Below are 57,671 nucleotides of genomic sequence, written 5' to 3'. Positions count from 1 at the left end.
CTCTATTTTTTAATATTCTGTGGCTAGAGTTTTGCGCTAATTCTTCAACAGTGTTGGGTGTTAAAGGTGTTTTGTCTATTTTCTCAAAAGCATTACTTGCAGAGGTTTTTAAAAGTCTACCTTCTAAGTTATAAATGGTAATATTTAGCTTGTTAATAGATGAAATTTCGTAAATTCTATCTTGAAAAATCTTCGCTAAATTTTCTGTATTTACAGGATATGAGGTTTTGTTAGTAAGCTCTAATTCTATAATTTTTTTAGCAATAGCTTCTTTACGCTCAAAACGTTGTATGTTATAATCTTTTGTTTGCTCATCATATTGATATACAGTGACTACCAATATTAAAACAGATGCTAACAGCACTAAAAGAATCATTGATAAAAAGATTCTAATTCTAAGAGAAATATTTTTAAACCTTATCAAATTAATGTGATTTTAAAACCACAAGATACCAAATAAAAAAGCCATTACAAATTGTATAATGGCTTTTGATTTTTATTTAAGATTTATTCTTTATTTATATTTGAGTTTGAGCCTAATTAAGATTAAAGTTGATATTGCGGTTACAATATTTGCTAAAATCATTGGTAAACTATTTAAGTAAAAACCATATACGAACCATAATGAAACTCCAATAAAAAAAGAAACATACATTGTTAAAGACAGTCCTTTGGTATTTTTTGTTTTCCAAGTTTTATACACTTGAGGTAAAAAAGAACCAGTTGTAATAATTGCTGCTAACATGCCTAAAATTTCAAAAACATTGATTGTATTTTTTCTTTATCAATATGTAAGGGTAATAATAAACACTACCAAATGGGTTATAAAAATACTTGAATACTTTCTTAAAAACAGCAAGTATTTAACCTACTATGTTTACAATTTTACCAGGTACAATAATTACTTTTTTAGGTATTCTACCTTGTAATTGTGCTTGTGTTTTTTCATGCTCCATAACTGTTTTTTCTATATCATCTTTAGATAATTCTAAGGATAATTCTAGAGTAAAACGCATTTTTCCATTAAATGAAATAGGATATACTTTGGTGCTTTCTACCAAGTATTTTTCTTCAAACTTTGGAAAAGTAACAGTTGCAATACTTTCTTTGTGCCCTAATTGGCTCCATAATTCTTCTGCAATATGAGGCGCATAAGGAGAAACCAAAACCGCAAGAGGTTCTAAAATGGTACGTTTGTTACATTTTAAAGCAGACAACTCGTTTACAGCAATCATAAAGGTAGAAACAGAGGTATTAAAAGAGAAATTTTCTATATCTTCTTCTACTTTTTTGATGGTTTTATGTAATGTTTTAAGTTCTTCTTTGGTTGGTTCATCATTAGAAACTGCAAACTCTTCTTCTTTAAAATAAAGTTTCCACAGTTTTTTTAAGAAAGAATGCACACCAGAAATACCAGAAGTTTTCCAAGGTTTTGCTTGTTCTAAAGGCCCTAAAAACATTTCGAACAAACGTAAACTATCTGCTCCATATTCTTCGCAAATAGCATCTGGATTTACCACATTGTATTTAGATTTAGACATTTTTTCTACCTCTCTACCCACTTTATAAACACCATCTTCTAAAATAAATGTAGCATTTTTATAATCTGCATTTAAAGGGTGATTTTTAAAAGCCTCTACATCTAATTCATCTGAGGCATTTACTAAAGAAACATCAGCATGAATGGGTGTTTTGGTTATCATCACCAAATCTGCAAAATTAGGGTCTAAAAGCTTTTTATCTAATAAATAATTTTTAACTACTGTTTCAAATTCATCATCAGAATTAAATAAATTTTTAGAAACAAAAAGTGTTGGTATGTGTTCAATAACATCCTCATTAGACTTATCTATGGCGCAACCATTTTTTACAAATACTGAAGTTTTGTAGACAAAAGCACTTGTTCCCAAAATCATTCCTTGGTTAATTAGTTTTTTTGCAAACTCATCTACAGGAACCATATTTTTATCAAACAAAAACTTTTGCCAAAAGCGTGCGTATAATAAATGTCCTGTTGCGTGTTCTGAACCACCAATGTATAAATCTACATTTTGCCAATAATCTAAAGCTTCTTTGCTTGCAAATTGGTTGGTATTATCAGCATCCATATATCTGTTAAAATACCAAGAGCTTCCTGCCCAACCAGGCATTGTGTTTAATTCTAATGGAAACACCGTTTGATTATCTATTAAATCATTAGAAACAACTGTATCTGTAGCTGTATTCCAAGCCCAAACTTCTGCATTTCCTAAAGGTGGTTTTCCATCTTCGGTTGGTAAATATTTTTCTACTTCTGGCAATACAATTGGTAAGTGTTTTGCATCAATCATTTGAGGCATTCCATCTTTGTAATACACAGGAAATGGCTCTCCCCAATAACGTTGTCTGCTAAAAACAGCATCACGCAATCTGTAATTTATTTTACCGTAACCTAAACCACGTTTTTCTAGTTCGTAGATGGCTAATTTTAGGGCTTTCTTGTACTTTAATCCTGATAAGAAATCAGAATTTACAATTACAGTGCCTTCTTTATCTGCATGTGCAGCCTCAGAAATATCAACTCCTTCAAAAATATTAGGAATTGGAATGTTAAAATGTTTGGCAAAATCATAATCACGCTGGTCTCCACAAGGAACTGCCATCACTGCTCCTGTACCATAACCTGCTAACACATAATCTCCAATCCAAATTTGTACTTTTTCGCCAGAGAAAGGGTGTATTGCATACGCACCGGTAAATGCACCAGAAATGGTTTTCACATCTGCCATTCTATCGCGTTCAGAACGTTTTGCTGTTGCTTCTACATATGCTTCAACTTCTGCTTTTTGTGCTTCAGTTGTAATTTTTGATACCAATTCGTGTTCTGGCGCTAAAGTCATAAAACTTACTCCGTAAATGGTGTCTGGACGTGTTGTGAATACTTCTATAATTTTTGGTTCTTGGTTGTTGGTTGTTGGTTCATCCACCTGGAAAGAAACCATGGCCCCTTGAGAACGACCAATCCAATTGGTTTGAGAATCTTTTAACGGTTGTGGCCAATCTATAGTTTGTAAACCATCTAACAAACGTTGTGCGTAGGCAGAAATTCGCATAGACCACTGTGTCATTTTTTTTCTAATAACAGGATGTCCTCCACGTTCTGAAACTCCGTTTACAATTTCGTCATTTGCCAAAACAGTTCCTAATGCAGGACACCAGTTTACTTCTGTATCTGACAAAAATGTTAAACGATATTGTAATAAAATTTCTTGTTTTTTTGTTGATGAAAAATCAGCCCAATCTTTAGAAGAAAAAGAAATAATATCTTCATCGCAAACTGCATTTATATTTATGTTTCCTTCTTTTTCAAAAATTGAAACTAAGGTTGAAATGTCTTCTGCTTTGTCTGTATCTTTATTGTACCAAGAGTTAAATAGTTGAATAAAAATCGACTGAGTCCATTTATAATAAGCAGGATTTGAAGTACGAACTTCTCTGCTCCAATCAAAAGAAAAACCTATTTTATCTAATTGTTTTCTGTAGGTTTTTATATTTTCTTCGGTTGTTTTTGCAGGATGTTGGCCTGTTTGTATGGCATATTGTTCTGCTGGTAAACCAAAAGAATCATAGCCTTGTGGATGCAACACATTAAAACCTTTATGACGTTTGTAACGCGCATAAATATCGCTAGCAATGTAACCTAAAGGATGCCCAACATGTAAACCAGCTCCACTTGGATAAGGAAACATATCTAACACATAATATTTAGGTTTATTACTTTTATTTAAAGCTTTAAACGTTTGGTTTTTTGCCCAAAAATTTTGCCACTTTTTTTCTATTTCTTGATGATTGTATTGCATCTGTTACCTCTTAATTTAAAGGGCAAATTTACGTTTATTCTTTGTAAGCAAAAAACAGATTTCTTTTAAATTACAACAGGCTTTCAAAATGAATTGAAAGCCTGTTGTAATTTAATATTTATGTGCTTTTACAAACACTCTTTGTAATTAGAATCTTTTTTGTATAATGTTCTATTTAACTCGCCATCTTTATAAAAATCTATAATATTATTATTACAAGATAGCTTTAATTCATAGTTGGCTATATTGCCAAAATTATAATCTACTACTAGCAAATCTCCAGAAATTGTATACTCTTGGGTACCTGGTATTGGAGTATCAGAAAACACATTGTCTGTGCCATAAAAGGTAAATTGCTCACCATTTTTAAAAGTATGCATAACTGAAATTTCAAAACCTTTTAAAAGCCATTTACCATTTTCTAAAATAGTTACTTTTTCTTGTATAGAGAGTTCTAAAGATACATCTTCGTTTGCGCTACTACAACTTGTTAAAGTTACAGCGCTAAATACTGCCAAATAAATAAAAAATTTGTTCACCTTTTTTTGTGTTTATTTACTTTGATAGTTAAAGGCAGAAAAGTGATATTAGTACTTTTCTGTTTCTGATGTTTTTTTAATAGGCACAGAAACAATAATTTTACCCCAACCCATATGTAAGGTCATGTTCTTATCAAACATCATAGAAAAAGCTTCTATATTTTTTTCAGATTCAGAAACTTTACCAGCAACCCTTAAAACATCTTGTTCTTCTTTATAAGTGTAAGATCCCCATACATTTCTTGCTTTGTTTATAATTACAGTCCAATTTCCTTCTGCAGAAGGAATTGTAAATAAAGAATATGAACCTGCTCTTAGATTTTTACCTCCAAAAATTACATCTTCAAAAAAAGTAATTTCTGTTGCTTCGTTTGCTCCAGTTCTCCAAACTTTATCTACTGGCGCTAACATAGCTAAATCTCTACCTTTTAATTGTGGGCGACTATAAACCACCTTTACAATTTTGTTTGACTCTCTCCAACTATTTGGAAAAAAAGCAGCATCCATAGGGCTAACATCTAATGACTTAAAAGATTGTGCTACAAGATCTACATTACACAATGTGGTTGCAATTACTGCAACAAATAATATTATATTTTTCATTTTTAAATATGTTTTAAGTACGTATTTTCTTAGTGTATCAAAAATATGAATCATTACAAAAAGATGCTACTAATTTTGTGTTAACTTTTAGTGACAAGCACAATCTGAATTACAACTACTTTTTTTCTTTGATGAAGGTCCGAATTTTTTCACTAGAAAAAAGATGGCTAAAAAAACCAATATGTAAACAAGTACCTGTTGCATTAGCTTAATATTTGATAAGTTATTAAAGAGGAAATGTATGCCAATAAAGCCATACCAAACAGTTGTATTAGTGGCCATTTCCAAGTTTTAGTTTCACGTTTTACAATAGCTAATGTTGCCATACATTGCATTGCAAAGGCATAAAAAACCAATAAAGACATCCCCACAGGAAAATTAAAACGTTTTTTACCTGTTTCTGGGTTAATTTCAGAACGCATTTTTTGTTTTATGGTAGATGTATCTTCATCATCTGATGCTACACTATAAATGGTGGCTAGTGTACCAACAAACACCTCTCTGGCTGCAAAAGAGGTAATTAATGCAATTCCTATTTTCCAATCGTAACCTAAAGGTTTTATGGCTGGTTCTATGGTTTTACCCATAATACCAATATAAGAATTCTCTAATTTTGCAGAGGCTATTTTTTGTTGTAAATCAGCCTTATTCAATTGTTTATTTTCTATATTTTCAATCGTATTTTTTTCTGCATTTTTAAAAGATTCTGGTCCGTTAGAAGCTAAAAACCATAGTATGATAGACAAGGCTAAAATTATTTTACCTGCTTCAAAAACAAAAGCTTTTGTTTTTTCTATCACTTCTAAAAATACATTTTTAAAAGATGGAATTTTATAATTGGGCATTTCTACCACAAAGAAAGAACTACTTTTTATTTTTAATGTTTTCTGCAATATGTAGGCTGCTAAAATTGCAGATAAAAAGCCTAAAGCATATAACATTAGTAGTGTAAATGCTTGTAAGTTATAAAAACCTAATATCTTTTTATTGGGTATAATTAATGCTATTAAAATGGCATACACTGGCAATCTTGCAGAACATGTGGTAAAAGGAACTACTAAAATGGTAATTAACCTTTCTTTCCAACTAGAAATAGTTCTTGTTGCCATAATTGCTGGTATTGCACAAGCTGTACCTGATATTAAGGGAATGATACTTTTACCATTCATACCAAAACGTCGCATAATTTTATCCATTAAAAATACAACACGACTCATATAACCAGTTTCTTCTAAAATGGCAATAAACATAAATAAAATTGCAATTTGTGGAATAAAAATAAGTACACCACCAATGCCCGGTATAATACCTTCTACAATTAAATCTGTAAAAACACCTGCTGGCAAATTGCTTTTTGCAAAGTCAGATAAGTTCGCAAAAGCACCATCTATAAAATCCATTGGAACTGAAGACCAATCAAAAATTGATTGAAAGATTAATAATAAAACGAGTAGAAAAATAATGTAGCCAAATATTTTATGCGTAAATATTTTATCTAACCTACTTCTTACATCTGTAGCTGCGTTTTTATTTACAAGGTAGGTTTTCTTTAAAATTTTATTAATTTCTTGATACCTATAAATAGTTTCTTTGTGCTGGTATTTCTTAAGTTTAGATACATCTTTATTAAAAGAAAGTAACTGTTCTTTTTGAACTTTTGTAATGCCCTCTGGAAAATTTTTCTGAGTAACCATTAACCATAATTCATACAAAGAAAAATTTGGGTTGATGGCTTTTAATTTTTCAAAATATTCTGGATCTATTTTGTTATTATCGCACATTGGTGTTGCTTTTGCAGCAACATGACATTTAATAATCGCTTCTTTTACTTTATCTATGCCTTGGTTTTTTCTGGCACTTATTAAAACAACTTCTGTATTTAGCTCTTCTTTTAAGGCTGTTAGGTCTATAGAAATACCTTTTTTATGCATTTGATCTACCATGTTAATAGCCAAAACAGTAGGGATTTCTAAATCTTTTATTTGTGAAAAAAGTAGTAAATTTCTTTTTAAATTTTCTACATCTGCAACCACTAAAATTACATCTGGAGATTCTTTAATGTCTTTTTTAAGTAAGGTTTTTAAAACAATACTTTCGTCTAAAGACGTTGGATTAATGCTATAAGTACCCGGTAAATCTGTAATAATTGCGTTTTGAGTTGCAGACAGCTTGCTTTTTCCTTCTTTTTTATCTACAGTAACACCAGGATAATTACCTACTTTTTGGTTTAAACCAGTAAGTTGGTTAAACAAAGATGTTTTACCCGTATTTGGGTTTCCAATTAAAGCAACTTTTATATTGTTTTTAGACATTTATAGGTTTGCTTTTAAGATTTGTATTTGTACTGCAGTTTCTTTTCTAATGGCTAAATGACTGCCATTTACACAAATATATAAGAGATCTTTTAAAGGCGCTATTTGTACCAATTGTACTTCTGCACCCGGTAAACAGCCCATTTCTAATAGTTTTAAAGGAATTAAATCTAAAGATTCTTCAGAGATGTATCCCATTTCTCCAATACGTAAAGATGCAATTGTGCTCAATATTTTTTATTTGGGATGACAAAGATAACCATTTAGAATGATTCTAAACAAGTTATTTGGAAGCATATTCTTCTTTTAACAAAACGATGTCTTGTTTTAACTTTTCCATATCGGTTTTTTCTGTGCCATCATAATATCCGCGAATGCGTCTGTCTTTGTCTACCAGCACAAATTGTTCTGTATGTATAAAATCGTTTTCTCCTCCATCACCTTCGTCTAAAACGGCAAAATAGCTTTTTCTAGCTAGCTCGTAAATATGGGCTTTAGAGCCTGTTGTAACATTCCATTTACCATCTATAACGCCTTTTCTATTAGCATATTCTTTTAATACAGAAACACTGTCTATAACGGGTGTAACTGAGTGAGAAAGAAACATAATATCATGATCGTCTTTATAATAATCTTGCAACTGACTCATGTTGTAAGCCATGGCAATGCAAATGGTTTGGCAACGTGTAAAAAAGAAATCGGCTACATAAATTTTATCTTTATAATTATTGTTGGTAATAACGTCTCCATTTTGGTTGGTTAACTTAAAATCTGCAATGGTGTGGTCTTTTGTAATGTGTTTCATAGAAAAATCTACCAAACGCGGATTTACATCTGCAGGACTGTATACTTTTAGCTTTTTATCAACCTTTAATAAATGATAAAAAACAGGAATGGCAATTGCCGAAAAGACTACCAAAAAAATAAGCGTAGGAATTGATTTTTTAAAGAATTTAATCTCCATAATAAGCGTTTATCCTGCAAAAATACAACATAAAAAAACGCTAAAGAAGTAGCCAAATCAATATTGTGTATAAAATCTTTGTTAAAATAAAAAAGCAAACTTTAATAGTTCTTTTACAACTCTCTTTAAAACCGTACATTTGTGCGTTTTTTAATTATGATTTAACGCTGAATGGAAATATTAATAAAAGCATCGCAATTTATATTAAGTTTATCTTTATTAATTGTTTTGCACGAAATGGGGCACTTTATCCCTGCAAAATTGTTTAAAACCAAGGTAGAAAAATTCTACTTATTCTTCGATTATAAGTTTTCTCTTTTTAAGAAAAAAATTGGAGAAACCGTTTATGGTATTGGCTGGATTCCTTTGGGTGGATATGTAAAAATATCTGGAATGATAGATGAAAGTATGGATACTGAGCAAATGAAACAACCTGCACAACCTTGGGAGTTTCGCTCTAAACCTGCGTGGCAACGTTTAATTATAATGTTGGGTGGTGTTTTTGTAAATTTTGTATTAGGTATTTTTATCTACATTATGCTAATGTGGGCTTATGGAGAAAAATATTTACCTAACGAAAATGTAGTTGATGGTGTTTGGGTAGAAAATGAATTGGCAGAAAACTTGGGCTTACAAACAGGTGATAAAGTTTTAACTGTTGATGGCGAAAAAATCAAGAAATTTAGAGGTTTATCTTTAGAATTTATTAATGGAGAGAACTATCAGATAGAAAGAAACGGACAAGTTATTGATAAAGAAATTCCAGAAGATTTTATTTCTCAATTAATGGATAGAGGTAAAGATGCTGGGCCTTTTTTATATCCAAGGTATCCTTTTGTTGTTGCTGGTATTTCAGATGATTCGCCAAACACAAAGGCAGATTTAAAAACAAAAGATATAATTATTGCTATAAATGGTACATCTATTAAATATTTTGATGAGGCACAAACTGAGTTAGAAAAATATAAAAATAAAGACATTACAGTAACTGTTAAAAGAGGAACTACTACAAAAGAAATTCCTTTAAAGGTTACAGAAGATGCTAAACTTGGTGTTGGCTTAGGTCAACTTTCGTTTAAAGATTTAGAAAAATTAGGCTATTACCAATTAGCAGATGTAGAGTATTCTTTTTCTGAAGCTATACCTGCTGGTTTTAAAAAATCTTGGAAAACTTTAACAGATTACGTAAAACAATTAAAAAAGATTTTTAATCCAAGTACAGGAGCGTACAAAGGTTTAGGTGGTTTTATTTCTATTGGGAGTATTTTTCCTGCAGAATGGAGCGCACAATCTTTCTGGGAAATTACAGCATTTTTATCTATTATGTTAGGCTTTATGAATTTATTGCCAATACCTGCTTTAGATGGTGGTCATGTAGTTTTTACCCTTTGGGAAATGATTACAGGTAAAAAACCTGGAGATAAATTTTTAGAGTATGCACAAGTTGTTGGTTTTGTTTTGTTGATAATACTACTACTATTTGCAAATGGTAATGATATTTTTAGACTGTTTAAGTAAGGTATTTAAACACTAAATTAAAAAAGCCTCACAAAATTAATTCTGTGAGGCTTTTTTCAATTTTCATTAGTTGATTCATAAAGGAAATAGAAGCATATACTTGGTTACATATATGATAAACATAACTTTTTAGATAATGTTATCAATCTAGCATATCTCTTTCTTTTGATCCTGTAATCAGAACAGATTTATATCTTTTTTTAAGGGCTTCTATAAAATACTATTTTTTAACGCCTAAAAAACTTCGAATTAAAATCAACAATAGAAACACAAAATTATGTGTTTTTAATATTATTAAATTTATTTGTTTTTACAATGGCTTGATTGTTTTTCCAATCTATCCAATTTTGTCCTTTTATTGTGCGCATTACACTGTCTATGGTTCGCATTACAAAAACATTATAAATGGCTTTTCCTAAGTTTTTAGGTTTGCGTGCTATGGCCCTTAAGCTCATAGAAAAACCTGGAGTGATGTATTTCATGTAATGCCAATATCCTTCTGGCATGTATAAAACTTGTCCATGCTCAAGATTTGTAATGTACCCTTTCGCTTTTTTTAAAGCAGGCCATTTTTTAAAATCAGGATTGGAAAAATCAATATCTTCTCTGGTTATTAAAGAATGAGGTATCTTATATAAATACTTGTTTTGTTTTTGATCAAAAAGAATTACTTTTTTTTTACCTTCAAAATGAAAATGAAAAATATTTGCCAAATCTATATCATAATGCATAAATGTGTACGAATCTGTACCACCAAAAAATAGCATTGGCAAACCTTTCATTAAACGCAAGCCAAAATCTGGATAGCTAAAATCTTTTTGTAAAATGGGTACTTCTTTTAAAATATTCCAAAGAAAAATTCTAAATTTTGTAGGTTGTGTTTTTAGCAAATCTACATATTCACTCATTTTCATCGTGGCATGTGGCTCATTAAAACCATCTTTATAGTCTACAGGTCTATCATCATATAAAGGCACAGTTTTGTCTCCTGCAACTTCTTTCATGTACTCTAAATTCCATTTTTTATAAGCTGGCCAATCTTCTATAAAATTTTCTATCACTAAAGGTTTTTGTGGCTTAAAATAATTTTTTATAAAATCTTGTTTGGTAATAGTTTTTACGCTATCAATTTGAGATAAGTTTAAAGACATCGCATTTTTTTGATTGCAAAGTTAAGAAATTGTAAAGAAATTGGACTTTATAAACAAAAAAACCACCGCTCTAAATAAGAATGATGGTTGGGAATAATTGTTATAAAACGTATTCTATTATTAATAATTTCTGCTTTAAAAAAAAGGGACTATTGTCCCTAATAAAAATAAATATGTTGGGAAATTATTTTTAAAAATTGTATTGCAAACCAAATAAAACATTACTTGGTGGCATAGGTACAAAACCAGACTCAATATAATCTGCATCAAATATATTGTTGGCTGTTATGGTAAAATTGAATTTATGAAAATCTATAATTACAGAAGCATCCCAAACATTATAGCTAGTACCAACCGTTCTTTCTGCATGTTTATAAATAATATTCTGACGCACATTTTTAAACAATCTTGAAGAAAAACGAGTTATAAATTGATGTTTTAATGTATTTAAAGAATAACGAGACAAATCTTTATTTTGGTCTAAAATATTGTCATTTAAATAGGTATATCCAAAATTTAAAGTTTGGTTGTAGCCTACTAATTTAAAATTGTAATTTCCTTCAATTTCAAAACCTTGTGTGTTTACTTCTGCAATATTTGCTGCTGTAAAAACGCTAACTCCTGTATTGGGCCTAATATAATCTATTAAATTGTCTGAATCTCTATTAAAAAAAGCAACAGAACCTGTAAAACGGTTTGTATTATATTTCAAACCAATTTCTTGTGCAAAAGCACTTTCTGGTTCTAAATTTGGGTTTCCAGAAGTTGCTGGATCGCTGTAATATAAATCTGTATATGTAGGTACTCTAAAGGTATACCCTACATTACCATAAGCTTTTACGTTATCAGATAATTTTACACCTAAATCGAAACCAGGAAAGGCATTTACATCAAAATCTGAAAAATAACTTACAGCTATACCAGGTGTAACATCTACATAATCACCCAATTTAAAACGATGTTCTAAAAATAAATTCGCCATGGTTCTATTTCTATCCCCTAAATTATTACTACTAATAGAAAACTTAGAAATATCGATTCCAAAACCAGTTACACCTAATTTAGAAGTATAAGAAACATTGGTTTCTACACCAATTTTATGGGTAATGTGTAAATTCCTAAAAAAGCTTGGGTCATTTCTTTTTAACAAGAAAATATCTTGACCTCTTCTCCAATAAACTCTAGGTATAATTTTAAATTTATCAGTTCTAAAAGTAGTAGAAACACCTAACAAACTATTTTGTGTTTCTTCATACTCGTTCCAAGCAGGATTTGTAGTGTAAAAATTTTCTGCACCAAATTTTTTATCGAAAAACGTTCCAATAATTTCTATGGGTTGTTTTTTCTTGTTTACAATTGCTTTTATAAAATAATTATTATTTTTATAATCAGAATTATTACGATAACCATCTGAAGTTAAAGCACCAACATGTGCAATAATCGATGTGTTTTCAAACTCTTTTCCAACAGTTAAAGAACCGTTTAATTGCCCAAAAGAACCTGCTTCAACATTTAAAGAAGCTGTGTTTTTTAACCTTTTTTTTGTTACAATATTTATAGCTCCAGTAAATGCATTTTGTCCAAAAACTCTTGCTGCTGGTCCTTTTATAACTTCTATTCTTTCTATAACTTCAATAGGTAAAGCTGCGTTTAATGAATGATGACCAGTTTGTGCATCGTCCATTTTAATACCATCTATTAATAATAAAGTTTGATCAAAACCACCACCTCTAATATACAAATCTGCTTGACTACCAGCTGTACCTCTTCTTCTAATATCTACACCTGCAACTTGTTGTAATAAATCTGCAACATTGGTTGCTGCACTATTTTTTATAGCTGCTTTTGTAAAAATATTTATAGTTCTAGAGTTTTCTTTAAAAGGTAAATCTATTCTGGTAGATGTAATTACAACTTCTTTTAAAGTATCTGATTTAATCATATTTTCTTGCGCATTTAATTGAAATGCAAAAAATAAAAAAACAACTATAAGGCTAAACTTAATTTTCATAAATGATGTTTTTATTAGACTGCAAAAGTCGTAACTTTCCGGACGATAAAAATAGTCCAGTTTTAAAATGAATGATAGTCCGGTTTTTGAGTTATTTGAAAAATATTTAAAATTTGATATTACTGAGACACAACCTATTTACGTTCAAGTTGCACAACAGATTATAAATATTATTCAACGTGGTTTTTTAAAAAAAGGAACCAAGTTACCAGGAACACGTGCTTTAAGTAAAGTTTTAAAAGTTCACAGAAATACAGCTGTGGCAATTTATGATGAATTGGCTTCACAAGCTTGGGTAGAAATTATCCCTAATAAAGGAACTTTTGTAATAGAAACTGCGCTAAAAAAAACAAACTTAAAATCGATTTCATCCAAAAAAAATAATCCTTATTCGTATGCAAAAAAAACAGGATTTCCTTTTCAAAAATCATTTCATTTAGCCTCTACCATACAAACTACCAATGCAACCTACAGTATTAATGATGGCAAACCAGATTTACGTTTGCACCCTGTAAACGAATTTACAAGATGGTACAGTGCTGCTATGAAACGTAAAACATTAATCAAAAAATGGAACAGACCCAATGAAAGCACTTATTCGATATTTCAAACCCAACTGTGTAATTATTTAAATGCCACAAGAGGTTTTTACATCAACCCAAAAAATATTTTAAGCACAAGAAGTACAGAAATGAGTTTGTACATTGTTTCTCAACTTTTAATAAAACCAAAAGAGGTGGTTTTAGTAGGAAGTTTGAGCAATTACGCATCAAACATGATTTTTCAGCAAGTGGGTGCTTCTATCAAAACAGTACCAGTTGATGAAGATGGTTTGAATGTGGATTTCATCAAAAAAAACTTTGTAAAAGGACAAATTAGATGCGTATATGTTTGTGCACAAAGAGATTATCCAAAAACGGTAACACTAAGTGCGAAACGCAGATTGGATTTAGTAAAGTTAGCAAAACAATACGAATTTGCCATTATAGAAGATGATTTTGATTACGATTTTCAGTTTGATGGAGCGCCTATGCTACCCATGGCTAGTGCAGATGCAGATGGAATGATTATTTATTTGGGAAAATTAGGACAATCTTTATTTCCAAGTTTTCAAACAGGGTTTGTAATTGCTCCAGAAAACATTATTTCTGAGGCAGAAAATTACTTGTATTTATTAGATGAACAAGGAGATTTGATACAAGAACAAATGCTATCAGAACTGATAAATGAAGGAGAAATTTACAGGTTGATGAAAAAAAATATTGTTATTTACAAACAAAGACGAAATGCTTTGTGTCAACTTTTAAAACTTTATTTTTCTGAAATTGCAACTTGGACAGTTCCTGCTGGAGGTTTAGCACTTTGGTTAGAATTTAAAGTAAAAATACCTTTGATTAAACTAGCTGTTGAAGCCGAAAAAAATAATTTATTTTTACCGAAAACCATTTTATATCAAACCCAAGAAATTTGTGCGATTCGTTTTGGGTTTGCCCATTTAAATTTAGAGGAATTACCCATTGTTATTGCAAAATTAAAAAATGCTTATGATAAAGTTACTTTAAAAAATAAAGATGAAAATTTATAAAAATTAAAAGAAAAGTTTTAATTTGCAGTTCTATGCAAACATCGGAAAATCTTATTTTTTTTACCCCAAAACCCTCTTCTATAGAAGGTGCCATATTTATTGATACTGGTATTTCTGCTGGTTTTCCTATACCTGCAGAAGATTTTGAACAAGACAGAGTCTCTTTAGATGAAGAATTGGTAAAAAACAAAAACACCACATTTTTTGCAAAAGTAAAAGGACAATCTATGATTAATGCAGGTTTAGAAGACAACGATTTGTTAGTTATAGACAGAAGTTTGCAACCTGAAAACAACAAAATTGCTGTTTGTTATTTAGATGGAGAATTTACCGTAAAAAGATTGCGAGTAGAAAAAAATGAGGTTTGGTTACAGCCAGAAAATCCTGATTATCCAATTATTAATATTACAGAGGAAAATGATTTTTTAATATGGGGCATTGTAACCAATGTAATTAAGAAAGTTTGAATTAAGAACTTAAGTTCACTAAAAGCAATCACATAACAAACTTTTAAATAAAACTTTAACAAATCATTAATTCAAATTACGTTTCTCAATAAAAAAACGCTTTAAGAGTTGAGAGCACTCATTTTCTAAAATACCACCAATAACTTTGGTTTTTGGGTGTAATGTGGTATTTAAGTTTTTAAAACCTCTTTCTAATTCAGAAGCACCATAAACTATTTTACCAATTTGCGCCCAATAACTTGCACCTGCACACATTTGACAAGGCTCTAAAGTAACATACAACGTGCAATCTTTTAAATATTTACCTCCTAAAAAATCTGCTGCAGCGGTAAATGCTTGCATTTCTGCATGTGCAGTAACATCATTTAAGGTTTCTGTTAAGTTATAGGCTCTTGCAATTATTTGGTTATTTAAAACAATAATTGCACCCACAGGTATTTCGCCTTTATCAAAAGCATTTTCTGCTTCTTGATAGGCTTTTTTCATAAAATAAATATCATCAAATGGCTGTATCATTCTTTTTTGAATACTAAAATTCAATAATACAAAAATTGATGTTGTATTTTTGTCATTGAATGAAGAATTTATTAGGAAAAATATCAAATGTAACAGATCTAAGAAAATTAGAGGTTAGCCAATTACCACAATTGGCTGAAGAATTACGCGAATATATTATTGATATTGTTGCTACAAAAGAAGGTCATTTAGGTGCAAGTTTAGGTGTAGTAGAACTTACTGTTGTGTTGCATTATTTATTTGACACACCTAATGATTTATTAGTTTGGGACGTTGGTCATCAAGCCTATGGACATAAAATTCTTACAGGAAGAAAAGATGTTTTTGATACCAATAGACAGTTTGGCGGTATAGCAGGTTTTCCATCTAGAAAAGAAAGTAAATTTGATGCTTTTGGAGTTGGACACTCATCTACTTCTATCTCTGCAGTTTTAGGGATGGCAATTGCATCTAATTTAAAAGGTGCCAAAGAAAAACAACATATTGCTGTTATTGGTGATGCATCTATTGCAAGTGGTATGGCATTTGAAGCTCTAAATCATGCTGGTGTTTCAAAAGCAAATATTTTAATTATCTTAAATGATAATGCTATAGGAATTGACCCATCTGTTGGAGCTTTAAAAGAATATTTAACGAAAGTAAAAAGCGATAAAAGAGTAGCAGCACAAAACAACATTATTAAGGCTTTAAATTTTAATTATTCTGGTCCTATTGACGGACATGACATAGAAAAATTAGTATTGGAATTAAAACGATTAAAATCTGTAAAAGGCCCTAAATTTTTACATATAATTACCAAAAAAGGCAAAGGTTTACAAAAAGCAGAAGAAGATCAAGTAACTTACCATGCACCAGGAAAATTTGATAAAATTTCTGGTGAAAGGGTAAAAAAAGAAATAAACCCATACACGAAATACCAAGATGTTTTTGGTAAAACTATAGTTGAATTAGCAGAAAAAAACGAGAAAATTGTTGGAATTACACCTGCTATGTTAACCGGAAGTTCATTAAAGTTAATGTTTGATAAGTTTCCAAAAAGAACTTTTGATGTTGGTATTGCAGAACAACATGCGGTTACTTTAGCTGCAGGTATGGCCACTCAAGGATTGGTTCCGTTTTGTAATATTTACTCAACATTTTTGCAACGTGCATATGACCAAGTAATACATGATGTAGCTTTACAAAATTTACCCGTAATTTTTTGTTTAGATAGAGCAGGTTTGGTTGGTGAGGATGGTGCTACACATCATGGCGTTTTCGATTTGGCTTACTTACGGTGTATTCCTAATTTAATCATATTTGCTCCAAGAAATGAAATTGAGCTACGTAACATTTTATATACTGCTCAAAAAGGTTTACAACATCCAATTGCAATTCGCTACCCAAGAGGTTATGGCAACATTGTAAACTGGCAAAAACCTTTCGAAAATATAGAAATAGGCAAAGGAATTTGTTTACAAAAAGGTAAAAATATAGCAATTTTATCTATAGGAACTATTGTATCAAATATTTCAGAAGCGTTAGGCTTAATGAGTAATTCATCTAACTTTTCTCATTATGATATGCGTTTTATAAAACCTTTAGATCAAAACCTTTTAAAAGAAATATTTACAAGCCATAAAACAATTATAACGATTGAAGACGGTGTTGTTAAAGGAGGTTTTGGTACTGCAATACTAGAATTTGCTGCAAAAAATAATTACCATAATAATATTAAAACATTAGGCTTACCAGATAATTTTATAGAACATGGTAGTATTTTTAATTTACAACATACTGTTGGTTTAGATGCTTGTAGTTTAAAAAATACTTTAACTTCTTACTTACAAAAAAAAGACGCTTAAAAGCGTCTTTTTTTATATGATTAAATATGCATATTACTGTATAACTATCTTTTTAGAAGATCTTTTTCCTTTCTCGTCTGTAAGGTTTACAATATAAATCCCGTTAGTTGCATTTAAAGAAATTGATTGTTTTTCGTTCTCAGAAAAGTTAATTTTAGAAGTGTAAACCTGTCTACCTGAAATATCAAAAACATCTAATTTAGCATTTCCTAAAGTGCTTTTTGCAAATACTGTAAAGTTACCATTAGAAATGGTTGGATATACTGTAAAAGCTTTGGTATTTGGCACAACTTCATCAATTGAAGCTGTACCAGCTGTAAAGTTTGTTGTAAACATTCCTCTACCATGAGTGGCTGCTAACACTAAATTATCTGAAGCTCTATATTGTAACATATCTACTCTTACATTACCCATACCTTCAGATGCAGGTTCCCATACAACAGAATCTGCAGTTATATCTTCTGTTTTCCAAATACCAGCTTCTGTTGCTAATAGAACTTGTTTTCTATTTAAAGGATTAAATAAAGACCATCTTACTGGTATGTCTGGTAAATTTCCTTCAACATCTATCCAAGTTTCAGCACCATCTATTGTGTACCAAACACTTTTTACGCCATAATTAGAGTAAGTTAATATCCTTTCATCTTCAGTTGCTCCAATTTCTATACAAGAAATTGCTCCAATTACATTTGGTGTTCTATTTAAGGTTACAGTATCATCATTTGTATTAATAACTAAAAAGCGACCCTGATCTGTACCTAAAAAAACTTTTCTATTTTCTTTATTATAAGGAGAAACTCTTATATGAGTAACATCTCTATTTCCTATAAATGAAGCTGTAATAATATCTTTTACTCCGTTAAAATTGTTTCTATCTCCTTGGCTTTCAAAATCGGGTTTTAGTTTAGCCCTTGTAATTTCGTTATTATCATTAAACGAGTAAAACACATTGTTTTCGTCATCATAATCAGCAGAATTAATGAAATTTCCTTTATCGCTATTATTTATTAATGTTACATAATCAGAATCTAGATCAGAAGAATCATATAAGTAAGCAACATTTCTTTGTGTAGAAGCAATTCTATAGATACTCTCTGTGGCATTTGTAGCAGTTTGATCTATAAAACTAAAACCTCCGTCTCCTCCTAAAATTTCTTCAGTATCACTTATTCCAGGGTCAAATAAAAGAGTGGTTCCATTATCTTGTGCTCCTCCAATAATTATATTATCGTTTATTGGATCTAAGGCACCAGAATAATATTGTGTAATATTAAAGTTTAAATTTCTTGGTACAATACCAATTTTTGTTTGTATTGTAGAATTATCAGGTGAGTAAAATATACCACCATCGGTAGAAATTAATAATTGATTATGATTAGGTCTAAAAATAATATTGTGTATATCTGCATGAGCATAACTAACGGAGCTATCATAAAAACTCTCCCAACTAGAGATTTTAAACCAAAAATCTCCACTATCTAAAGTTTTAAATGTATTTATACCTCCAACATATACTTCATTTTCATCTGAAGGACTTACATTTATAATTAAATCATACCATGCTTGCCCTCTAGAAAAGTCATCATTTGGTACAGAAGAATCTCTTACATCTGATGGCTCTGGAATATTTGTCCAATTTGCACCAGAATCAATAGTTTTAACAATTTCTCCAACAGTATTATTACTTGCTATTATAGCATAAACAACATTTGAATTTGAGGGTGCTGCAGCTAACTCTACTCTACCCAACGAACTCAAAGAAGATGTATAATTAGACGTCCAAGTTGTACCGTCAGTAGAAGAAAAAATAGAACCATTGGCTGTCCCTGCCCAAATCTTATTGTCAGCTCCTAGTTCTAAATCTCTAACTGCTTCGATAGTTGCTATTGTCCAAGTAATACCACCATCTTCAGATCTAAATAAATCTGTACCTTCAGAATTAATTCCCTCTAAATCTTGCATAGCAGCATATATGACACCTATTTCTCCACCTTCATCTCTAACAATTAAATCATAAACATACTCAAAATTAGTTGTTGAAGCTAAATTACTCCATGTAGCACCAGCGTCTGTTGTTTTCCAAATTCCTGCACCATTTACAGCATCTACATTTCGCCAACCTTCTCCTGTCCCTAAATAAAAAGTGTTTGTTTGAACTGGATCAAAATCCATAGCAGAAATAGCAAAATTTGACATTTCAGGATACACCATACTCCATGGTGAATTTTCATCAGTTATATCTTCATTTTTCCAAATCCCACCACTGACACCACCAGCAAAAACTCTTTTATCTGCTGTATCATTTGGGTCAAACATCATAGCTCTAACTCTACCAGCAACTTGTTTTGGACCTCTAGATTCCCAGTTAAAGTCTGTGACAGCACTTTTTCTCGCAGACCTTTGCTTTTTTATTTTTTCACTATACTTTAAAGCATTTACTAATCTATCTTGATGTAATTTTTTTGTATTAGGGTCCATTGTTCTTAAAAAATCTTGCTCAAATGCTAAATCTGGACGGTCTTTTTTAGGAATTGCTTTTAACTCATCAGGAGTTAAATTTTTCCTTTTTGAGTAAGGATGATTTGTTAGATAAGCCGCATATTCTTTTTGTTTCTTATCAAAATCTGTTTCTGAGTTACTTGTTAAAAGTACTGCTACCAAGGCAACTATTGCCAAAATAAATAAAAATATTTTTTTATTCATAAATATATTTTTAAAATGCAATCAAATTTAGTAATTATTGTCAGATCTAAATAATATTACCTGTTAATTTTTTATGGGTTCTAATAGCATAACTATCTGACATTCTAGACACATAACTACAAACTTGCATAATTCTATGGTATAAATTATTAGTTTTTGATTTGTATTCTTCTGGCAATAAATTTAGCACCAAACTATCAAAATTAGAGGCATTACAATTGTATTTATTGTTTAATGCAGTTACAAAAACATCTAATAAATCTGCAATAATTCTATAACCTGCTACTTCTTTTTCAATGACTTCTTTACTCTTGTAAATTTTATCAATACTTATTTTAATAATGTCATTTATTTGTGCCTCATACTTACATTTATCTAATAAAGATTTCTCAAAAGTTCCTTTTAAAATGGATTCTTCATTGGCTAAAAAGATATCTACAGCCTCATTAATTAGCACTCCAATGGCTAAGGCTCTTAAATAACTTATTCTGTCTGTTTTATGTTGTAAAGAATGATATTTCTTAATATCAATAGTATCTTTTACCAACTTAATCATGTATTCTAGTGCAAACTCTTCTTCTATTAAACCTAAGTTAATACCATCTTCAAAATCTATAATGGTGTAACAAATATCATCTGCAGCTTCTACCAAATATGCTAATGGATGTCTGTAATAAGAAATGTTTTCTGAAGATTTTTGTTGCATTCCTAATTCTTGAACCACATCTAAAAAAACAGCTTTTTCCGATTGAAAAACTCCATATTTTTTATCAACAATATGATGGGTAGGTTTTTTAGGCAAACTCTCTTTAGGATACTTTAAAAACGCGCCTAAAGTGGCATAACTTAATCGTAAACCACCAGAAATACCTTCTCTAGATTCTGTAAGGATTTTAAAACCGTTTGCATTTCCTTCAAAATCGATTAAATCTTGATATTCTTTGGCCGTTAATTGGGCTTTGTATTGTAATCCTTTTCCTGTTTTAAAATATTCGCCAATGGCTTTTTCTCCTGAATGCCCAAAAGGCGGATTCCCAATATCGTGCATTACTGAAGCTGCTGCAACAATGGCCCCAAAATCGTTAAAGGTATAGCCAAGTTCTTTTAATTGTGGATGGCGTTCTAACAACACTTTACCTACTCTTCTGCCTAAAGTTCTACCCACCACAGAAACTTCTAAACTATGAGTTAAACGTGTGTGTACAAAATCGGTTTCTGATAAAGGTATTACCTGTGTTTTGTCTTGCAAACTTCTAAATGCTGATGAAAAAATGATTCTATCAAAATCTACATCAAAGCCCAAACGTGTTTCGTCTTGTGCTATTCTTGGTCGTTCTTGTGTATCACCAAATCGCTTTAAAGAAAGGAGTAGTTGCCAGTTCATTTAATTTTAATTTAAAATTTAAAATTACTTTTATTTATTTCAGTCTGTAAATTATTTGTAATTTCAATAAAAGATATATGCTTTTTATTTTTTTGATAGATTTTAATTATTTCTGCCAAGTTACTTAAATAATCGTTGTATGAAATTCTCTTGTCTGGAATCAGATAGAAAAAATCTACATTGTTAAGATGTTTATACAATAAAGATACACTATTGTGATTAAAAACTTTTTCACCTAATTTAATTTTCCCTCCTTTAAGGAAATAAACTTTTTTATAATTTACTTTTTGGTTTAGTTTGCTAACTTTTCCAAAATTTAAGCTATAAAATTCTTTTTCTAACTCTTCTTTAAAATTTTTTTCAAAACCAGCATCAATATAATTAATAATATTTAGTAAAGTTGTTTTCCCTAATTTATGCAAAACTCCTTTACTACCATACAAAGACCCTGATTTGTAAACTATATTTAAAAATAAAGCTCTAATTAATTGAGATTTTACTTCTTCAATATATTTGTAAGAAACATTTTTATCAGCATAGATTTCAGTTATAATAAAAGGAACCAAATCTTGAGACATAGAATTACGTTTATTAAAAAGAATATTACCTAAATTCTTGATTTTAATTTTTTTATCATTAAAAAAAACGATTCCATTTTTTTCGATATATATTTTAAATAAAGGGGTGTCTGAATTTATATTTATTTCAGATGTGTAGCTTTTTGGTAATTCTATATGTTGAATTTGACAACAAGAAATTATTGTACTAAATAAAAATATGATAGCTAAATAATATTTGTTCTTTTCCATTTATAAATTTATAACGAAAATACAAAAATACTTTGCACTGTTTATTTAAAAGAATAATTAAGTTAAAAATAAGCGAATTATATTTAAACAAGTCTAGCCCAGATTGAACGACTTGTTTGAGCTCTTTTTTATTCTTTTTTGAATAAAAAAAGCGAGTAGTGAAAGCTGGAAATAGCTTCAAAAAAAAAGAGAAGTATTGCTACTTCTCTTTTTAATCTACTTTTAATTTAAAAAATGCTTACCCTTCACAAGAAGCACATTCTTTCTTTTGCTTGAATTTCTGTGCAGCATTCATACTGTGTTGGTAATACATAGATTTTACACCTAATTGCCACGCATTAACATATACTTTATTTACGTCTTTAATTGGCATATCTGGATGCACCATAATGTTTATAGATTGCCCTTGATCTATATAATTTTGACGGTTTGCGGCTTGATAAACAATTACGTTTTGATCTATTTCTGAGTATGTTTTAAAAACGTCTTTTTCAAATTCTGATAAAAACTCTAAATGTTGTACAGAACCATCATTATCTCTAATACTTCTCCACACATCTGTTGTGTTTTGTCCTTTTTCTTCTAAAACACTTTCTAAAATTGGATTTTTAATCGTGGTTTTAATTTTTGCAATATCTTTTACATAAATGTTAGACCAAATTGGCTCGATACCTTGAGATACTTGCCCTAAAATAAATGCAGAAGACGTTGTTGGTGCAATTGCATTTAATGTGGTGTTACGTCTACCATATCCTTTTAAAATAGCTGGTTCTCCATATTCTTTTGCCATGGCTTCAGAAGCTGCATACGACTTCTCTTTGATTACCTTAAAGATTTCGTTGTTTAAATTGTAAGCTTCTTGGCTATCAAAAGGCAATAATTTTGATTGTAATAAAGAGTGCCATCCTAAAGCACCTAGCCCTAACGCTCTGTTATCTTTCGCAAAATTATACGCTTTTTCCATAAAACGGAACGTGAACTGATCGTCTCTATTTTCTGAATCTTTAAACACTTCTAGTTTTGTAATGAATTCTTCCATTACAGCGTCTAAGAAATAGGTTAGTGTTTCTACAGCATCTGTATCTTTCCACTTATCATAATGTAATAAGTTGATAGATGATAAACAACAAACGAAAGACCAATCATCATTAGAAGGCAACATAATTTCTGTACACAGGTTACTTGCGTAAATTTCTAAATTTTTGTCTTTATAAACGTCTACAGTACCATTGTTTGCGTTGTCTCTAAATAATATATAAGGATATCCTATTTCTCCTCTACATTGTAATACTTTAGCCCAAATACTTCTTTTTTCTACATCACCATCAATCATTTCTTGCATCCATTGGCTTCCCACAGTTACACCATGTGTTAACTCTTGTATCGGGTTTCCTTCTGTACCAATTTCTAAGAATTCTTTAATATCTGGGTGATCGATTGGTAAATATGGCGAAAAACGACCTCTTCTAACAGAACCTTGACTTACTACATCTACCATTTTTTCGAACAATTGCATAATGTGCACAGAACCAGAAGACGAACCATTATTTTTAACTTCTGCACCTCTAGGACGTAATTTACCAAAGTAACCAGATGTACCACCTCCTAATTTAGACATCATACCTACTTCTGATTGCGAGAATAAAATATCTCCCATATCATCTGCTACATGACTCCCAAAACAGCTAATTGGCAAACCTCTTCTTTTACCAAAGTTAGACCAAACTGGTGAAGCTAAAGAGTAAAAACCTTCTGCCATATAGTTTTCGAACTTGTCTGCAAAACCTGGTTTTTTTAGAATTTTTTCTGCATTTTCTGCAATTTCTCTTATTCTACTTTCTGGTGTTGCACCTTCTGTTAAATAACCTGATTCTAAAAATTTGCGACTATTTTCTGTTAACCAAGTATATTCTGGCGTTTTTATCTTATCAAGAATTTCTTTACGAGAAGAGTTTCTTGCCTCAATTAATTTTTCGTGGTCTGTTTGTGATTGCTGTGTTTGTTTAGTGTCTAAGTTCATGGTTTAAAATAAATCGTCGCTAGTTATACTTTTTGTTCTTTTACTGTAGTTAATAGATCTTTTTACAAAGAAATCTCCGTGTTTCGTTCCTATAATTTCATCGTCAAACCACTCTGTTTCTGAGAGCAACTTTTCGTCTATATCAAATATTTTTGGTACACCAATACTTTCTAAAGATTTGTTGAATCTATTTTTAATAAATTCATTAATTACGTTTTTAGGTAAGAAATCTAATTCTCCTTTTTCGAAAATCCAGTCTATAATTTTACTTTCTGCGAAAAATGCCTCGTTGCACATTTCTTGTATCATTAGGGTGTAGTCCTCATCAAACCAATCTGGGTTTTCTTCTTTTATAATTTTAATTACGTCGATACCAAAATCTCCATGTATTTGCTCTTCTTTAGAAGTTGCTTCAACTACGTTGGAAATACCTTTTAAAGCATTTTTATGTTTGTTAAATGCCATAATAATTAAAAACTGAGAGAATAAAGAAACGTGCTCTATAAATAAAGAAAATAACAATATAGATTCAGAGAACTCTTTATTGTCTTTACTTTTAGAATTTTTTAATGCTAACTCTAAATAATTTACGCGACGCATCATTACAGGATTCTTTTTTAAGTTTTTAAACTCGTTATTTAATCCTAAAATTTCTAATAAATGAGAATATGCATCATGGTGTCGAACTTCACTTTCTGCAAATGTAGAGCCTACTGAACCTATTTCTGGTTTTGGCATTTTTTTGTAAATGTCTCCCCAAAAAGATTTTACAGCTACTTCTATTTGAGAAATGGCTAACATGGTGTTTTTAATAGCATGTCTTTCTGTTTCAGAAAGGTGTGCTTTAAAATCTTGTATATCACTAGTAAAATTAAATTCTGTATGTATCCAATAAGAATGTCTAATGGCATCTACATATTCGTATAAATTTGGATACTCGTAAGGTTTTAAGTTTACGCGTTTTTCAAAAATATTTGTTTTTCTGCTTCTTGCTTGTTCATCTCTATATAAAATGTACGCTTTTGCAACATCTCTAAAAGGACTATCCATTAACTTTACCTCTACAATATCTTGCACTTGCTCTACCGTTGGTATGTATAAAGGTTCGTTTAATTTTCTTTCTAACAATGCCCCGTTAACAATATTAGAAATAGCTATAGCATCTCTTCTAGTGCCATTATTGACATTTTGCATCGCTTTTTCTATAGCATTTGTTATTTTTTCTAATTCAAAGGGTGTTGTTTGATAATCTCTTTTAATAATGTGCGTAATTTCCACGATGATTTAGTATTAAGTTAATGTTCGTTTTAGTATCTAACAAAGATTGTAATTTTTAAGATTAAAAGAAAGCCATACTTATTCACAAATCGGTTAAAGTTTTTAACAAAACCCTCTATTTTGAATTATTTGTAAAAATTTAACACATTTACAAAGGGTTGATTTTTAATTAATTAAAACCCTAAAAACACTCTATTACTTGCTATAGCTCAAATTCTTAAATATGTTTTTTTAGAATCGTTTTTTTAAGAAAAAAATTATTATTTAGAATTTTTATACATAATTATAAGATGCCTAAAACGGTTTTACATAATTTGTTTTTAAAGTATCTTTGCAAAAAGTTTTTAAAATGAAAAACAGGTTTCCTAAAATTGTAAAAGCGGCTATAATTTCTGTTTATTTAATTTTTTTAGCAGGTGCTATTGTAAGAATGACAGGTTCTGGAATGGGATGTCCTGATTGGCCAAAATGCTTTGGATATTTAATACCACCAACGTCTGAAGACCAAATAACTTGGAAACCCAATACAACCTATGAGGAAGGTTTTATTATCATAAAAAACGAAACTTTATATGTTGCAGAAAAAACCATAAAAACAAGTACCAACTTTAATATAGATAATTGGCAAGCCTACACAAAACACGATTATAATGTGTTTAACAAATATCATACTTGGACAGAATACATCAATAGATTGGTTTCTGTTTTGGCAGGTTTTGTATTTCTGTTTTTGATTTTTAGTGCTTTTAAATTAAGAAAACAAGATAAGCGTATTCCGTTTTTAGCTTTTGCAGCTTTCTTTTTAATGTTGTTTGAAGCTTGGCTAGGCAAAACAGTAGTAGACAGTAATTTAAACCCCACTACAATTACGATACATATGGTTGTTGGTTTAGTTATTATTGCGCTTTTATTAGGTTTACAATTTATTATTAGTGATGAAAAAAAGAAATTTCCTTACAATTCGGTTTTTAATAAACTACTTATTATCTCTGTAATTTTTTCGCTAGTACAAATTGCAATGGGTACACAAGTAAGACAATTTATAGACGAACAAATAAAACTATATGGTTTCGAAAACAAAAACTATAGTTTAATGAATCCTAGTTTTAAATTTTACTTTCATAGGTCTTTTACTATTGCTATTGTATTGGTAAACTTTGGTTTATTCTACATCAATCAATCAAAAAAATTAGGATACAAAATTGTAAATTGGATTATAGCACTAATTTTTATTGAATCTATAACAGGTATTTTAATGTATTACGCAGAATTCCCTTTAGGTACACAAGCTGTTCATTTACTGTCTGGTGCAATGTTATTTGGTTTGCAATTTTATTTGTGGTTGCAGAGTAGAAAAACGGTTAGGAGTTAAGAAAAATGAAAAACTCTTAGCACTTCCAAGTTTGAAAGTTTGATGCAAAGAACATCTTAATACTAAATACTTATTACTGAATACTAAAACTACGGATGTGTATTTACCCAAACTTCGCCATCAGAAAAGTATTCTTTTTTCCAAATGGGTACAGTTTCTTTTAATGTGTCTATAGCAAACTCGCAAGCTAAAAAAGCTGCTTTTCTATGTTTAGACGAAACTGTTATAATAACAGGTACATCTCCTATTTGCAAAAGACCTTCTGCATGATGAATGGCAATTTTTTTAATATCGAATTTTTTTAAAGCCAAATCTGCAATTTTTTGCATTTCTTTTATGGCCATTGGCTTGTAGGTAGAAAAATCTAATTTTGTTACTTCTTTTCCATTGGTATCGTTTCTAACAGTTCCTATAAATGTAGCTATACCACCACAAGAATTATCTGTTACAAAGTTGTAACATTCTTGTAAATTTAATTTTCTAGTTATTATTTTTATAGAAGTATTTTTCATGAAGTGGTACAATTAAGAGAGTTCATCTATAGGATTCCAAAAAACACTATCAAAGTTTTGTATTTGGTTATCTATTACAACAATACCTTCATTTTCTAACAATTGTTGCATTAAATTGGTGCCATCAAAATGATGTTTTCCTGTAAGCAAACCTTTTCTATTTACAACTCTATGTGCAGGTACATCTTCTAAATTGTGTGCTTTGTTCATTGCCCAACCTACCATTCTAGCAGAGCGTGCAGCACCTAAATAAGTTGCAATAGCACCATAACTTGTAACTTTACCAAAAGGTATTAAACGTACTACATTATAGACTCTTTCAAAAAAATTATCGTTTTTATCCACAGAGTGAAGATAAAAAATTTTAGGTAAAATTAAGAAAGATAAAGTACTACTTTTAAGAATACTGTAACCTAAACCTTATATAAGTAATGGGCTTGTCTACAGCTAAATATTGATGTTCGTAAAAAGTCTGTGTTTCTGTAACCTCATTTGGTGTCCCTCCATTTTTATACACATTATGGTTAGCGTTTAAAATTTCATGACCTTCGCCATGCAACAAACCTAAAGTATACCCGTGCATAAATTCGCTATCAGTTTTTAAATTAACAACACCTTGTTTATTTAAAATTTTGTGATATTTTTTTAAAAAGCTACTATTGGTCATTCTATGTTTGGTACGCTTGTATTTTATTTGCGGATCTGGAAAAGTAATCCAGATTTCAGAAACCTCATTTTCTGCAAAAATAAGATCTACCAACTCTACTTGTGTTCTTACAAATGCTACATTGGGTAAATTTTCTTCTAAAGCAGTTTTTGCTCCACGCCAAAAACGTGCACCTTTAATATCTATACCAATGTAATTAATGTTCGGGTTTTTTCTAGCCAAGGCAATTGTATACTCGCCTTTACCACAACCCAACTCTACAATAATAGGATTATTATTTTTAAAAAAAGAATGCCATTTGCCTTTGTAAGAAAAGTTAGTTACAACTTCTTCTCTTGTTGGCTGAATGACATTTTGAAACGTTTCGTTTTCTTTAAAACGCTTTAATTTGTTTTTACTTCCCAAAGTGTAAAATTAAGCTCTGTCTTCTGTTCCTTCTTTTACAAATCTTCTAGACTCTTTCATCCAGTATGTAAATAAAACTAAAAGCACTACTAAAAAACCCCAGTTTACTGCATTAGAAATCCACCAACCTAAATCTGCGTTTGCTATATTTATGCGTAACCACTCAAAAGGAAGAAATAATAAATCAGTAAATAAACTACCAATCCATCTAAAAATATTGCTTGCTATCATAACTTAATTATCTTTACGCTACAAAAATAACAAAAGAAACAATGCTAGCCAATTTTTTAAGCAAATCTAAACCAATCAATTTTATCGTATTGATGGGCATTTTTGTTTGCTTGTTCTTATTTACTTGTTTTTCCTTGTTTTTTACAGCTAGTTTTACACCAATTCTATTATTAAAATTGGCTGGGCTTTTAGGTTTATTTTTTATCCTGTTTTTCTTTTTTAATTTTATTATTACCAAAAACGAATTAACGTTCGACAATTCGTACGCATTTTTCACCTTTATTGTTTTAATCAGTTATTTTTTAGAAGTTTTTTTAACCTTTAAAACATTGCTGCTTTTTTTGGTATATATTTTATTTCTAAGAAAAGTATATAGTTTAAGATCTCCCAAAATAGTACTTCAAAAATTATTTGATAGTGGTTTTTGGTTGAGTATTTTATTTATATTAGAACCTTTAACAGCCGTTTTTGCCTTGGTTTTATATGCAGGTATTTTATTGCATCAAAAAGCAGTTATAAATTATTTAATTGCTCCCATTATCGGTTTTATTACTCCTTTAATTCTCTATTTTACTTATTATTTTTGGTATGATAAAACATATGTATTTACCAATCTTTTTTATTTTGATAGCTTTAAAGGCATAGGTGTATATGCAGAAAAGGGTTTTTTGGGTTTAAGTATTTTTGTACTGCTACTTACTGTTTTTGCACTCATTTTAAAATCACCAAAAGCACTTGCTGTAAATAATTCTTTTAAAAAAAGTTGGTGGTTATTAATTGTTAACTTTTTTGTTGCACTACTTTTTTGTTTGTTTGTTCCAACAAAAAAAGGAGTTGAATTTTTATTTCTACTCTTTCCAACGGCTGTAATTATTGCCAATGGTATTGAGTTATTACAGAAAAATACCTATAAAAATATACTATTTTTTATCCTTTTAAGTAGCGCTATAACAGCCGTTATTTTTTTATAATTTAGTACCAAAAGCCAAATCTTCTACATCTCCTAAACCAGGAATTATATTGCCTTTATTGTTTAAAGCTGTAAACTATCCTTTGAAATGTCTACAGCTTTAATTTGAGTGATACATAATATAGTATAGAGTTGTTTTCTCTAATATGATGAATGTGAATGTCTTCTTTTTTAGATTGAAACAAATGTACAGAATAACCGAAATTTTGTATATTACCTAACATAACCTCAAAAAAAATGAAAATGAAAATAATTTCTTGTATTAAAAATGCTGGTGCCAAAATTTTTGGAATCGAAAAAACAACAGTGAAGAAAAACGCAGAAAAAACTAGCCAACTTAGAACTATTATTACAAATTTAGGCTTAGAAGTAAACAATTTAGGTATAGAAGTAGATGATGATGCCGTAACTCTTTGGGGAGAAGCTGCAGATTTAGCAACTAAAGAAAAAGTTGTTTTGGTTGTTGGTAACACCAATGATGTAGCTTCTGTAGAAGATAAAATGACCCTTGCAGCTGTAAAAGAAATAACTGAATTTTAAACCATAGAAAAAGGAAATATTTTAGGTAAAATTGGCAAAAGTTTCTATTAAAACAATATGAAATAAGCACCTTATTTTTGAAGCAAACAAACCTATGCTAAAACATCCAAGATAAAATATAACCTAGATAAGCCTTAAAAATACCACCTTTAGTAAACTAATTAAAAATTAATTATCAAATCTTAAAAGAGTTTTAATGTATTTTGAAACTCTTTTTTTATGTCAATCTTTAAATAATCATCAACTTTGTAAATTAATTCTTTTTTAGAAGTTTAATAATGAATCAAAGAACCCTTGCTTTAATTGCCGTGTCTATAGGTACTTTAATTTATGGTATTAATTATACCATTGCCAAAGCTGTAATGCCTACATATGTAAAACCATTTGGTTTTATATTAATTAGGGTTTTAGGTGCTACAATTATATTTTGGCTTATTGGCTTATTTATTAAAAGTAAAAAAATAGCATCACAAGACTTTAAAAAAATAGCCATTGCTTCTATTTTTGGTGTGGCTTTAAATATGTTGGTTTTTTTTAAAGGATTAAGTTACACATCTCCTATTAGTGCATCAGTTATGATGGTTACCTCTCCTATAATGGTGCTAATTTTTTCGAGTATCATCATAAAAAAAGCTATTGGAAAATTAAGAATTTTAGGGATTTTTATTGGTTTAATTGGTGCAATATTATTAATTACTTTAGGTAGTAATACAACTGTTACAAACACTAATAACAATTTAGGCAATTTTTTAGTTTTTGTTAATGCTTCCTCTTATGGTTTGTATTTGGTGTTGGCTAAAGACCTTATCAAAAAATACCATCCTATCGTTTTTGTAAAGTGGTTTTATTTATTTGGGTTGGTGTTTGTAATTCCTTTTGGATATATGGAATTTACAGAAATTACTTGGCAAGAAATACCCTCTAATATCTATTGGAATATTGGTTTTGTAGTTATTTTTACAACCTGTATTACCTATGTATTCAATCTTTATGGTTTGTCTAAATTAAAGCCCACAACAGTAAGTGTTTTTATATATGTACAACCTGTTATAGCTACGGTTTATGCTTTAATTGTTGGTAGCGATTCTTTAAACTTTACCAAAATTAGTGCCACTTTATTAATTTTTTTAGGTGTTTATTTAGTAACCAAACAAGTAGAAGAATCTGCCAAATAAGGTTATATTTGCAAGTAATTTAAAATTACCTCTTTATGATTCAGTCTATGACTGGTTATGGTAAAGCAGTTTTGCAATTGCCTTCCAAAAAAGTAACCATAGAAATAAAATCTTTAAACAGTAAAAATTTAGACTTAAATGTTAGAATTCCTTCTTACTACAAAGAAAAGGAATTAGCTGTTAGAAAAAAATTAGCAAAAACCTTAGTACGTGGTAAAGTAGATTTTTCCATTTTTGTAGAAATGACGGCTGATGAAACCTCTACAACCATTAATCATGGTGTTGTAAAAAAATATATGCAACAACTTAGAAATGTGGTACAAACAGGTAATTCTAGCGATGTTGAATTGCTAAAAATGGCCGTAAAAATGCCAGACGCCTTAAAAACTGAACGAGAAGAATTAGATGAAAGTGAATGGGCAGAAATAAAAAAAGCTATTGATATTGCTACCAAAGAAATTATACAATATAGAACTGATGAAGCAGCCTCATTAGAAATAGATTTTAGACAACGAGTTGCCAATATTAAAACGTATTTAAAAGAAGTAAAAGCCTTAGATGGTGATCGAATAGAAAATGTAAAAACTCGTTTACAAAAGGCTATAGACGATTTAAAGGTAGAGACCGATGAAAATAGATTTGAGCAAGAATTGATTTATTATCTAGAAAAACTAGATATAAATGAAGAAAAAGTACGTTTAGCAAACCATCTAGATTACTTTTTAGAAACCTTAGACTCACCAGATTCTAATGGAAAAAAACTAGGATTTATCATCCAAGAAATGGGTAGAGAAATTAATACAACTGGTTCTAAAGCTAATTATGCACCCATGCAAAAAGCAGTTATTCAAATGAAAAACGAGCTAGAGCAAATTAAAGAACAAATATTAAACGTTTTATAAAAAAGCTGAATATTACAGCATAACAAAATTAAGTATGAAAGATAATTTTGTAGGAAAACTATTCGTTTTTTCGGCACCATCTGGTTCTGGTAAAACTACCATTGTTAGACATTTATTAAAACAAGAAAAATTTAACTTAGCCTTTTCTATTTCTGCAACTTCTAGAGAGCCAAGAGGTTTTGAAAAAGATGGTGAAGATTATTATTTTATAGATTTAAAAGATTTTAAAAATAAAATTAGAAATGATGAATTTTTAGAATGGGAAGAAGTTTATAGAGACAATTTTTATGGTACATTAAAAAGTGAAGTAGAACGTCTTTGGGCACAAAAAAAACATGTAATTTTTGATATTGATGTTGTTGGTGGTTTAAGAATTAAGAAAAAATACCCAGAACAAACTTTAGCAGTTTTTGTAAAACCCCCAAGTGTAGATGCGCTAAAAAAGAGACTAAAAAAACGCTCTACAGAAAGTGAAGACAAAATTAATATGCGTATTGCAAAAGCTTCTGTAGAACTTGCTACCGCACCACAGTTTGATGAAATTATTAAAAATTACGATTTAGAAGTTGCTTTAAAAGAAACAGAAGAATTGGTTGCAAGTTTTTTGGAGTTAAATAAGTAAGAAGATATTTAAAACAAAACTTCTCCATACAAAATTCTTTAAAAAAGAATTTCACTCGAAATGACACTTTTTTTAAACCTGTTAAAAGTGTTGTCAGTTCGAGTAATTTTTGAAGTATGAAAAAATTGTATCGAGAATATTGAAAGTAAAAAAATGAAAATTGGTTTGTATTTTGGCACATTTAACCCTATACATGTGGGGCATCTTATTATTGCTAATTATATGGCAGAAAATACAGATTTAGATGAAATTTGGATGGTAGTAACACCTCATAATCCTTTTAAAAAGAAAAGTAGTTTACTAGAAAATCATCATCGATTTGAATTAGTCTACAGAGCAACAGAAAACTATACTAAAATTAAACCCTCAGACATCGAGTTTAAATTACCACAGCCCAATTATACAATTCATACTTTAGCTCACATTTCAGATAAATATCCAGAGAAAGAGTTTTGCCTAATTATGGGAGAAGATAATTTAAAAACTTTCCATAAATGGAAAAATTTTGAAACCATTTTAGAACATCATCGTATTTATGTGTACCCAAGAATTGCAGAAATTACAAAAGAACATCCATTTAAAAACCACCCAAAAATTCATAAAGTAAATGCACCTATTGTTCAAATTTCTTCTACTATGATTAGAAAGGGAATACAACAAAAGAAAAATATACAACCCTTACTCACCAAAGAAGTTTGGAGTTATATAGACGAAATGAATTTTTATAGAAAATAATTTAATTATTTTTACATCAAAATAAGTAAAACCATAATTAACGTTGGTTGCATATGTATAACTAACAAACCATAATTTGTGAGGAAAAAAGATAAGAAAAAAGGAAAATTAAAACAAAAACTAACAGATAAATATAGGTTAGTAGTTTTAAATGAAGATACTTTTGAAGAGCGCATTTCTTTAAAATTATCTCGTTTAAACGTGTTTGTTTTGGGTGGTATTTTTTCTATTCTTTTAGTAGCAATAACAGCTGTAATTATTGCATTTACACCCATTAAAGAATATATACCTGGCTATTTATCTACAAAATTAAAAGCTAACGCTGTAAAACTAACTTTTGAGGCCGATTCTTTAAAACAAAAATTGGCCATTTTAGAAAATTATACCAAAGCATTAAAACCTGTTTTAACTGGTGAAATTACCTCTGAAGAAATAGACTCTTTACAAGTAGAAGCTAGACAAATTACGATTGATGAAAGCGAATTAAACGCAAGTAAAGAAGATTCTTTATTTAGAGAAAAAGTAGAAAAAATAACCCAATTCGCCCTATTAGACAATGCCAAAAGCAATGTAAAAATTGTATTTTTTGCACCCTTAAAAGGTACTCTTTCTCAAAGTTTTGATGCCAATTCTAAACATTTTGCTGTAGATATTGTTGCAAAAAAAGGTACCCCTATAAAAGCAGCTGCAGATGGAACTGTAATTTTTTCTGGTTGGAGCGCAGAAACAGGTTATGCTATTATTTTAAAACATAATAAAGACTTTATTACTGTTTACAAACACAATGGTAATTTGCTAAAACAACAAGGAGATTTTGTAAAATCTGGCGAAGTTATAGCAAGTGTTGGCTCTACTGGAGAATTAACCACTGGGCCACATTTACATTTTGAACTTTGGAAAGGTGGTTACGCCATTAACCCAACAAATTTTATAGATTTTAAATAATGAGTATTAAATCTTTTTTTGCAATTCCGTTTGCTAAAATAGCCACTAAAAAAGTAAATAAATGGGCAAATAACCCACATAAAACACAAGAAAAGGTTTTTAAAAACTTAATTGCAAAAGGTAGCAAAACTGCTTTTGGTAAAGACCATAATTTTAGTACTATTTCTAATTATGATGATTTTAAAAAACAGGTAAAAGTTTTAGACTATGAAGGCTTAAGACCTTATGTAGATAGAATTGTTGCTGGCGAATCTGATGTACTTTGGACAGGAAAACCCTTGTACTTTGCCAAAACTTCTGGCACAACTTCTGGGGCAAAATACATACCCATTACTAAAGATTCTATGCCAACACACATAAAAGCTGCCAGAAATGCTTTATTATTTTATATCGCAGAAAAAAACGATGCTAGTTTTGTAGATGGTAAAATGATTTTTTTACAAGGAAGCCCTGTTTTGCAAGATAAAAACGGTGTTAAATTAGGCAGACTTAGTGGTATTGTAGCACATTATGTGCCTCAATATTTATTAAAAAACAGGCTACCAACCTGGCAAACAAATTGCATAGAAGACTGGGATACCAAAGTAAATGCTATTGTAGAAGAAACCTTGAACGAAAATATGACTGTAATTAGTGGTATCCCTTCTTGGGTACAAATGTATTTTGAAAAACTAATTGACAAAACAGGTAAAAAAGTATCAGAATTATTCCCAAATTTTAACTTCTTTATTTATGGTGGTGTAAATTTTGAGCCCTATAAAAATAAATTCGAAAGTTTAATTGGTAAAAAGATCGATTATATCGAACTATATCCTGCTTCAGAAGGTTTTATTGCCTATCAAGATTCGCAAACAGAAAAAGGAATGTTGTTACAACTAGATGCGGGTATTTTTTATGAGTTTATACCTGCAACAGAATTTTTTGATGAAAATCCAACAAGAATTTCTCTAATAGATGTAAAAATAGGTGTAAATTATGTAATTATTCTAAACACAACTGCAGGTTTATGGGGCTATAATATTGGCGATACTGTAGAATTTACATCCACAAAACCTTATAGAATAAAAGTAACAGGTCGTATAAAGCACTTTATTTCTGCCTTTGGCGAACACGTAATTGGTAAAGAAGTAGAAAAGGCTTTAAACGATGCTATAAAAGGTACAGAAATTAATATAAGCGAATTTACTGTGGCGCCACAAGTAAACCCAAAGAGTGGTTTGCCTTACCATGAGTGGTTTATAGAATTTGAAAATGAGCCAGAAAATTTAGAAGAATTTGCCCAAAAAGTAGATGCTTCTATGCAAGCACAAAATATTTATTATTTAGATTTAATTGATGGCAAAATTTTACGATCATTAATCATAAGAAAAGTTAAAAAAGGTGGTTTTCATAGTTATATGAAATCTATTGGTAAATTTGGTGGTCAGAATAAAATACCGCAATTATCTGATAATAGAAAAATTGCAGATGTTTTAAATAATTTTTTAGTTGATAATTAACAGATTACAAACAAAATGGGTGGAAATAATTTATTTCTAATTTTAGCAATCGTATTAGTTATTGTGTACTTTTACAACAAATTTAGAAACAGACGTTAAAAACAAATTTGCCAGTTCTAGTACATTTTAAAAGATGAAAAATTTGAAATCACTCGAACTGACAGTTTCAATAAAATAGTAAATGAGCACAATTAGAATAACAAAGCAATTTAATTTTGAAACAGGGCATGCTTTATATGGTTATGATGGAAAATGTAAAAATGTTCACGGACATTCTTACAAACTCTCTGTAACTGTTTCTGGAAAACCCATAGCAGACAATACCAATGTAAAATTTGGTATGGTGATAGATTTTGGTGATTTAAAGAAAATTGTAAATGAAGAAATTGTAGATATTTTTGACCATGCAACTGTTTTCAACAAAAACACGCCTCATGTAGAGTTGGCTAAAGAATTAATGGATAGAGGTCATGAAGTTTTATTAGTAGATTACCAGCCAACAAGCGAAATGATGGTGATTGATTTTGCTAAAAAAATTACCAATAGATTACCAGCAAACATCAAACTACATTCTATAAAATTACAAGAAACAGATACTAGTTTTGCTGAGTGGTATGCAAGCGAAAATTAATTTTTTTAGTGAACTACCGACCGTTAAAAGTATTCATAGTATTGGCTAAACCAGCAGTACCAAAAGAAGTAATTACTTTTGCAGATGTAGGTAAACGCTCTATTAATTGGCTAACTTCTTCTTTATTCCACTCGCCTAAAACATAATCTACTTGTTTTCCTCTAGCATAATTACCACCCACTCCAAATCTAAAACGAGCATATTGTTGGGTGTTTAATTTTTCTTGAATGTCTTTTAAGCCATTATGCCCGCCTGCAGAACCTTTTGCTTTTAATCGAATGGTACCAAAATCTATATTGATATCATCTGTAACAACTAAGATGTTTTCTGTAGCTATTTTTTCTTGCTGCATCCAATATTTTACGGCTTTTCCACTTAAATTCATAAAAGTACTTGGTTTTAAAAGTACAAAAGTTCTTCCTTTAAATCTAAATTTAGCAACATCTCCTAATTTTTCTGTTTCAAAAGTAACGTTGTGTTCTTCTGCAACTTCGTCTAAAATTTTAAAACCAATATTGTGACGTGTATTGGTGTATTTATCGCCAATATTACCTAAACCTACTATTAAAAATTTTTTCATTAACTCTTCTTTGTTTTCAATTTTAGTTCTTAATAATTTAAAAAAGAAGTCTCTTTAATTCATGCTTCAAAAGTAAGAAGAATTCTATGGATGATACGCCGAACTTAAATTGAAGTTTATAAGATATTAAAAGATTTTAAGACGAACTCTGGGAAAATAAAAAAGCGTTGCAAATTTGCAACGCTTTTTAAATTATATTTAGAATGTAACTATTCTGTTGCTGCTGGTGCTTCTGCAGCTTCATCTGTACTTTCTTCGTCATCTAAGTCTTCTTCAACTGCGTTACGAGAAGTTCTAACTTGTACAACTACTGTATTGTCTGGGTGCATAAATGTATAATCATCATTGGCTAATGATGTTACAAATAATTTATTTCCTATTTTTAAACTAGAAATATCTGCTGTTACAAAATCTGGTAAGTTAGCTGGTAAAGCTTTTACTTTTAATTTACGGTTTGTAAAACGTAAAGATCCACCATTTAATACACCAGGAGATGTACCTGTTAATTTTACAGGAATATTCATTGTTACTTCTTTATCATCAAATAACTGATAAAAATCTACGTGTAAAATTTTGTCTGTTACTGGGTGAAACTGAATGTCTTGTAAAATTGCAGCTATTTTTTGTCCATCAACATGAATTGTAGCAGTATAAACGTTTGGAGTGTATACCAAGTTTTTAAATGCTAATTCTTCTGCTGAAAAATGCACTGGCTTATCTCCTCCGTAAATAACGCAAGGAACCATACCAGCATTACGTAAGGCTTTGGTAGCTACCTTGCCCACGCTTTCTCTTTTTGATCCTTTAATTGTAATTGATTTCATTACTTGTTTTTAAATATTTATATTATAAATTTTCCACTAATCGAAGTATTGTCTTGCACTTTATGCATAACATCTGCGAATAATGGCGCGCAAGATACTACTTTTATTTTAGATGTGGTCTTTTTTAACGGAATTGTATCAGAAACGATCAATTCTGTTAAAGCAGAATTTTCTATTTTTTCATAAGCATCACCAGAAAGAACAGGATGTGTACAAATTGCACGTACACTTTTTGCTCCTCTTTCTTTCATTAAGTTAGCTGCATGTGCTAGGGTTCCTCCAGTGTCTATCATATCATCAACAAGAATAATATTTTTACCTTTTACTTCTCCAATTACCTCCATATGCCCAATTACATTTGCCTTTTTACGTTGTTTGTAACAAATAACTACATCTGCATGTAAATGTTTAGAATATGCGTAGGCTCTTTTAGAACCTCCCATATCTGGAGAGGCAATTGTTAAATTGTCTAATTGTAAACTTTCTATATATGGCATAAAAATGGTAGAAGCAAATAAGTGGTCTACTGGTTTTTCAAAAAATCCTTGAATTTGATCTGCATGTAAATCCATGGTCATAATTCTTGTAGCACCTGCTGCTTCTAATAATTTTGCCACTAATTTTGCACCAATGGCAACTCTTGGCTTATCTTTTCTATCTTGTCTTGCCCAACCAAAATAAGGCATTACTGCGGTAATATGTCTTGCAGATGCTCTTTTTGCTGCGTCTAAAATTAAAAGCATTTCCATAAGATTGTCTGCATTTGGAAATGTAGACCCTATAATAAAAACGCGTCTTCCTCTAACAGATTCTTCAAATGCAGGTTGAAATTCGCCATCGCTAAAGTAGGTAATTTCAATATTTCCTAACTCTGTGTTGTATTCTTTGGCAATGTTAGCTGCTAAATCTTTACTTTGTCTGCAGGCAAAAAGTTTTGGTGCTAATTGATTTGTAGGCATTTAGTTGTTTTTAGTTGTGTTGTTATGAGTATACAAAAGTAGAAATTATTTATTGAGTTTGAAATTAATTTATAGACTTTAAAATAAAATAATTTAATACATTTGCAATCTCAATACTTTGCTCAAGTGGCGGAATTGGTAGACGCGCTGGATTCAAAATCCAGTTCTTTCGGGAGTGTGGGTTCGATTCCCACCTTGAGTACAAAAACTCTTGTTAATCATCTGATTTTCAAGGGTTTTTACTTTTAATTAATCTTATTTTGTCAACTATTTGCCAACCATTTACAAATAATAACGTTTTTTATATGATTAGTTTAAGTATCTCCTTACTTATAATTATCATCAAATGAAAATTAAATTTTTTATACATTTGTATTACTATGAAAAATTCTATTACGATTATTATTCTTGTACTAATTTCAACTATTAACACCAATCTATATTCACAACACGGTATTAGTTGGGAAATCAATTCAGGAATCGAAAACAAATTTTCTAACCCCACTGGCCTCATAGAAGCAAACGATCAATTAATATCGCTTGAGAATTTATATGGTGATAATTTTAATCAAATAGAATTAAAAGTCTTTAGTAAATCTGATGGAAATCTTTTATTTACTAAAATACTATCATCTGCATATGATGATTATTATAGTATTGTAGATGGGGTTAAAATTGAAGGGAAAACAGGATATTTTTTTACTATAATTAAATCAGCGTATAATTACAATACAAATCAATCTGAATATACATCTTATATCTATCATCTTGATTCAAAAGGACTTGAACTTTTAAAAACACTTAACAATACAAGAATTAATTCCTTAGAGTCTAATTCTGGTGACTTATATTTAATTGATACAACTAATTTAAATATTATTAACTTAGATATAAATGATTTTTCAATTCAACAAACAGTTCCTCTTTCATTCAATAATAGTGATTTTATAAGCCCTCAGATTTTTAAAATTAACGAGAATGATTTTCTTCTAAAAGGAGTTATTAGATCAGAAAGTAATAATTGGGATTGGGACGTATTCTTATCGAAATTTAACTTATTAAGTGGTCAAACAATTTGGGAAAAAGTTATTGATGGCAATAGAAGAGATATAATAAACTCAGTAACCTCTATTAATAATGAAATTTATTTATGTGGAAAATCTGAATCATATGACGGTATTTTTGCAGAACTATATGGTGATGGTGTTGAATGGGGAGTTGAACCTATAAAATCAAATTGGGTTTTAAAATTAAATGCTTCTGGAGAGATTGTTTGGAATAAAGTCTTTAATCCGAGTTATTCGTCACAAAAAGGACAGTTTTTTGATATTTATAAAGATGATACATTTATAATAGTTAGTGGAAGTTCTTATAATACATATGATTTTCACGAGAATTTTAAAAATCACTACAACGAAGATGTTTTTAGTGTGAAGTTGGATTTAAATGGAAACATTATCTGGGAAAAAACTTATGGCGGTTTTAATAATCAAGTTTTTAATTCAATAGGATTTTCAAACGATCAAATTATTTATACAACAAATTTAGTTAGATGGAATTTTTTAGGAGTTGGAGGAGGTTTCTCAAGTCAAGGAGATGTAACAGCCGAAACAAATGGTAAGTTTGAGAATCCAAATTCAAATAATAATCAAAACGATATCTGGGTATTTGCGACTAATCTCGATGGAGAAATACAATGGAATCAATTTTATGGAGGTGAAAATTATGACAGGGTGTCATTTTCAATATATAATTCCGATGTAATTTACAACCTTGCCAGCACAAAATCTATGGGTTATGATGTTGGTGAACTTATTGGGTTAGAAGATAGTTGGTTGTTCAAATTAGAAGTCAATGAAACTCCCGTTGCTGTAGAAGACAATTATTCGTTACCAGAAGATTCCAGTTTAGTAAGTATTAATTTAATTAATAATGACACTGATGCTGAAAATGACACCCTTTTCCTTAAATCTTTTAACTATTCAGGATCTGGAACAGCTTCTATTAATTCTGATGGTTTGTCAATTGATTATACCCCTGAACTTAATTACAACGGTATAGAAACAATAAATTATACAGTTTCTGACGGAAACACGTCAGATTCATCAGGTGTTTTAACTATTGAGGTTACTCCTGTAAATGATCCTCCTGAATCTAATGATGATTTAATAGAAGTAAATGAAGGTGGTGTAATTTCAATTTTACAAAATAATGAATCGACTCTTCTTCATAATGACATTGACATTGATGAAGATTCTTTAACAACTATTGTAGAACAAAATCCGTCTCACGGATTATTAGAATTAAAATCAGATGGTTCATTTACCTATGAACACGATGGCTCAGAAACAACCTCCGATTATTTCACATATAAATCAAATGATGGAATTTTAGATAGCAATATTTCCACTGTGTCTATTATTATAAACCCAGTCAACGACAATTCACCAACAGATATTAATTTAACTATAAATTCAGTAGAGGAAAATAAATCTAATGTAGTAGTTGGGGAACTTTATACTTCAGATATTGATTTGCCAACTGACAGTCATACATTTGAATTAATAAGTGGCTCAGGTGATAGTGACAATGAAAAGTTTTCAATATCTGGCACTAATCTTATTTTATTAACTAATTTAGATTATGAAACAGAGCCAAATCTTTCAATAAGGATAAAAGTAGTAGATCAAAACAATAATTCTTACGAAAAATCTTTAGTTATTAGTGTTACTGATATCAATGACATAAATATAACTTCAGAGGTTACAGACTCTTATTGTTCTGATAATTATGGAACTGGCTTTGTTACCATAATTAGTATTAATGATGTTTCAGGGGATAGCACATTTAGCTGGACATCTGCAAATGGTGGGATTATCCCATCAGGTCAAGAAAACAATCAAAATTTAACAAATTTAGTTGCTGGAACTTATATATTGAGTTTAACCAATGGTAATTTTAATTTTACACAAGAATTTGAGGTCGGAGTAATTGCTCAATACACCGATTTTAGTTTATGTTATGTTTCAAGTGATGAAGTTAAAACTTCAAACAATAGAATATTTCTTAACACATTTGGGAGTTATAATGTTGATTATTATGAAGTTTTAAGAGAGACTAATATTGCAAATTCCTATGAATCAATAGGAACTATTTCACCTTCAGAAAACTCTTTTTTAGATGAATCTTCAAACAATATGTCACAATCTTACTCATATAAAGTGAGATTAATGGATAATTGTGGTTCATATTCATCAAATTCAGATAGTCATAAAACTATTTTACTTCAAAGTAGTATTTCAGTAAATAATTCAGTTAATCTTAATTGGTCTGATTACGAAGGGAAAAATTATCAATCTTATGATATTTATAGAAATAAAAATGATGAAGGATTTGAGTTAATAGGTTCGGTTTCATCTAACAACAATTCTTATAATGATTCATCAGCAGACGTAACTCAAAACAATTACGAGTACTACATATCAATAACTGTTGAAAATTGTTTAACAAGTTCAAAAGGAAAAAACTCAACACTAATAAAATCAAATTTACAAAATGTAGGAACAAGTCTTTCATTAGATACGTTCATTTCAAATGATGAGATATCAGTTTATCCTAACCCATCAAAAAATAAAATTAATATAAAGTTAAAAGGTGATTTAGAAATAATAAAAAGTGAAATATATAATAATTTAGGACAAAAAATTCTCATTACAAAAGAGTTAAGTTTCCCTGTAAACTCATTTGCATCATCAACTTACCATATTAAAATATATACTTCAAAAGGGGTAACTGTAAGGCGTTTTATAAAAGAATAAAGTTTTTTAGTCTTCATTTCGTGCATTTCCCACTTCGTTTAATAATCTTGAAGACAAACGATCATCATCTACTTTGTATTTCTGTTCGTTGAACTGCTCTTTTATGAAAAGTGACTAACTTGCAAACCCTCCTAAAAAGTTACTATCAAACCAATCGGAAGCAGGAAATATAATATTATTCTCTAATTTCATAAATGCTACATTAATGTAACTTTTTTAAATATATAAATTATATTTTAATATAACTTGATATTGATTTATATTTAACGAATATGCACAAAGACAAAAAATCACTTGCTGAAACTCATCCTGAACTTGCCAAACAATGGCATCCCACAAAGAATGGTGATTTATCGCCAAATGATGTCAAGAGTGGTAGTCATAAAAAAGTTTGGTGGAAGTGCGATAAAGGTGATGATCACGAGTGGGAAAGTAAAATTGCTAATAGGGTTTATAATCAACAGGGGTGTTCTGTTTGTTCAGGTCGAACCGTCGTAAAATCTAACTGTTTAAATACTACAGGTCCTGAAATTGCAAAGCAATGGCATCCTTCAAAAAACGGTGATTTAACTCCCTATGATGTAACAGCAGGTTCAGGTAAAAGAGTATGGTGGAAGTGCAATAAAGGTGATGATCACGAATGGGAAAGTAAAATTGCTAATCGAACAGTAAATGAACAAGGTTGTCCGTTTTGTTCAGGTAATTCTGTTTCAAAAACAAACTCATTAGAAACTCGTTTAACAAGTCAATTGAAAAAAGAATGGCACCCAACCAAAAACATTAATGTTACACCTCAAAATTTAACATACGGAAGTAATAAAGAAGTGTGGTGGAAATGTGGAAAGAATGAAATGCACGATTATCAAATGTCACCCAAATCTAAATTACGTGGAAGAGGATGTCCATTTTGTACAGGACACAAGGTTCATAAAACAACATCACTTAAATATAAATATCCAACAGTTGCAAAACAATGGCATCCAACAAAAAATGGTAAATTGACTGCTGATAATGTATCTGTAGGTAGCAATAAAATGGTTTGGTGGAAATGCGACAAAGGAGATGATCACGAATGGGAAGCAGCCGTTGCCACCGTAGTCAGAGGAGTTGGTTGTTCTGTTTGCGCAGGTTACACCGTCGTAAAATCTAACTGTTTAAATACTACAGGTCCTGAAATTGCAAAGCAATGGCATCCTTCAAAAAACGGTGATTTAACTCCCTTTGATGTAACAGCAGGTTCAAACAAAAAAGTATGGTGGAAGTGCGATAAAGGTGATGATCACGAATGGAGAGCAAACATTAACAATAGAGTTAAACAAAAAACCTGCCCAATTTGTATTAACCAAAAAACTGTAATTTCTAATTGTTTACAAACGACACATCCTAAAATTGCTAAACAATGGCATCCTTCAAAAAACGGTGATTTAACTCCCTATGATGTAACAGCAGGTTCAGGTAAAAGAGTATGGTGGAAGTGCAATAAAGGTGATGACCACGAGTGGAAAGCATCAGTTGGTGAAAGGAGTAGTGGAAACGGATGTCCTGTCTGTAGTAACCAAAAAACTGTAATTTCTAATTGTTTACAAACGACACATCCTAAAATTGCTAATCAATGGCATCCTTCAAAAAATGGTGATTTGACCTCGTTTGATTTAACAGCAGGATCTAATAAAAAAGTATGGTGGAAATGCGACAAAGGAGATGATCACGAGTGGCGCACAAATCCTGTAAGTCGAACATCTAATAAAACAAATTGTCCATTTTGCACACTAACACCTCAATCTAAACAAGAACTTACCATTACATTTGAGTTAATGAAACTCTTTAAAAATATTGATCCAAAAGGATTAAAAACAAAGTTAGAGGGACGATTAAGAGCAATAGATATTTTTATACCAAAACTTAATTTATGTATCGAATTTGATGGTTCTTATTGGCATAAAGACAAGCGAGATATAGATAAGATTAAATCTGAAATGCTTTTAGAAGAAGGGTTTAAATTAATTAGAGTAAGAGAAGAACCGCTAAAAAAGTTATACAATACAGATGTTATAAGTAAGAAACCTTACAATGGTAAACAAGTGACTAACGATATCATTTCAATTATTTTGTCTATATTTGAGTTAGACACCAAATTAGTGTCTAAAATTAAAGCTTATCAATCCAAAGAAGGTTTACAAAACGAAAAAGGATTAGAAAAATACATTGATAAAATACTCACAGAAAAAGCAGAAAAGAAATGAAAAAACTATTATTTGGATTAATACTTTTAATTCTAATTCCATTTACAACAATTGGTCAAAGTAGATCTTCATCAGATGTTTATGTTAAAGGTTATGTGAGAAAGAACGGTACAGTTGTACCTGGACACTATAGATCTGCTCCAAATAATACAAATAGAGATAATTTTTCAACCAAAGGAAATATAAATCCATATACAGGCAAGAAAGGTTATATTAAACGAGATAATAAGTCGTCAAATTATACTTCTTCTCAATATTCAAAAAAAACAAATACAGTTTCCTATAGTGGTATTAATACTAATTTAAAACCAACTTACTCCAATGTATCCTCAAAATCAAATTCCTACAATAAAGAAAAACCTTTTAAAGCAAAAGATAGCATTAAATACAAATATTTTTATGCCTTAGAAAAAAGATGGTTAGGTCTTAAAAAAGAATTAACATTTCCTTATTTTTCAGGAGTAGGTTTTAGTAGGAATGACATTACAATTAATATTGGTATAAAAACAACTGGAGGTGGAATGATAATGGCTAAATCAGGATCTATGGGTGTTCGTTCTGATGATCATAATTTAAGAGGGACATTACTTTTTTATTTAGAAAATGGAGATATCATAAAATGTAAGGATAGAGGATTGTACGATGAAATAAATAACCATAATTATACTTTTTATAATTTAACAAGAGAAGAAATTCATAAACTTGAAATTTATAATATTGATGCTGTTGAATTTAATGTATACTATAAATACGATAGACAGGAACCAGGTAACTACAATAAATTAAAGAAGTATGTGCTTCAATATGCTCCTGCTGATTCTACTCAACCAAAACCAACTGAGCTAACAAAATATTATATAAAACAACTATTTGAACCGTTTTGGTCAAAAAAAGCAGAAAAGAAATAATGTTAAATATCTTTCTCTATTTCCTGAATGATTTTATCTAAATCATATCCTTTCCTAACTTCAATTAAATTAACGTTATTTTCAAGGCATTTTTTCTTTTTTAGTTTATCTCTTTTCAAACCCTTTTCAAAAGCTTCGACTCCACCAAAAAACTCAACTGGCTTATCGTGTTGCTGCCCTTGATATTCAATTGCAATATTTAACATTGGTATCCAAATATCTAAATGTTGCCTTCCTAACCAAGTTGGTCTCCCGTGTTGAATAACTTCTATATTTGGAAATGCACTCTTAATTTTATAATATAATTCTGTTTCTCCAATCCAAGATTCTCCTATCTTTTTTGCTCCAATACTTATTCTGTATTTGTTTTCAGCATCTCTCAATAACCTTGAAGATTCCTCTCTAATAGATCTAAAAACAAGTTCGGCAGACGCTCTTCCATCCTTTAAAACATTACTTGACTGATTGTTTATTATCCACTCCCAAAGTTTTTGAGCTTTATTATTGTGTTGAAAATATTTTTCATAACTTTCATAAGGTAATGATTTGAATTTAAGATTACTTTTAAACTCATAATTAGAATAAAATTGTTCGAAATAACTGATATCTGTTGAGTTTTTAAACATTAAATCTAATGTCAAAAAAACTTCACTTTTATTCCTTTTTCCAAACGCAGTTAGTTGATTTCCTTTTTCAGCTAATTTATGTAAATGGTAACCTCCTAATATTCCTCTATTTAACAATACCTCAAAGTAAATTAACCTGTTTATTGCACTGTCTCTATAAGTAAACTCTCTTTCCCATCCTTCCCATTCTTCCTCTTGAAGCACAACCCATTCTTCAAATGCTTCTTGCTTTTTATTAAGCTTAATTAAATAATCACAAAATTTTTCATAAATACTCCATCTATAATGTACACTATAACTTTCTTTAAAAAATTTATAATCCTTAAATAATTCTTCAAAATTATTAGTCGTTTCAAACTTTTCAATGATTTTATTATAAAGGCTTTCTATATATTTTTCGTAATTATAATCTTGAGTTTTAGTTTCAAATAATAATTCTATTGGATCTGCTTTAAAAAATTGATCGACAAAAAGTTTGTTAAAATCAATTGTTGCAAAATGAGCTTTAATATATTTTGGGATTAGATACTTATATTTCATAAAAAACTAATTTAAAAAAAAATGATGTATAAATTCCATTTATGAAAAAATTAAGTTAAATCCCAATCCAAAGGTTCATTAGTTGTATGTGACACACTTGTTACTTTGGGTAATACATAAGGCATTAACTTAATAACCAACTCAACTCCATCTTTTGGGTTTAAAGTCTCTAAATACTTTTGGATTTGTACTAATTCTTGATATAATATATCTTTAAGAACAGACTTCAACATTAAAATGCCTCCTGTTTTAATATACACAAGTTAGGCTATTAATTTTTTGCATCAATCTTAAATATCTCTTTGTTGGTTTTCCTTTGTAATGCGTTTTAAAATGTTTGCTATATAATTCAGCATATAATTTTTCACTATCAAAGTAAGGCCCGTAAATCTGCTCAATCCAACGCCCTCTTTTACTTTGGGTTTGCTTTGCGTACATTCCTGTTTTTGATGCGGTTCTATGTTGAAATATACCATTAATCAAATGTAGCTTTCTACATCTTTTACCTGTAAATCTGCATTGAAAATATAAAACCCTACCCTCATTTAAATTTGATTTTACAGAAACTAAATAAACTTTATAATTATAACTTTCATTATTACAAGTGTAGTCAAACTCTACATAATTTTTAATTTGAGTTCTTTTAACTTTTATACTTATACTACCTGAATTTTCGCCTAAACTTGTCCAGTTTATAGTACCACTTATAATTCTATTGTGTTTTAAGTATCCCATTTTTTTAAGGTCTGTTAATGATAAGCTTTTGTTTTCATCAAATAAATACGGGAATGTGTAATGTTTTGGCATTGTTTTGTGTGAAACCTAAATCTTTAGGGAACTTGTAGTTTTATAAATACTTTTTGTAACTTTATATTGATAATATTTAACTATATTATTGAACTTTGAACTGTTGTAAAGGTTGCCTTTTGGTAGCCTTTTTTTTAGTGTAACTTTTTTGTTTTTTCACAAAATTTAGCACCCTTAAAATTTTGTAGTAAATTTCTTTGTAATCCTTTATTTATATGGATTAACAGATTCTAACATCTTTTTTTATTCCTTATAATAACAAAGATGTTTTACGGTTTGTTTTCGTGCCCATTCTAACAAGTCAATAAGGTTGTAATAACTTGGCTTTTTACTATTGCATCTTAATTTATTCCAAACTTTAAATAAATTATTTTTATTGATAGTTTTTAGCTTTTTAGCTTCATTTACAAACGTTAAAAGCTTGGTCTTATTTATTTCATCTGTTTTTGTTTTCGGGTTGATTATAGTATCTATATTTTGAAATAGTTTAATTTTTCGGTTTACGGTTCTTACATCAATAGGTTTTAACTTTGTTGTATCAATTAAAACACTATCTACATTTTTAACGCCCAAATACTCTAAACGTTCGCTATTAAATTGCAAGTCTTCAAAACTTTTTAAATTGTCGCTTACTAAATTGTAAATTTCATCTATGGGATTTAAACCTATGTAATTGATTGATTTTTTTAATGCTAAATTATTTGATATGATATACAAAGCATTTAAAACCTCATCTTTATTATTGAGCCAATTTGTAGCAATTAATATTTTATTTTGTTCGCTTTTATCTTTGCTTTCTGAAATATCAGATTCGATACGAATGTGTTTTTTGTCTTCTATGATATTGATATTGTAATTGAGTTCTAAAAAAAGGATGTATTCCTGTTTTGTAATCATACCAAAAAAGGTTTTTGACACATCATAAGCGAGGGCATAATCATTTACAAAACTGTTTTCGTAATACAAATATTTAGTACTGGCAATATCTTTTTTATCAGTATCGTTTACGTTTATATTTTCAGATTCAGCAATAAGATTCTTTTTCTTTTCCTTAAAATCATAAATTGGATTCCAACTTTTTAAAGTTTGGTCTTTAGTTTCTTTATAATAAAAATAGTTTTTGCGGTTCGGGTCTTCATTTCTAAAACGTGCAAAGAATTGTTTAACAGATTCGGGCATTGGTTTGTATTCTGTTTCTATAAAAATAACATCTGTAAAACCACTTTGTTTTATACTTAAACCCTCATCAATGATAGCGGTTGTAATTACTAATTGTATTGCATCATTAAATTTACTTTGATTTGTAAGTTTTTTAAAGTCTTCACTTTTTTTGATATGATTATCTGCATTTAAAATAAGAATTTCGCTTTTTTTATAACGTTTTAGTTTGGTTAACTCAATTTTTAATGCGGTTGCAATATTTCGGCTGTTTACTCTTATAATACATTTACCTTTTACGCTTTTAAGGTGCTGTAAGGCTATTTTTAAAGGTTGCCTATTGTCTACCCTTAAACATACATCTACTCGCTGTAATTGTTCTTTTTTAACGTTTACCAATTTGTAACCAATTGCCTTAAATAATTGGTTTGTAGTTCCTGTAAGTCCTATAACTTTATAGGTTTTTAAAAGGCTTGTTAAATTCTTTATAGCTTCACGCTTGTAACTATTTGCTACTATTAAATTATGCACCTCATCAATAACAACATAATCAAAAGTATTCGGGTCTTTTAAATGTTTATACCCTTGCTCATAGGTAGCCATAACAATAGGCTTTTTTGATGCTTTTATGTGGTCTTCGGGTGTGCTGTTTGCTGTAAGTGTAACTATGTTTTTAAATTCGGCTTTGGTTTGCTCTACAATTGCGGTTAAAGGTGCTAAAATTAAAAGTCTTTTTTTAGGTCTGTATTTTATGAAGTCCATTAAAAAAGCGGTTGTTTTTCCTGTACCTGTTTCTGCTGTTAAAATGGTTTTATCGTTTTTATCTGAATAGTCTAAAATTGTGTTTAAATGCTCACTTACATAGCTTTTTATAATGAGGGTTTTATCATATTTAATGGTTAACGGTTTTAACTTCAAATAATCATAAAAAATTATCTTTTCATTGTTATTTTGTGCGATTTGGTTCGAAAAATTAACCTTGTCTTTATAGGATGCATTTAATAAATCGAAACACGCTGTAAATATTTGTTTTTGTCGGTCTTCTTTGTGTTCTTTTAAAGCTTTTTCAGCATCTTTAAAGGCTTTTTGTTGAGGTTGTTTCTCTTTATAGCCTTTTGCTTTTAAGTCATTTAAAAAACGTTTATAATCGTTATAATAATAAAGCTTTAAATATAAATCAAAAGGCGTAAATTTATAACGGTTTGAAAAACTCCCACTAAAATTGATAAAAGTATTGTCTTTTACAAAACCAGTATCTTTGCTTGTTGTGGTGGGGTGTTTGTATCTGTTTGCGCCTACTTGACTAAAACCTGTTTGAATAAGTGCGGTTTCTATATTCGTACTACTATTAAATTGCTGTTTTATTGAGCCAAAAACCGCTCTATTATCTGAATAGCGATATTGCTTAACTCCAGTTTTTGAAACCTTTATAATTTCGTTTATATCGTACTCAAAAACATAAGGGTTTTGGTTGATAAATCTTTTTTCTTTTTGCATAGCGAGATATCTAACTTGTCTAAATTTACTTTGAGCATTATCAAACGTTACATTTAATAGCTTTTCTAAATAATTGGTTATTGCCTTACCTATTTTTAAATGCTTGGTTGTTTCATTATTTAAAACCTCAACTAATTGCGGAACGTATAAAATGCCCGAAATTCCTTTTTGACTATTAGAACGCCAAACGATAACCGCAATTTTCAGCAATTGTATAAATACATCTGCATTTTGTTTTGCATCATTTAAACGACTGTTTTCGTTTTCTTTTACATCAATATCAAAAAATAAAAAAGGTACGGATTGATAACAATAAACCCCACTTGTACCACCTTTATACAAACCCTTTAATATTGCAATACTATTGCTTTTTATAGGTTTTGTTTTAATACCATTTAACCGCTCTAATAAAGTGTTTAAAGTATGATGCTTTTTTACGGGTATAACGTTTTTATTCTTTTCAGAATAGTAATTGTTAATCTCACTAAATAGCGGTGCATCTTGCACCATTTTAGAACTATTAAAATGATGCTTAACGCTTACCTTAAAATCAGTTATTGGAACGACTTTTTGTAAGTCGCTCATAACCGTTATTCTTTATTAAAAAGATTTTTATTTGTTGTTAGATACCAAGCTCTATGCCCAGTAATTTTACAAAGTTTCTGTTCTGTTTCTTGAAGTAAACCCGCTTTTTCTAAATTACGCTTTGCTCTACAAATATTTTTTTGTGCGATTCCAGTAGCATAAGAAACCATTGTATTTGTAGCTGTATGCCTTTGTAAATAATTAAATATGGTTTTTTCTTGAGTCTTTAAAGTTGTACTTTTGCTTTGTAATCCTTTCTTAAAAGATTTATTAAAGCTGTTTGATTTGTTAGTCCTCATCATTCAGCTTTTTTTATAATTCAACAATTGCGTTATCAATATCACTTTGACGGTACAAAACACGCCCACCAATACCGACCGCTTTTAAACGACCGCTTTTATTCCATTTGTTAAGTGTTACAAACGAAACGTTGAGCATTCTAGAAACTTCTTTTCTACTTAAATACGTTTTGGGTTGCTTTGGCTCAAAGTGATTCTTTAAGCTTTCTAATTGACTGTTTACGCCCTCAATTATTGCGTTTTGAAGTTGTTCGGGTGTTACCGAAATAAATTGTACTTGACTCATAAATTGTATTATTTATGAGTTCACTTGATGTAAATACTTAAAATTCTATTTTTTTTTAACAAAAGAACATCAATAATTAATTAAAAATATTATTACTTTTGTAATATGGTTAGCGTTTAAATTTTACCGTTCGAAAAGTTAATTTAAATACTGTCAGAATTAAAAGGGTTTATTACTTATGTAGTGAACTCTTTTTGTTTTGTCTAAATTAACTTTAGTTTACTATTTATACAATAAGCTTTTGTAGATGTTATTCACAAATAAGGCAAGTTATCAACCAATTAAAATACTGTAAATCAGTTGATTATGTTTTAAAAACCTGTAAATCAGCACGTTAAAAAACCCTCCAAAAAAGCATATTTTAGGTAAACACTTGTAAAAACTAACCAATTAGATTAGTCTTTTTTACAACTTGAAGTTGAGGTTCTTTTTTTTCTTTTAATGCTTGTAATGTATAAAAATCTGCAATTTGCTGTGCAAAATCTAAACTATCTTTTCCGATATAATTTAAAAGCATTTTTTCTGAACTGTGCGCCGAAATACTCATAATTAAGGGCGTTGGTAGTGTACCGTATAAATTACTGCAGAAAGCTCTCCGGCAAACGTGTGAAGCCATTAATTGCCATTTAGGATATAAACCGCTTACTTTTCTTTTTTCTTTGTTGCCCTTGCCCTTTTCTATAACAGTTATCTTACTACCTTTTATCATTTTGTTAATTCCTGCAAGTTTGCAAATTTCTTTAATATGCTTATTGAATTTTTGCGTTGATATTTTATAAGGTAAACCGCTTTTTATAATTTCTTTAGTTTTTGCAAGTACTGGTATGGTAACATTTTTACCAGTTTTTTGTTGCCTTAACTGTATTACATCTAAATTATTAAGTGTTTTAAAATTGCTTTCATTTAACTGCAAAAGGTCACCCCCTCTTTGCCCTATATTACAGCCTAATAGCAACCATTTACGGGCATTTTGAAGTGATTCGCTTAACAAAATAGTATCTTGTATCTGCTGCAATTCTTTGGGGTTTAAATAGAGTATATTTTCGTTGTTAGGTTTTGTACTTTTTATTTTTTTAAACTGTGGGTTTGTTTCTATTCCGTAGATTTCTGCATCATTGCAAACCGTTTTTAAATCTGCGAGTTTTTTTAATGCTGTACTTTTTTGATACTTTTTTACATTCAACAAATAATTTAAAAAATCCTTACCAAACTTTACATTAATATCTTTAACCTTTAATGTATTTGGGGTTTGATATTCTTTAATGATGTTTAATAATGAGATGTAGCCATTTAATCTACTTTTTGACAAACCTATTCCTTTTTTTGCGTTTTCCCTTGTTGGTGCTTCATCAATAATACTTTGAATTGCATCTGTTAACAATTCGCTTTGTTGTGTTTCTGAAATACGCCCGAAAAATAAATCAATCTTGAATTTTAACCAAGCTGTGTTTATTGTTTCGCCTTTAGTATTGGCATTATTAACCTCATCTAAAATATAGGTTTCTAATTTCTGTAAATCAGATTTTAATTTCTTGTTGTTTGCTGTGGTTGTTTTTGGGAAATTTGAAGCTGTACTCCAGTCTTTAGGTTTAATGTGTAAACCTGTTTTGGTTCTTGGTGTTAAACCTCTTTTTACTGATAATCTTAAATAAATTGGTACGGTTTCACTTTTACTTAAAAGTTGATATTTGATAGTAGCCATAAGTATTGAATTTTGAACAATACGAAATTACAATAATTATTAATTCCGTGCCAACGGTTTGCCAACCATTTATTAACATCAACTTATTTTAGTTTATTTTAGTTAACCCCTTTAAAGCCTTAAATACATTGTATTTATTAAACTTTTCAATGTTTTTGTATATTTTATAAGGCTTTTAAAAAGTGTAAAAACAAGGTGTTTCGATTCCCACCTTGAGTACAAATAAAAACCTCAATCTATTTATAATCAAATAGTTGGGATTTTTTTTTTATAATTTGTAGGGGTATATTTTATCATATAAACAAAATCTACTGTACTTTATAAAAAGTATAAAAAAAAGACCCAAACAATGTGTTTGAGTCTTTATAAATAATAAATAGTGTTGTATTATTATTTGATTAAAAATTCTGTTCTACGGTTTTGATCGTGTTGTTCTTTCGTACATTTGTTTTCTATACAATCATTGATCGGTTTTTTCTCTCCATATCCTAATGATGTCATTCTTTCTGAAGAAATGCCTCTACCTACCAACCATTGTTTTACAGATGCTGCTCTTTGTGCTGATAATCTCTCGTTGTATGCTGCTGGTCCTCGAAGATCTGTGTGACCAATAATATCTATTTTAATTTCTGGATATTGATTCAAGATGGCTACTATCTTTTCTAATTCTATTGCTGCATCTTTTCTAATTGAATGTTTATCAAAATCAAAGTAAATATTCTTTAAATTTAAAATCTCTTGTAAGTCTACCGGTGCTGGTGGTGGTGCCTTTTCTGTAAGATAAATAGTAGTTGTATTGGCTCCTTCAAATTTTATTGAAGAAGCATACGGTTCGTAACCATCATTATTTGCTTCTAACGTATAGCGCTTTAAAGGATCTAAATCCATTAAAGACACTTGGTTGTTAGTTGCTTTTATAGTCCCTAGTAAAGTATTGTTTTCATTAAATAATCTAACCAATGTGGTGCCTAATACATCATTGCCTTTGGTCGATTTGATTATTACCGTTAAATCTTCTATGGCTGGTATAGATAAACCTGAAAATTCATAAATATCATCAGAGCCAACATTGTTTTGCTTTCGGTTAGAAGTCATAAAACCTGTTCCTTCAGCTACTTTATAAATCAATCCAAAATCGTCATAAGCGCTATTTAGCGGCTCACCAAAAGTGTAGATTCTGTTATTCTTACTTTTTAAATCTGTGTAATACAAGTCTAAGCCTCCCTTACCTTTTCTAAAATCTGAAGAAAAAATCAGAACATTATCTGAGGTGATAAATGGAAACGTGTCTCTACCTAACGTATTGATTTGATTTCCTAAATTCTCTGGAGTTCCATAAGTATTCTCTTCAATAGCGACTCTGTATAAATCAGATTCTCCCAAAGTTCCTGGCATGTCTGATGAAAAATATAAGTAATCCTCATTTGGGCTCAAAGCAGGATGTGCACAGTTGTATTGATTGCTGTTAAATGGTAACTCTTCTATATTATTCCAACGCTTTCCATTATAAGTAGCTTTATATATTTTTAACAAAACGTTTTCTAAAGAATCTGTTTTTACTTTACTACCTAATTGATTGTTTCTGGTAAAATACATCGTATTTCCATCTTTTGTAAAAACTGCAGAAGATTCATTATAAAACCTATTGATGCGTCCTTTTAATTTAAAAGATTCTCCTGTAAGGCTATCTGAACTTATATTACTTTGATACAAATTTGTGTAAGATTCATTAGTCCAAATTGATTTTATCGAAGTAATTTTCTTTGTTTCTTTACTACTTGAATAAACAATCTTATCTTCTCCTAAATAAGATACTTTATAGTCTGAATAAGGTGAATTAATTTTAGCATTTTCTAAATCAACAGAAGATACAGAAAGTATTTCTGGACTTAAAAAAATACGATTCTTACCCTTAGCATTTCTCTTCTCTGTAGGATACTTCTCTAATAATTTAGCGTATAATTTATCTGCTTGCTCATGCTTTTTTTCACTACGTAGTACATTGATGTATCTGTAATAGGTAGCTAATGAAACATCCTCTGTTCTTTTAAATAATGAATCGTAGCTTACTTTAGCTAACGCATAGTTAGACTGATTGTAATAAGAATTTCCTAAGTTTTCAAATAATTGCTTAGAGCCATATCCATCATTTACTAATCTTTCATAAAGGTCTACAGCTTTAGCATAAGACATGCTATTGTAGTTTGAATTTGCAATAACTTCTTTTCTTTGCTGGCTATATAAAAGTCCAGTAAAAAATAATAAACAAAAGGTAATATTATAAAAATGTGATTTCATATTTTTTATTTTTAAAAGAATCTTGGAGCTTTTACGTTATAATTTCTAAATAATTCATATCGTAAAAAAACCTCATGAGAACCTGAATTGTAAGTAGATAAATTATTTGTATCAAAATCATACGCATAACCTAAAAACCATTTTTGATTTAATTGAAAACCGCCTAAAAAACTTACTGCAGCATCTACCCTGTAAGATGCTCCTAAAGTAAATTTATCATACATCTGAAAATTTGCGGATACATCTAACTGCAATGGTGCACCTGATACTATTTTAGTTAATACGGCTGGCTTAAATAAAATATTTTCACTTAAGTCAAATATATAACCTGCAGTAAAATGATAGTGCAAACGCTCTTTAGAAACTGAACTCACCGAAGAATTTAAATCCTTATTGATATGTTTGGTCTCTAATAAATTGGGAATAGAAAATCCTAGATAACTTTTGTCTGAATACCAGAAAACACCAAATCCTATATTGGGAGAAATTCGATTGTTAACATTATTTTGTGCTAAAACATCGCCAGGGTTAAATGCATTTAACTTCATAAAGTCTACATTTAACATATGTGCACTTGCACGTAAACCAAAGGCTAACTTATAATCATACGATGTGTTGATCGTATATGACATGTCTAATGATACCAAATTCTCTTCAACTGGCCCTATCGCATCATTGATAAAACTCAAGCCAATTCCTAACTTAGATGAACCAATGGGTGAATGATACGAAAGTGCATTCGTTGTTGGTGCCCCTTCTAAACCTACCCATTGCGAACGTTGGGATAGATAAATACTAGTAGTTCCTCGTGACCCTGCATACGCCGGATTAAAACTCAACGTATTGTACATATAATTACTAAACTGGGCGTCTTGTTGAGCATAACCCAATACAGACGAAACTAGAATAATAAGAGTGAATATTTTTTTCATTTCTTTTTAATTTTACTTATTACTTTTATATTTTTTGTTTAAAAATTTACTTAGTTAAGTATATATAACCTTTACGCTCTTTCGTATCTCCATTTTTCTTATATTTTAAGATATAAAAGTAAGTTCCTGTTGGTAGCGACTCTGATCTTCTTACTGTGCCTCTTCCGTTTGATACACCTTGGAAATATTTCCCCTGCTGACCATATCCTACAACACTATACACCTGTACTCCCCAACGATTAAAAATCTCTATCGTGTTCTCTGGATATAACTCAATGTTACGAATTACAAATACATCATTTTCTCCGTCTCCATTTGGTGTCAATAAATTATAAATTTCTAAGTCATCTTCTATTGAAGCTTCATATTTATTCACCTCTAGATAATCGGCAACACCATCGTTATCTGAATCTATTGGATTAGATGCATCTAAACCAATCTCATCGCCATTACTCAAACCATCGTCATCACAATCTGCAGCTAAATAATCTTGACTTACAGAAAGGGTAATGTTTAAAGGAATCGATGAACAAAAACTAGTAGCATCGGTACCGTCAGATTTCTCTGTTCCATCAATAACTCCATCACCATCCGTATCTGGATTCAATGGATCCGTACCATCTGTTACTTCTTCTGCATTGGTTACGCCGTCACTATCACAGTCTCCACTGTTCCATGCTGCACTTGGTGTTTCTGTTTGGCTTGATTCTACAAAATCACAACTGTCTGTTGAATCTGTATTATCATTATCTTCTATGTCATCTGCAACACCATCGCCATCACTATCGATTCTAATAATGCTAAAAATTGCGTCTGTTTGAATGTCTAAAGTGTAATTATCACCTGCACTTAAGGTCCCT

At 29.9% G+C, this 57,671-nt stretch carries 50 protein-coding genes and 1 tRNA gene (1 of these 51 running past the window's edge); 18 read left to right on the top strand and 33 right to left on the bottom strand.

The window, feature by feature from the left end; genetic code table 11:
- The 8 genes from Q0662_RS10375 to Q0662_RS10335 all read right to left on the bottom strand — a co-directional run.
- Positions 1 to 376, bottom strand: the start of a protein-coding gene (locus Q0662_RS10375) for a HAMP domain-containing sensor histidine kinase (RefSeq protein ID WP_298949592.1). Its footprint begins 1,034 nt before the window's first position; 376 of the gene's 1,410 nt are visible here — the first part of the coding sequence; its start codon is at positions 374 to 376; its stop codon lies off the left edge, out of view.
- A 138-nt stretch (positions 377 to 514) separates the two neighbouring features.
- Complete coding sequence (locus Q0662_RS10370) at positions 515 to 769, bottom strand: SemiSWEET family sugar transporter (RefSeq protein ID WP_298949591.1); 255 nt, start codon at positions 767 to 769, stop codon at positions 515 to 517.
- 94 nt (positions 770 to 863) lie between these two features.
- Positions 864 to 3,839, bottom strand: coding sequence for a leucine--tRNA ligase (locus tag Q0662_RS10365; RefSeq protein WP_298949460.1), 2,976 nt, complete (start codon positions 3,837 to 3,839; stop codon positions 864 to 866).
- 128 nt (positions 3,840 to 3,967) lie between these two features.
- Positions 3,968 to 4,357 carry a hypothetical protein gene (locus Q0662_RS10360; protein WP_298949458.1) on the bottom strand — a complete coding sequence of 130 codons (390 nt, stop codon included), beginning with the start codon at positions 4,355 to 4,357 and terminating at the stop codon, positions 3,968 to 3,970.
- A 69-nt stretch (positions 4,358 to 4,426) separates the two neighbouring features.
- A complete protein-coding gene (locus tag Q0662_RS10355; protein ID WP_298949457.1) occupies positions 4,427 to 4,981 on the bottom strand; it encodes a DUF2911 domain-containing protein in 555 nt (184 codons plus the stop codon).
- 203 nt (positions 4,982 to 5,184) lie between these two features.
- Positions 5,185 to 7,293, bottom strand: a complete 2,109-nt coding sequence (gene feoB / locus Q0662_RS10345) for a ferrous iron transport protein B (RefSeq protein WP_298949454.1) — start codon at positions 7,291 to 7,293, stop codon at positions 5,185 to 5,187.
- Positions 7,294 to 7,524 (bottom strand): FeoA family protein, encoded by a 231-nt coding sequence (locus tag Q0662_RS10340; RefSeq protein WP_298949452.1) that lies wholly within the window; start codon positions 7,522 to 7,524, stop codon positions 7,294 to 7,296.
- Between the two features lie 52 nt (positions 7,525 to 7,576).
- On the bottom strand, positions 7,577 to 8,257 hold the full coding sequence (locus Q0662_RS10335) for an SCO family protein (RefSeq protein ID WP_298949450.1): 681 nt from the start codon (positions 8,255 to 8,257) through the stop codon (positions 7,577 to 7,579).
- 171 nt (positions 8,258 to 8,428) lie between these two features.
- On the opposite strand from Q0662_RS10335, the gene rseP reads away from it, so the two are divergent.
- Positions 8,429 to 9,775, top strand: a complete 1,347-nt coding sequence (rseP, locus tag Q0662_RS10330) for an RIP metalloprotease RseP (protein WP_298949448.1) — start codon at positions 8,429 to 8,431, stop codon at positions 9,773 to 9,775.
- Positions 9,776 to 10,050: 275 nt separating this feature from the next.
- Here rseP and Q0662_RS10325 read toward each other — a convergent pair whose 3' ends face one another.
- The gene (locus Q0662_RS10325; RefSeq protein ID WP_298949446.1) at positions 10,051 to 10,926 is read right to left on the bottom strand and encodes a cupin-like domain-containing protein; all 876 of its coding nucleotides are present in this window, start codon (positions 10,924 to 10,926) and stop codon (positions 10,051 to 10,053) included.
- 190 nt (positions 10,927 to 11,116) lie between these two features.
- Positions 11,117 to 12,937, bottom strand: a complete 1,821-nt coding sequence (locus Q0662_RS10320; RefSeq protein WP_298949444.1) for a TonB-dependent siderophore receptor — start codon at positions 12,935 to 12,937, stop codon at positions 11,117 to 11,119.
- 67 nt (positions 12,938 to 13,004) lie between these two features.
- On the opposite strand from Q0662_RS10320, the gene Q0662_RS10315 reads away from it, so the two are divergent.
- Complete coding sequence (locus tag Q0662_RS10315) at positions 13,005 to 14,522, top strand: PLP-dependent aminotransferase family protein (RefSeq protein ID WP_298949442.1); 1,518 nt, start codon at positions 13,005 to 13,007, stop codon at positions 14,520 to 14,522.
- A 32-nt stretch (positions 14,523 to 14,554) separates the two neighbouring features.
- Positions 14,555 to 14,989 carry a LexA family transcriptional regulator gene (locus Q0662_RS10310; RefSeq protein WP_298949440.1) on the top strand — a complete coding sequence of 145 codons (435 nt, stop codon included), beginning with the start codon at positions 14,555 to 14,557 and terminating at the stop codon, positions 14,987 to 14,989.
- Between the two features lie 66 nt (positions 14,990 to 15,055).
- Here the strand turns inward: Q0662_RS10310 and Q0662_RS10305 are convergent, their stop codons facing one another.
- Positions 15,056 to 15,505, bottom strand: coding sequence for a nucleoside deaminase (locus Q0662_RS10305; protein ID WP_298949437.1), 450 nt, complete (start codon positions 15,503 to 15,505; stop codon positions 15,056 to 15,058).
- Between the two features lie 59 nt (positions 15,506 to 15,564).
- On the opposite strand from Q0662_RS10305, the gene dxs reads away from it, so the two are divergent.
- Positions 15,565 to 17,349 (top strand): 1-deoxy-D-xylulose-5-phosphate synthase, encoded by a 1,785-nt coding sequence (dxs, locus tag Q0662_RS10300; RefSeq protein ID WP_298949435.1) that lies wholly within the window; start codon positions 15,565 to 15,567, stop codon positions 17,347 to 17,349.
- A 33-nt stretch (positions 17,350 to 17,382) separates the two neighbouring features.
- On the opposite strand, the gene Q0662_RS10295 is transcribed toward dxs, so the two are convergent.
- The 5 genes from Q0662_RS10295 to Q0662_RS10275 form a co-directional block, all read right to left on the bottom strand.
- The gene (locus Q0662_RS10295; protein WP_298949433.1) at positions 17,383 to 20,052 is read right to left on the bottom strand and encodes a T9SS type A sorting domain-containing protein; all 2,670 of its coding nucleotides are present in this window, start codon (positions 20,050 to 20,052) and stop codon (positions 17,383 to 17,385) included.
- A 46-nt stretch (positions 20,053 to 20,098) separates the two neighbouring features.
- Positions 20,099 to 21,436: a deoxyguanosinetriphosphate triphosphohydrolase gene (locus Q0662_RS10290; RefSeq protein ID WP_298949431.1), complete on the bottom strand. Its 1,338-nt coding sequence runs from the start codon at positions 21,434 to 21,436 to the stop codon at positions 20,099 to 20,101.
- 11 nt (positions 21,437 to 21,447) lie between these two features.
- Positions 21,448 to 22,245 (bottom strand): hypothetical protein, encoded by a 798-nt coding sequence (locus tag Q0662_RS10285; protein WP_298949429.1) that lies wholly within the window; start codon positions 22,243 to 22,245, stop codon positions 21,448 to 21,450.
- A gap of 238 nt (positions 22,246 to 22,483) precedes the next feature.
- On the bottom strand, positions 22,484 to 24,265 hold the full coding sequence (locus Q0662_RS10280) for a ribonucleoside-diphosphate reductase subunit alpha (protein ID WP_298949427.1): 1,782 nt from the start codon (positions 24,263 to 24,265) through the stop codon (positions 22,484 to 22,486).
- A gap of 3 nt (positions 24,266 to 24,268) precedes the next feature.
- On the bottom strand, positions 24,269 to 25,543 hold the full coding sequence (locus tag Q0662_RS10275) for a ribonucleotide-diphosphate reductase subunit beta (protein ID WP_298949424.1): 1,275 nt from the start codon (positions 25,541 to 25,543) through the stop codon (positions 24,269 to 24,271).
- A gap of 349 nt (positions 25,544 to 25,892) precedes the next feature.
- Here Q0662_RS10275 and Q0662_RS10270 point away from each other — a divergent pair, with 349 nt between their 5' ends.
- The gene (locus Q0662_RS10270; RefSeq protein WP_298949422.1) at positions 25,893 to 26,915 is read left to right on the top strand and encodes a COX15/CtaA family protein; all 1,023 of its coding nucleotides are present in this window, start codon (positions 25,893 to 25,895) and stop codon (positions 26,913 to 26,915) included.
- An 89-nt stretch (positions 26,916 to 27,004) separates the two neighbouring features.
- Here the strand turns inward: Q0662_RS10270 and Q0662_RS10265 are convergent, their stop codons facing one another.
- The 4 genes from Q0662_RS10265 to Q0662_RS10250 are packed head-to-tail and all read right to left on the bottom strand — an operon-like array spanning position 27,005 to position 28,730.
- Positions 27,005 to 27,427 carry a molybdenum cofactor biosynthesis protein MoaE gene (locus tag Q0662_RS10265; RefSeq protein WP_298949420.1) on the bottom strand — a complete coding sequence of 141 codons (423 nt, stop codon included), beginning with the start codon at positions 27,425 to 27,427 and terminating at the stop codon, positions 27,005 to 27,007.
- A gap of 12 nt (positions 27,428 to 27,439) precedes the next feature.
- A complete protein-coding gene (locus Q0662_RS10260; RefSeq protein WP_298949418.1) occupies positions 27,440 to 27,772 on the bottom strand; it encodes an MGMT family protein in 333 nt (110 codons plus the stop codon).
- Between the two features lie 52 nt (positions 27,773 to 27,824).
- Positions 27,825 to 28,499 carry a tRNA (guanosine(46)-N7)-methyltransferase TrmB gene (gene trmB / locus Q0662_RS10255; RefSeq protein WP_298949416.1) on the bottom strand — a complete coding sequence of 225 codons (675 nt, stop codon included), beginning with the start codon at positions 28,497 to 28,499 and terminating at the stop codon, positions 27,825 to 27,827.
- Positions 28,500 to 28,508: 9 nt separating this feature from the next.
- Positions 28,509 to 28,730, bottom strand: a complete 222-nt coding sequence (locus tag Q0662_RS10250) for a hypothetical protein (protein ID WP_298949414.1) — start codon at positions 28,728 to 28,730, stop codon at positions 28,509 to 28,511.
- A 341-nt stretch (positions 28,731 to 29,071) separates the two neighbouring features.
- Here Q0662_RS10250 and Q0662_RS10245 point away from each other — a divergent pair, with 341 nt between their 5' ends.
- The 9 genes from Q0662_RS10245 to Q0662_RS10205 all read left to right on the top strand — a co-directional run bounded on the left by Q0662_RS10245 (position 29,072) and on the right by Q0662_RS10205 (position 36,749).
- Positions 29,072 to 29,701 carry a hypothetical protein gene (locus tag Q0662_RS10245; protein WP_367181300.1) on the top strand — a complete coding sequence of 210 codons (630 nt, stop codon included), beginning with the start codon at positions 29,072 to 29,074 and terminating at the stop codon, positions 29,699 to 29,701.
- 242 nt (positions 29,702 to 29,943) lie between these two features.
- Positions 29,944 to 30,240 carry a BON domain-containing protein gene (locus tag Q0662_RS10240; RefSeq protein WP_298949410.1) on the top strand — a complete coding sequence of 99 codons (297 nt, stop codon included), beginning with the start codon at positions 29,944 to 29,946 and terminating at the stop codon, positions 30,238 to 30,240.
- Between the two features lie 278 nt (positions 30,241 to 30,518).
- Positions 30,519 to 31,415 carry a DMT family transporter gene (locus Q0662_RS10235; protein ID WP_298949408.1) on the top strand — a complete coding sequence of 299 codons (897 nt, stop codon included), beginning with the start codon at positions 30,519 to 30,521 and terminating at the stop codon, positions 31,413 to 31,415.
- Positions 31,416 to 31,450: 35 nt separating this feature from the next.
- The gene (locus Q0662_RS10230) at positions 31,451 to 32,317 is read left to right on the top strand and encodes a YicC/YloC family endoribonuclease (RefSeq protein WP_298949406.1); all 867 of its coding nucleotides are present in this window, start codon (positions 31,451 to 31,453) and stop codon (positions 32,315 to 32,317) included.
- Between the two features lie 34 nt (positions 32,318 to 32,351).
- Positions 32,352 to 32,939: a guanylate kinase gene (gmk, locus tag Q0662_RS10225; RefSeq protein ID WP_298949405.1), complete on the top strand. Its 588-nt coding sequence runs from the start codon at positions 32,352 to 32,354 to the stop codon at positions 32,937 to 32,939.
- Between the two features lie 153 nt (positions 32,940 to 33,092).
- Positions 33,093 to 33,674 (top strand): nicotinate (nicotinamide) nucleotide adenylyltransferase, encoded by a 582-nt coding sequence (gene nadD / locus Q0662_RS10220; protein ID WP_298949402.1) that lies wholly within the window; start codon positions 33,093 to 33,095, stop codon positions 33,672 to 33,674.
- Between the two features lie 78 nt (positions 33,675 to 33,752).
- A complete protein-coding gene (locus Q0662_RS10215) occupies positions 33,753 to 34,619 on the top strand; it encodes a M23 family metallopeptidase (RefSeq protein ID WP_298949400.1) in 867 nt (288 codons plus the stop codon).
- Positions 34,619 to 36,118, top strand: coding sequence for a GH3 auxin-responsive promoter family protein (locus tag Q0662_RS10210; RefSeq protein ID WP_298949398.1), 1,500 nt, complete (start codon positions 34,619 to 34,621; stop codon positions 36,116 to 36,118). Before Q0662_RS10215 ends, Q0662_RS10210 begins: the two co-directional genes overlap by 1 nt.
- Positions 36,119 to 36,299: 181 nt before the next feature.
- Entirely contained in the window at positions 36,300 to 36,749 is a 450-nt protein-coding gene (locus Q0662_RS10205; RefSeq protein WP_298949396.1) for a 6-carboxytetrahydropterin synthase, read from the top strand.
- A gap of 13 nt (positions 36,750 to 36,762) precedes the next feature.
- Here the strand turns inward: Q0662_RS10205 and pth are convergent, their stop codons facing one another.
- From pth to Q0662_RS10190, 3 genes are all read right to left on the bottom strand, one after another.
- Positions 36,763 to 37,329, bottom strand: a complete 567-nt coding sequence (pth, locus tag Q0662_RS10200) for an aminoacyl-tRNA hydrolase (protein WP_298949394.1) — start codon at positions 37,327 to 37,329, stop codon at positions 36,763 to 36,765.
- 209 nt (positions 37,330 to 37,538) lie between these two features.
- A complete protein-coding gene (locus tag Q0662_RS10195) occupies positions 37,539 to 38,153 on the bottom strand; it encodes a 50S ribosomal protein L25/general stress protein Ctc (RefSeq protein WP_298949392.1) in 615 nt (204 codons plus the stop codon).
- 17 nt (positions 38,154 to 38,170) lie between these two features.
- Positions 38,171 to 39,112 carry a ribose-phosphate pyrophosphokinase gene (locus tag Q0662_RS10190; RefSeq protein ID WP_298949389.1) on the bottom strand — a complete coding sequence of 314 codons (942 nt, stop codon included), beginning with the start codon at positions 39,110 to 39,112 and terminating at the stop codon, positions 38,171 to 38,173.
- Positions 39,113 to 39,232: 120 nt separating this feature from the next.
- Here Q0662_RS10190 and Q0662_RS10185 point away from each other — a divergent pair.
- The 4 genes from Q0662_RS10185 to Q0662_RS10170 all read left to right on the top strand — a co-directional run bounded on the left by Q0662_RS10185 (position 39,233) and on the right by Q0662_RS10170 (position 46,081).
- Positions 39,233 to 39,314, top strand: a tRNA-Leu gene (locus tag Q0662_RS10185).
- Between the two features lie 178 nt (positions 39,315 to 39,492).
- Complete coding sequence (locus Q0662_RS10180; RefSeq protein ID WP_298949387.1) at positions 39,493 to 42,930, top strand: Ig-like domain-containing protein; 3,438 nt, start codon at positions 39,493 to 39,495, stop codon at positions 42,928 to 42,930.
- Between the two features lie 272 nt (positions 42,931 to 43,202).
- Positions 43,203 to 45,173, top strand: coding sequence for a zinc-ribbon domain-containing protein (locus Q0662_RS10175; protein WP_298949385.1), 1,971 nt, complete (start codon positions 43,203 to 43,205; stop codon positions 45,171 to 45,173).
- A complete protein-coding gene (locus Q0662_RS10170) occupies positions 45,170 to 46,081 on the top strand; it encodes a hypothetical protein (protein WP_298949383.1) in 912 nt (303 codons plus the stop codon). Before Q0662_RS10175 ends, Q0662_RS10170 begins: the two co-directional genes overlap by 4 nt.
- A 2-nt stretch (positions 46,082 to 46,083) precedes the next feature.
- On the opposite strand, the gene Q0662_RS10165 is transcribed toward Q0662_RS10170, so the two are convergent.
- The 10 genes from Q0662_RS10165 to Q0662_RS10120 form a co-directional block, all read right to left on the bottom strand.
- Positions 46,084 to 47,247 carry a hypothetical protein gene (locus tag Q0662_RS10165; protein WP_298949381.1) on the bottom strand — a complete coding sequence of 388 codons (1,164 nt, stop codon included), beginning with the start codon at positions 47,245 to 47,247 and terminating at the stop codon, positions 46,084 to 46,086.
- Positions 47,248 to 47,297: 50 nt separating this feature from the next.
- Positions 47,298 to 47,480, bottom strand: coding sequence for a hypothetical protein (locus Q0662_RS10160; RefSeq protein WP_298949379.1), 183 nt, complete (start codon positions 47,478 to 47,480; stop codon positions 47,298 to 47,300).
- 16 nt (positions 47,481 to 47,496) lie between these two features.
- Entirely contained in the window at positions 47,497 to 48,054 is a 558-nt protein-coding gene (locus Q0662_RS10155) for a hypothetical protein (protein ID WP_298949377.1), read from the bottom strand.
- A 243-nt stretch (positions 48,055 to 48,297) separates the two neighbouring features.
- Entirely contained in the window at positions 48,298 to 51,294 is a 2,997-nt protein-coding gene (locus Q0662_RS10150) for a DEAD/DEAH box helicase family protein (RefSeq protein ID WP_298949375.1), read from the bottom strand.
- Between the two features lie 5 nt (positions 51,295 to 51,299).
- Positions 51,300 to 51,596, bottom strand: coding sequence for a hypothetical protein (locus Q0662_RS10145; protein WP_298949373.1), 297 nt, complete (start codon positions 51,594 to 51,596; stop codon positions 51,300 to 51,302).
- 10 nt (positions 51,597 to 51,606) lie between these two features.
- Positions 51,607 to 51,879, bottom strand: coding sequence for a helix-turn-helix domain-containing protein (locus Q0662_RS10140; protein ID WP_298949371.1), 273 nt, complete (start codon positions 51,877 to 51,879; stop codon positions 51,607 to 51,609).
- A gap of 382 nt (positions 51,880 to 52,261) precedes the next feature.
- On the bottom strand, positions 52,262 to 53,581 hold the full coding sequence (locus Q0662_RS10135) for a phage integrase SAM-like domain-containing protein (RefSeq protein WP_298949369.1): 1,320 nt from the start codon (positions 53,579 to 53,581) through the stop codon (positions 52,262 to 52,264).
- A 390-nt stretch (positions 53,582 to 53,971) separates the two neighbouring features.
- Positions 53,972 to 55,879, bottom strand: coding sequence for an OmpA family protein (locus Q0662_RS10130; protein ID WP_298949367.1), 1,908 nt, complete (start codon positions 55,877 to 55,879; stop codon positions 53,972 to 53,974).
- 11 nt (positions 55,880 to 55,890) lie between these two features.
- Positions 55,891 to 56,811, bottom strand: a complete 921-nt coding sequence (locus tag Q0662_RS10125) for a type IX secretion system membrane protein PorP/SprF (RefSeq protein ID WP_298949366.1) — start codon at positions 56,809 to 56,811, stop codon at positions 55,891 to 55,893.
- Positions 56,812 to 56,857: 46 nt separating this feature from the next.
- Positions 56,858 to 57,671, bottom strand: an 814-nt coding sequence (locus tag Q0662_RS10120) for a gliding motility-associated C-terminal domain-containing protein (RefSeq protein ID WP_298949364.1), incomplete at its 5' end; no start/stop codon positions are given.

Source organism: uncultured Polaribacter sp., from assembly GCF_947503855.1.
GTDB lineage: Bacteria > Bacteroidota > Bacteroidia > Flavobacteriales > Flavobacteriaceae > Polaribacter.
This window is presented reverse-complemented; position numbering and strand designations above follow the sequence as displayed.

What these genes read in the sequence shown, in the direction of transcription:
- Q0662_RS10365 (WP_298949460.1), bottom strand. Translation starts at nt 3,839, where the DNA reads ATGCAATACAATCATCAAGAAATAGAAAAAAAGTGGCAAAATTTTTGG.
- Q0662_RS10355 (WP_298949457.1), bottom strand. Translation starts at nt 4,981, where the DNA reads ATGAAAAATATAATATTATTTGTTGCAGTAATTGCAACCACATTGTGT.
- feoB (WP_298949454.1), bottom strand. Translation starts at nt 7,293, where the DNA reads ATGTCTAAAAACAATATAAAAGTTGCTTTAATTGGAAACCCAAATACG.
- Q0662_RS10335 (WP_298949450.1), bottom strand. Translation starts at nt 8,257, where the DNA reads ATGGAGATTAAATTCTTTAAAAAATCAATTCCTACGCTTATTTTTTTG.
- rseP (WP_298949448.1), top strand. Translation starts at nt 8,429, where the DNA reads ATGGAAATATTAATAAAAGCATCGCAATTTATATTAAGTTTATCTTTA.
- Q0662_RS10325 (WP_298949446.1), bottom strand. Translation starts at nt 10,926, where the DNA reads ATGTCTTTAAACTTATCTCAAATTGATAGCGTAAAAACTATTACCAAA.
- Q0662_RS10320 (WP_298949444.1), bottom strand. Translation starts at nt 12,937, where the DNA reads ATGAAAATTAAGTTTAGCCTTATAGTTGTTTTTTTATTTTTTGCATTT.
- Q0662_RS10315 (WP_298949442.1), top strand. Translation starts at nt 13,005, where the DNA reads ATGAATGATAGTCCGGTTTTTGAGTTATTTGAAAAATATTTAAAATTT.
- Q0662_RS10310 (WP_298949440.1), top strand. Translation starts at nt 14,555, where the DNA reads ATGCAAACATCGGAAAATCTTATTTTTTTTACCCCAAAACCCTCTTCT.
- Q0662_RS10305 (WP_298949437.1), bottom strand. Translation starts at nt 15,505, where the DNA reads ATGATACAGCCATTTGATGATATTTATTTTATGAAAAAAGCCTATCAA.
- dxs (WP_298949435.1), top strand. Translation starts at nt 15,565, where the DNA reads ATGAAGAATTTATTAGGAAAAATATCAAATGTAACAGATCTAAGAAAA.
- Q0662_RS10295 (WP_298949433.1), bottom strand. Translation starts at nt 20,052, where the DNA reads ATGAATAAAAAAATATTTTTATTTATTTTGGCAATAGTTGCCTTGGTA.
- Q0662_RS10290 (WP_298949431.1), bottom strand. Translation starts at nt 21,436, where the DNA reads ATGAACTGGCAACTACTCCTTTCTTTAAAGCGATTTGGTGATACACAA.
- Q0662_RS10285 (WP_298949429.1), bottom strand. Translation starts at nt 22,245, where the DNA reads ATGGAAAAGAACAAATATTATTTAGCTATCATATTTTTATTTAGTACA.
- Q0662_RS10280 (WP_298949427.1), bottom strand. Translation starts at nt 24,265, where the DNA reads ATGAACTTAGACACTAAACAAACACAGCAATCACAAACAGACCACGAA.
- Q0662_RS10270 (WP_298949422.1), top strand. Translation starts at nt 25,893, where the DNA reads ATGAAAAACAGGTTTCCTAAAATTGTAAAAGCGGCTATAATTTCTGTT.
- Q0662_RS10265 (WP_298949420.1), bottom strand. Translation starts at nt 27,427, where the DNA reads ATGAAAAATACTTCTATAAAAATAATAACTAGAAAATTAAATTTACAA.
- Q0662_RS10250 (WP_298949414.1), bottom strand. Translation starts at nt 28,730, where the DNA reads ATGATAGCAAGCAATATTTTTAGATGGATTGGTAGTTTATTTACTGAT.
- Q0662_RS10240 (WP_298949410.1), top strand. Translation starts at nt 29,944, where the DNA reads ATGAAAATAATTTCTTGTATTAAAAATGCTGGTGCCAAAATTTTTGGA.
- Q0662_RS10235 (WP_298949408.1), top strand. Translation starts at nt 30,519, where the DNA reads ATGAATCAAAGAACCCTTGCTTTAATTGCCGTGTCTATAGGTACTTTA.
- Q0662_RS10230 (WP_298949406.1), top strand. Translation starts at nt 31,451, where the DNA reads ATGATTCAGTCTATGACTGGTTATGGTAAAGCAGTTTTGCAATTGCCT.
- gmk (WP_298949405.1), top strand. Translation starts at nt 32,352, where the DNA reads ATGAAAGATAATTTTGTAGGAAAACTATTCGTTTTTTCGGCACCATCT.
- nadD (WP_298949402.1), top strand. Translation starts at nt 33,093, where the DNA reads ATGAAAATTGGTTTGTATTTTGGCACATTTAACCCTATACATGTGGGG.
- Q0662_RS10210 (WP_298949398.1), top strand. Translation starts at nt 34,619, where the DNA reads ATGAGTATTAAATCTTTTTTTGCAATTCCGTTTGCTAAAATAGCCACT.
- Q0662_RS10205 (WP_298949396.1), top strand. Translation starts at nt 36,300, where the DNA reads ATGAGCACAATTAGAATAACAAAGCAATTTAATTTTGAAACAGGGCAT.
- pth (WP_298949394.1), bottom strand. Translation starts at nt 37,329, where the DNA reads ATGAAAAAATTTTTAATAGTAGGTTTAGGTAATATTGGCGATAAATAC.
- Q0662_RS10195 (WP_298949392.1), bottom strand. Translation starts at nt 38,153, where the DNA reads ATGAAATCAATTACAATTAAAGGATCAAAAAGAGAAAGCGTGGGCAAG.
- Q0662_RS10190 (WP_298949389.1), bottom strand. Translation starts at nt 39,112, where the DNA reads ATGCCTACAAATCAATTAGCACCAAAACTTTTTGCCTGCAGACAAAGT.
- Q0662_RS10180 (WP_298949387.1), top strand. Translation starts at nt 39,493, where the DNA reads ATGAAAAATTCTATTACGATTATTATTCTTGTACTAATTTCAACTATT.
- Q0662_RS10175 (WP_298949385.1), top strand. Translation starts at nt 43,203, where the DNA reads ATGCACAAAGACAAAAAATCACTTGCTGAAACTCATCCTGAACTTGCC.
- Q0662_RS10170 (WP_298949383.1), top strand. Translation starts at nt 45,170, where the DNA reads ATGAAAAAACTATTATTTGGATTAATACTTTTAATTCTAATTCCATTT.
- Q0662_RS10165 (WP_298949381.1), bottom strand. Translation starts at nt 47,247, where the DNA reads ATGAAATATAAGTATCTAATCCCAAAATATATTAAAGCTCATTTTGCA.
- Q0662_RS10160 (WP_298949379.1), bottom strand. Translation starts at nt 47,480, where the DNA reads ATGTTGAAGTCTGTTCTTAAAGATATATTATATCAAGAATTAGTACAA.
- Q0662_RS10155 (WP_298949377.1), bottom strand. Translation starts at nt 48,054, where the DNA reads ATGCCAAAACATTACACATTCCCGTATTTATTTGATGAAAACAAAAGC.
- Q0662_RS10150 (WP_298949375.1), bottom strand. Translation starts at nt 51,294, where the DNA reads ATGAGCGACTTACAAAAAGTCGTTCCAATAACTGATTTTAAGGTAAGC.
- Q0662_RS10145 (WP_298949373.1), bottom strand. Translation starts at nt 51,596, where the DNA reads ATGATGAGGACTAACAAATCAAACAGCTTTAATAAATCTTTTAAGAAA.
- Q0662_RS10140 (WP_298949371.1), bottom strand. Translation starts at nt 51,879, where the DNA reads ATGAGTCAAGTACAATTTATTTCGGTAACACCCGAACAACTTCAAAAC.
- Q0662_RS10135 (WP_298949369.1), bottom strand. Translation starts at nt 53,581, where the DNA reads ATGGCTACTATCAAATATCAACTTTTAAGTAAAAGTGAAACCGTACCA.
- Q0662_RS10130 (WP_298949367.1), bottom strand. Translation starts at nt 55,879, where the DNA reads ATGAAATCACATTTTTATAATATTACCTTTTGTTTATTATTTTTTACT.
- Q0662_RS10125 (WP_298949366.1), bottom strand. Translation starts at nt 56,811, where the DNA reads ATGAAAAAAATATTCACTCTTATTATTCTAGTTTCGTCTGTATTGGGT.